Below are 57,487 nucleotides of genomic sequence, written 5' to 3'. Positions count from 1 at the left end.
GCGGCCATGAGGCTCCTGATTGCGGCGCTACTCCAGATCGCCGTCGATATAGCGCTTCAGCGTTTCGGCGGTGCCACGGGTGCGCAGGCTCGTCAGCGCCCCGGTGAACCGCTTCACGAATTGCGGATTGTCGGCAACGGCGCCGAAGATATCACGCTCTTCCAGGAAACGCGTCGGATTTTCCCGCGAGGCAAGGGCTGCCGCATGGAGGCGGTCGGCGGCCTCGTCGTTGAACCTGATTTTGCGTCCGCTGTCCGACGTGCCCTCGAAATAACGGCACCACAGGGCCGAAACCAGAGCCAGGCCGGTGACGTCGAGTCCCTTTTCCAGCCGTGCGGCTGTCGACGGCAGCACGAATTTCGGCTGGCGATTGGAGCCGTCGAGCGCAAGCCGCTCGATCGTGTCGCCGATCTTGGGGTTGGCGAAGCGGCGCGCGATCAACTCGTAATAGGAGGTGAGATCGGTATCGGGCACCGGCGGCACGATCGGGATGATCTCATCCTTTTCGAGCTTTTCGAGGAAGGCGGCGATCAACTCGTTCTCCATCGCCTCGTGCACGAAGTGAATATCGAGCAGTTCGCCCGGATAGGCGATCGCGGCGTGGCCGCCGTTCAGAATCCGCAGCTTCATGATCTCGTAGGGGCTGACATCCTCGACAAAGGTGACGCCGACCTCTTCGAGCGCCGGGCGGCCGAGCGGGAAATCATCCTCCAGAACCCACTGTCTGAATTCCTCGCAGAACACCGGCCAGTTGTCGGCGATGCCGTATTCCTCCGCGGCGATCTTTCGCTCGCGCTCGCCGGTGGCGGGCGTGATGCGATCGACCATGGCGTTGGGGAAGGCGACGTTTTGCCGGATCCAGGCGGCGAAATCCGGATCGGAGCGTTCGGCAAGGCCCGAAACCGTGGCCCTGGTGACCGCGCCGTTATGGGGAATATTGTCGCAGCACATCACAGTGAAGGGCTGAACGCCTGCGGCACGGCGCTTCTTCAAGCCGGCAATGATCAGGCCGAAAGCGGTTTTCGGCGCATCCGGATTGTTGCCGTCGGCCACGATCGCCGGGTGTCCGGGATCGAACCGGCCGGTCGCCGGGTCGATGAAATAGCCGCCCTCGGTCACGGTCAGCGAGACGATCCGGATCGCCGGGTCGGCAAGCTGCTCGATCATCGCGGCAAAATCCGGCGGCGCGATCATGTCGATCATCGCGCCGGTAATGGTGGCGCTGCTCGAATGCGCTTCCTGGTCGACCACCGTGGTCAGGAAATCCTGGCCCTTCAGCGCGTCGCGCATCTTCGCATCCCCCGGCATCACGCCGGCGCCGATGATCGCCCAGTCGTGATCGCGGCCCTTGTTGAACAGCTCGTGCAGATAGACCGCCTGATGGGCGCGGTGAAAATTGCCGACGCCGAAATGGACGATGCCGGGCGAAAGATCGTCGCGGGCATAGGTCGGCACGGCCGCCTTGTCCGCGTGGTCCTTGATTGTATTAAGAGAAAGTGCCTTGGTCATTGTTCTATCCGATCTTCGCATTCCGGGCATGCGCGCCGCTCATGGCGCCCATGCGGTATTTCCGCGCTTCCTGCCGCTTCGGGTGCGCCCTAGAGCGCCAGCCCCTTGTCGTCGAAGCGGTAGATCCGCTCCGGATCGGGGGTGACATGGACAACATCGCCATGGCGAACCGGAAAGTCCCCGTTCACGCGCGCGGTGACCTGCCCGATGCCCGCGACATCGATGTGCAGGAATGTGTCCGAGCCGAGATGTTCGGCGACCACGACCTTGCCCTGCCAGGTTCCGCTTTCGGTTGACAGCGTCAGATGTTCCGGCCGCACGCCGATCGTGTGGGCGTTGTAGCCTTCCGCATCCTTGCCGGTGACGAAGTTCATCTTCGGCGAACCGATGAAACCGGCCACGAACAGGTTGGCAGGCTTGCGGTAAAGCTCCAGCGGCGAACCGACCTGCTCGATATTGCCGGCTCTGAGCACCACGATCTTGTCGGCCATGGTCATGGCCTCGACCTGGTCGTGGGTCACATAGATCGAGGTGGCATCGAGCGTCTGGTGCAGCTCGGTGATTTCAAGCCGCATGTTGACCCTGAGCGCGGCATCGAGGTTGGAGAGCGGCTCGTCGAACAGGAAGCACTCCGGATTGCGCACGATCGCCCGGCCGATCGCCACGCGCTGGCGCTGGCCGCCGGAAAGCGCGCGCGGCTTGCGCTCCAGATAGTCGGTCAGGTTCAGGATCTTCGCCGCGTCCTCGACCTTGCGGTCGATTTCCGCCTTGTCGATATTCGCCATCTTCAGCGGAAAGCCGATATTGTTCCTGACGCTCATATGCGGATAAAGCGCATAGGACTGGAACACCATGGCAAGGCCGCGCTTTGCCGGCGGCTTGTCGGTGGCGTCCTCGCCGTCGATCAGGATGCGGCCGCTGGTGACGTCCTCCAGCCCGGCGATCAGCCGCAGAAGCGTGGATTTGCCGCAGCCCGACGGGCCGACGAAAACGACGAATTCGCCGTCATTGATTTCGAGGTCGATCGAAGGGATGACCGCGGCCTCGCCGAAATGCTTGGAAACTTTTTCAAGTCTGATGCTGCCCATTGGTCCTGTCCTTATTTAACCGCGCCGAAGGTGAGCCCGCGCACGAGCTGCTTCTGCGAAAACCAGCCGAGAATGATGATCGGCGCAATCGCCATGGTCGATGCCGCGGAAAGCTTGGCGTAGAACAGGCCTTCCGGGCTCGAATACGAAGCGATGAAAGCTGTCAGCGGCGCCGCTTTCGAGGCCGTCAGGTTCAGCGTCCAGAACGCTTCGTTCCAGGCAAGGATGATGTTGAGGAGGAGGGTGGAGGCGATCCCGGGGATCGCCATCGGCGTGAGCACATAGACGAGCTCCTTGCCGAGCGTAGCCCCGTCCATCCGGGCAGCCTCGAGAATTTCGCCCGGAATTTCCTTGAAATAGGTATAGAGCATCCACACCATGATCGGCAGGTTGATCAGCATCATTATCACGATCAGGCCGGTGCGGGTGTCGAGCAGGCCGAGATCGCGGAAGATGATGTAGATCGGCACCAGCACGCCGACGGCCGGAAGCATCTTGGTGGAAAGCATCCACAACAGCACGTCCTTGGTGCGCGGCGTTGGCGAAAACGCCATCGCCCATGCGGCCGGGACCGAGATCAGCAGGCCGATCACCGTGGACCCGAGCGAGATTGCGACCGAATTCCAGAAATGGTGGAAATAGTTCGACCGCGCCTGCACCTCGACATAGTTCTCCAGCGTCCACTGGAAGAACAGGAAGGAGGGCGGCGAGGAAACGGCCTCGCCCTCCGTCTTGAAGCTTGTCAGAAACGTCCACAGGATCGGGAAGAAGATCAGAAACGCAATCAGCCATGCGAATGCGGTGAAGGCGATCTTCTTTTGCGTTGTTACCCGGCGTGCCATCGTCAGTCCTCCAGATTTTTGCCGATCATGCGAACCAGGAAGATCGCAACGATGTTGGCGAGAATGACGGCGATGATACCGCCGGCGGATGCTCCCCCGACATCGAACTGCAGCAATGCCTGCATGTAGACGAGGTAGGTGAGATTGGTGCTTTCCGTGCCGGGGCCGCCATTTGTGGTGACCAGGATCTCGGCGAAGATCGAAAGCAGGAAGATCGTTTCGATCAGCACGACCACGGTGATGGCGCGCGCCATATGCGGCAGTATGATGTAGATCAGGCGGTTCCAGGCATTGGCGCCGTCCATTTCGGAGGCTTCCTTCTGCTCCTCGGAAAGCGACTGGAGCGCCGTCAGGAGAATGAGCGTGGCGAATGGCAGCCATTGCCACGTCACGATCAGGCCGATCGATGTCAGCGGTATCGATGACAGAAAATCGACCGGCTGGACGCCCAGTAACCGTGCCAGCGAGGCAAACAACCCGTTGACCGGGTTCATCAGCATGTTCTTCCACACCAGCGCCGAAACGGTCGGCATCACGAAGAACGGCGCGATCACCAGAATGCGGACAATGCCTTGCCCGAACATCGGCTGATCCAGCAACAGCGCCAGCGCGATGCCGCCGACAACGGTTGCAAACAGCACGCCGCCCACCAGCATCAGCGTATTGCCGATCGCCTGGAAGAAGGCCGGGTCGGTCAGGAAGTACCGGTAGTTCATGAAGCCGGCGAAGCTCTCCATTCCCGGCATCAGCAGATTGTAACGCAGGAACGAGAAGTAGATCGTCATCGACAGCGGTATGATCATCCACAACAGGAGCAGAATGACCGAGGGCGCCATCATCAGCCGCGCCGCATTTCTGGTATGGGTCGTCGCCATTTTGGTGTTTCCCCGCAAAGTGGATCGTAAGGACGCCCGACCATGCCGGCGCCTCAACCGCGGTCGTTCCGCACCCTGTTCACGTCCGGCCGGGGCTGGCAGTCTGCAGGTGCGCAAAAACCGGTTTGGCCGCCGTCACTTCATGCGCGGCGGCCATCATCATTTCGGCTTGAACTCCGGGAGGCGACCGGACCCTGAGGCCCGGCCGCCCCGCGGAGGAAGGTTACTTGATGTAGCCGGCCTTCGTCATTTCACGCGTCGTCAGTTGCTGGGCGCTGCCGAGCGCCTGATCTGCCGTCACATTGCCGGCAAGCGCTGCCGAGAACTGCTGGCCGACGGCGGTGCCGATGCCCTGGAATTCCGGGATCGAGACGAACTGCGCGCCGGTATAGGGGATTTCCTGAACCGAGGGCTTGCTGGTATCGACCGCATTGATCGATTCCAGCGTCATTTCGGCGAACGGCGCGGCCTTCTGGTAATCCGCGTTCTTGTAGAGCGAGGTGCGGGTGCCGGGAGGCGCCGCGCGCCAGCCGTCCTGCTCGGCAACAAGGTCGGTGTAGTGCTTGGAGGTTGCCCAGGCGACAAACGCCTTGGCCGCATCCGCCTTGGTGGTCGAGGCCGGGATGGCGAGGTTCCACGACCACAGCCAGTTGCCGCGATTGCCGAGATCGCCCTTTTCCGGGAACAGCGCGAAGCCGACATTGTCAGCGACCTTGGATTCCTTCGGGTCGGTCACGAACGAGGCCGCGACGGTGGCGTCGATCCACATGCCGCACTTGCCCTGCTGGAACAGCGCCAGGTTCTCGTTGAAGCCGTTGGACGACGCGCCGGGCGGGCCGTAATTGTTCATCATGTCCAGATAGTCGGTGAGCGTCGCCTTCCACTCGTCGGTGTCGAATTGCGGCTTCCAGTCCATGTCGAACCAGCGGGCGCCGTAGGAGTTGGACATGGCGCCGAGAAACGCCATGTTCTCGCCCCAGCCGGCCTTGCCGCGCAGGCAGATGCCATAGATGCCGGCATCCTTGTCGGTCATCGCCTTGGCGGCAGCCATGATCTGGTCCCAGGTCGGCTCGGCCGGGATTTCGACGCCGGCCTTTTCGGCGAGATCGGTGCGGTACATCACCATGGCGCTTTCGCCGTAGAACGGGGCGGCATAGAGCTTGCCGTCAACAGAGAGGCCGCCGGCAATGGCCGGCAACAGGTCGGCTTCGTCGTAGTCGGCCGGCATGCCGGAGAGTTCCAGCAACCAGTTCTGCTTGGCCCAGATCGGCACTTCGTAATTGCCGATGGTCATGACGTCGTACTGGCCGCCCTTGGTGGCGATGTCGGTGGTGACCTTCTGGCGCAGCACGTTTTCCTCGAGCGTTACCCACTCGAGGTCGATGTCCGGATGCTGCGCGGTGAAATCGTCGGTGAGCTTCTGCATACGGATCATGTCGCCGTTGTTGACGGTGGCGATGGTCAGCGTTTCAGCAGAAGCGACGCCGGTCAGCGCGACCAGCGAGCAAGCGCCGAGTAGTAGCGAATGAAGTTTCATACTCGTTCCTCCCTCAGAATTGAGCAATAGCCTATGATGTGGGCAATTACTCACCTTATTGCCATGCGCTGTCAAGTGGGCGAATGCTCATACTTTGGGCGGATGCCGAAAAATTATTGTTTCGAAAGGGGAATTTTTCGGCACAGGCGAGGATAAGAATGTGCGCCCGCGGTGCGAGAGACAGCCGACGATTGACCGGTGAGGTGAAAAAATCCCCGGCACAAGGCCGAGGATGATTCCAAAAGGAAGAAACGGCATAAGCGCCGGTTCCAATCCTCAGATATCCAGATTTGCCACCGAAAGCGCATTTTCCTGGATGAAATCGCGGCGGGGTTCGACCTCGTCGCCCATCAGGCGCGAGAACAGGCCGTCGGCGCTGGTGGCGTCGGGGACCTTGACCTGCAGCAGCGAGCGGACATTGGGGTCCATCGTGGTTTCCCAGAGCTGCTCGGCATTCATTTCGCCAAGACCCTTGTAGCGCTGCATGGTCAGCCCCTTGCGGCCGGCCTCGAACACGGCTTCCAGCATGGCGCGCGGACCGTAGATCGTGAGGTCGCCATTCTTGCGCTTCAGAAGCGGCGGCTTCTCGTAAACCTCGAACAGGCGCTTCTGGAGCTGGTCGATATAGCGGGCATCGACCGAGCCGATCAGGCCCATGTCGATATTGGCGACTTCCTTGACGCTGCGCACCGTGCGCTCGAAGCGCAACCCACCATCCTCGCGCACGAAGCCTTCCCAGCCGCGCTCGGTCTCCTCGGCGACCATGTCCAGCCGGGCTGCGATATCGGCTGCGAGCCGTTCGGCCTCGGCCGGATCGGTGACCCGCTCGGCATTGAGCGCGCCGGCAATCGCCGCCTGCTCGACCACATGGCGATCGTAGCGCGAATGGATGCCTTCCATCAGGTTGCGCATGCGGATCGCATCGACGATCACCTGGCGCAGGTCCGGCCCGGCGCGCACCTCGCCGGAGCCGAGATGCAGCGAAGCTTCCTCGAGGCCCTGGTCGATCAGGTAGTCCTCGAGCGACTGCTCGTTCTTCAGGTACTGCACCGACTTGCCGCGCGTGACCTTGTAGAGCGGCGGCTGGGCGATATAGAGATGGCCGCGCTCGATCAGCTCCGGCATCTGCCGGAAGAAGAAGGTGAGCAGCAGGGTGCGGATATGCGCGCCGTCGACGTCAGCATCGGTCATGATGATGATCTTGTGATAGCGCAGCTTGTCCGGATTGTATTCGTCCTTGCCGATGCCGGCGCCGAGCGCCGTGATCAGCGTGCCGATTTCCTGGCTCGACAGCATCTTGTCGAAACGGGCGCGCTCGACGTTCAGGATCTTGCCGCGCAGCGGCAGGATCGCCTGGGTCTCGCGCGAACGGCCCTGCTTGGCGGAGCCGCCGGCGGAATCGCCCTCCACCAGAACCAGTTCGGACTTGGCCGGATCGCGGTTTGAACAGTCGGCAAGCTTGCCGGGAAGCGAGGCGATGTCGAGCGCGCCCTTGCGCCGCGTCAGTTCACGCGCGCGGCGCGCGGCCTCGCGGGCGGATGCCGCCTCTGCGACCTTGGTGACGAGGATCTTGGCGTCGTTCGGATGCTCTTCCAGCCACTGGCCGAGCGCTTCGTTGACGCAGCTTTCAACCACAGGACGGACTTCGGACGAGACCAGCTTGTCCTTGGTCTGGGACGAGAATTTCGGGTCCGGCACCTTCACCGAAAGCACCGCCGTCAGCCCTTCGCGGCAATCCTCGCCGGTCAGCGTCACCTTCTCGCGCTTCAGAATGCCGGATGTGTCGGCATAGGAGATCATCTGGCGGGTCAGCGCGCCGCGGAAGCCCGCCATATGGGTGCCGCCGTCGCGCTGCGGGATGTTGTTGGTGAAGCACAGCACGTTCTCGTGATAGCTGTCGTTCCACCACATCGCCACTTCGACGGTGATGCCGTCCTTTTCGATCGAGATCGCGATCGGCTCGCTCACCAGCGGTTTCTTGGCGTTGTCGAGATAGGCAACGAAGGCCGCAAGGCCGCCCTCATAATGCAGATCCTTCTGCACCAGCTCGGAATGACGCCTGTCGGTCAGAAGAATATGCACGCCCGAATTCAGGAAGGCGAGTTCGTGCAGGCGTTTTTCAAGCGTCGCGTAATCGAAATCGATCATGGTGAAGGTTTCGGAACTCGGCATGAAGGTGAGTTCGGTGCCGGTTTCGTCGCCCGCATCGCCGATCACTTCCAGCGGCTTGTCGGCAACGCCGTGGGTGAACGAAATTTCGTGCAGCTTGCCGGCGCGCTTGATCTTGAGCTTCAGCCATACCGAAAGCGCGTTGACGACGGAAACGCCGACGCCGTGCAGGCCACCGGAGACCTTGTAGGAATTCTGGTCGAACTTGCCGCCGGCATGAAGCTGCGTCATGATCACTTCAGCCGCCGAAATGCCCTCGCCGGTGTGAATGTCGGTCGGAATGCCCCGGCCATTGTCGGTGACCGAGACAGAACCATCGGGGTTCAGCGTCACGGTGACGAGATCGGCATAACCGCCAAGCGCCTCGTCGATGGCATTATCGACCACCTCGTAGACCATGTGATGGAGACCCGAGCCATCATCCGTATCGCCGATATACATGCCCGGCCGCTTGCGCACGGCATCCAGCCCCTTCAGAACCTTGATCGAATCGGCGCCGTATTCGGCGGGAACGCCGACGGCAATTTCTGGGGTTTCGCTCATAAACAGGTCTTTCCAAACTTGTTGGAGTGTGGGCGCGCGATGATGGCGCCGAATCACTGCCGCTTTTAGGCACCGATCCTAGGGGAAAAGCCTTTTTCACTCAAATCGATGGGCCTTCTTTTACAGTCAAATTGGGGATAAGCCCAGCCCGTTTCAATGGCGGGCGCGGCAAGGTCGGGATCGCACGGGCGATGTCCCGTTTCAAAGACGGATATTTCCGGCAAACGGGGACGCGGCAGCATAAATCTTGTGTATGCTATCGTCATGGCCCGGCGGTGCACTATCTGAAAGACTGGCCGCATCGCCAGCTTCCTTTCCGGTCGCCGGCGATGCGGCCGGACCAATTGTTCGCAGCCGCGCCGTTTGAAGGGTGAGACCCGGCGGTGCGGCAACCGGCCCGGCACGGGCCGTTTTGAGAGAGAGGGAACCGACATGAAACGCATTCTGACCTTGACCGGCGCATTGGCGCTCGCCGCCTTTACCGCGGCCCAGTCCGCCTCGGCGGCGCCTGTGGTCGTCTCCTCCAAGATCGACACCGAGGGCGGCGTTCTTGGCAACATCATTCTCCAGACGCTTCAGGCCAACGATATCCCGACGGAAAACAAGATCCAGCTCGGCGCCACGCCGATCGTCCGTCAGGCGATCACGGAAGGCCAGATCGACATCTATCCGGAATATACCGGCAATGCCGCCTTCTTCTACAACAAGGCCGACCTGCCGATCTGGAAGAATGCCGAGGAAGGCTATCAGGAGGCGAAGAAGCTCGACTATGACGCCGAGAAGATCGTCTGGCTGACGCCGGCCAATGCCAACAACACCTGGGCGATCGCGATCCGCAGCGAAATCGCCGACGACAACAAGCTGACCGATCTTTCCGAACTCGGCAAATATGTCGCCGACGGCGGCGACATCAAGCTCGCGGCCTCCTCCGAATTCGTGACCTCGCCGTCGGCGCTGCCGGCGTTCGAGGCGGCCTATGGCTTCCATCTGGGCTCCGACCAGCTGATCACGCTTTCGGGCGGCGATACGGCGGCAACGATCGCGGCCGCCGCCAAGCAGACCTCCGGCGCCAATGCCGCCATGGTCTACGGCACGGACGGCGGCATCGCGCCTTCCGGCCTGAAGGTGATGGAAGACGACAAGGGCGTGCAGCCGGTCTACCTGCCGACCCCGATCATCCGCGAGGCGCGCCTTGAGGAATATCCGCAGATCGCCGAAATCCTGAAACCGGTGTTCGAGGCGCTCGACCTTGAAACCCTGCAGGACCTCAACGGCCGCGTCCAGGTCGGCGGCGAACCGGCCGATGCGGTTGCCAGGGAGTTCCTGACGCTGAACGGGTTTGTGAAGTAAGAGCGGGGTTCCGGCCTCGCCGCAAAGCCCCCCAATAATCTCCCCCCTTGAGGGGGCGAATTGCATATGGGGCGAGCGGCTTGCTCCCAATACTCTCTCCCGCTTGCGGGAGAGATGCCCCGAAAGGGGCAGTGAGGGTGATGCAGCATGTCATCCCGTGAGAGCGTTCGTGAGGATAGATTCCCCCCTCACTGTCGCTTTCGCGACATCTCTCCCCTCCGGGGCGAGAAGGCCTGGGGGCTATGCGGTGAAGCCATATGCGATACGCTACCCTCAAAAGGGGGAGATTGAAGGAGCATATATCACCCCCGCCATAGTGGAATACCGACCGAAAGGCGGAATATGTCAGCCATCACCGAGACAGAGACGAGCACCGCCTTAAGGCTCGACAAGCTCGGCGTCATCGTCGCGGCGATCGCGCTCGTCGGCCTCGTCCTGCAGCCCTTTGCGCTGTCACGGGCCAACCGCATCGTCTCCGCAGATGGCGTGATGGTCTGGGCGGCGCTGCCGCTGTGGCAGGCGGTCGCGCTGATCGCCTTCGTGCTTGCCGTGGTCCTTGTCATTCTGATCAGGACGCCGGTGAACCTCCGGCTTGCCGCCAGCATCGCGGCGATTACAGCACTCGCCGTCATGGTCGGCAGGTCCGGCGCTTTTCTGATGCCGGACGACAATCCCTATGCCCGGATTTCGCCGGGCGGCGGCTTCTGGGTCATGCTGTTTGCGTTCTCGATCGCGATGGCGGATGCGATCGTGCGCAAGCAGCTTTCGCCATTGCTGCGCATCGCGTTCCTGGCGGCCGCGATGGCCGCGATCGGGGTCCTGCTGTGGTCCGGGGCCTGGGACGCGCTTTCGATCATCAAGGAATATGACAACCGCGCCGATGCCTTCTGGCGCGAGGGCCGCATCCATGTGGCGCTTGCCTTCGGCTCGCTTTCTGCGGCGACGGTGGTCGGCATTCCCGTGGGCATATTGTGCTTTCGCGCGCCGAAGGTGCGCGCCGGCATTCTCAACAGCCTGAACGTGTTGCAGACGATTCCCTCGATCGCGCTGTTCGGCCTGCTGATCGCGCCGCTTGCCTGGATCGGCCGCACCGTGCCGGGGGCGGCCGAAATCGGGATCGCCGGGATCGGCTTTGCGCCGGCGATCGTGGCGCTGTTTGCCTATTCGCTGCTGCCGGTGGTTTCCAACACGGTCGCCGGCCTCGACAGCGTGCCGCGCGATGCCCGGGAAGCCGCGCGCGGCATGGGCATGACCGGACGGCAATTGCTGTTCCAGATCGAGCTGCCGCTTGCCTTTCCGGTCATCCTTACCGGCATCCGCATCGTGCTGGTGCAGAATATCGGACTGGCGGTGATCGCCGGGCTGATCGGCGGCGGCGGCTTCGGCACCTTCGTGTTTCAGGGCATCGGTCAGACGGCGACCGACCTGGTGCTGCTCGGCGCGCTGCCGGTGGTCGGCATGGCGTTTGCCGCCGCCATCATTCTCGATGCGCTTGTGGAAATCAGCCAGACGAAAAGGGACCGCGCCCATGATTGAGATCGACGCCATCACCAAGGTCTACGGCGAGGCGCGCGCCGTGGACAATGTCTCGCTCACCGTCGAGCGCGGCGAACTTGCCGCCATCGTCGGCACCTCCGGCTCCGGCAAGACCACGCTGATGCGGATGATCAACCGGCTTGTCGAGCCCACCTCCGGCACGATCCGCATCGATGGCCGCGACAACCGCGAGCTGCCGGACTATGAGCTGCGGCGCGGCATCGGCTATGCCATTCAGGGCCACGGCCTGTTTCCGCACCGCACGGTCGCCGAGAACATCGCGACCGTGCCGAAACTCCTCGGCTGGGACAGGAAGAGGCGCGACGACCGCGTCGATGAGCTGCTGACCCTCTTCAACCTCGAGCCCGCGCTCTATCGCGACCGCATGCCGCAGCAGCTTTCCGGTGGCCAGAAGCAGCGCATCGGCGTTGCCCGCGCGCTTGCCGCCGAACCGGCGCTGTTGTTGATGGACGAACCCTTCGGCGCGCTCGACCCGATCATCCGCGCCAAGGCGCAGGAGGACCTGCTGAAGATCCAGCGACAGTTCTCCACCACCGTCGTGCTGGTGACCCACGACATGGACGAGGCCATCCTGCTCGGCCACCGGATCGCCGTGATGCATGAGGGCAAGCTTCTGCAATATGCGACGCCCGCCGAAATCATCGCCCATCCGGCATCCGATTTCGTCAATGAACTGCTCGGCACCGGCGACAAGGCGTTCCGCATGCTGTCGCTGACGGCCTCGGGGCAATTGGTGGAGGACGGCCCCGCCGAGGGCGCGCCGATTGCCGACACCGCGAGCCTCAGGGATGCGCTGGCGCAGATCCTCTGGTCCGGTCGCGATGCCGTGCCGGTGGAACGCGACGGGGTCATCATCGGCCGCATCACCCGCGAACAACTCCTGCTGCGGGCGGAAGGTCCGGCTTCATGAAGCTTGCCATGCTGACAAGGCTGGCGCTTCTGGCGCTGCTCGTGACCTTCATCGTCACGCCTCAGACGTTCGCGCCGGTGTTCGAGCCGTTCACCCGGAACGGCGCGCCGGCGATCTATACCCAGACCAGCATCCTGTCGCTGACGCTCAGCCATCTTGCGCTTGTGGGGCTGGCGACGCTCGCCGCGACGCTGTTTGCCGTCAGCCTCGCGATTGTCGTGACCCGGCCTTTCGGCGTCGAATTTCTGCCGCTATCGCGCTCGATCGCCAATATCGGCCAGACCTTTCCGCCGGTCGCGGTCCTCGCCCTTGCCGTGCCGGTGTTCGGTTTCGGGCCGGTCCCGACGCTGATCGCGCTGTTTCTCTACGGCCTGCTGCCGATCTTCGAGAACGCGCTGACGGGGCTCACCAACCTGCCGGGCAATGTCGCGGAGGCCGCGCGCGGCGTCGGAATGACGGGATGGCAGCGGCTGACGCAGGTGGAATTCCCGCTGGCGTTCCCCGTCATCCTCGCCGGCATCCGGCTTTCGGTGGTGATCTCGCTGGCAACGGCGACCATCGGATCGACGGTGGCGGCCAAGACGCTTGGCGAGGTCATCATTGCCGGACTTCTGTCCAACAACACCGCATTCGTGCTGCAGGGCGGCCTTGTGGTCGGCGTGCTGGCGCTACTCATCCATGACGGCCTGGTGATGGTCGAACGCGCCATGGCGCGGCGTACCGGGCGGCAGGGGTAGCGGAATAAAATCCCCGACTGCTGACAAAGCAATATGCTTTGACCATCATTTGTCATCAGCCCTTCGTTCTCGTGTCATGCTCGGGCTTGACCCGAGCATACATGCGGCTTATGTCATTGAATTTGCTAAGGTTTACAACGCCCCTGCCGAGCGTCCTGGATCCTCGGGTCAAGCACGAGGATGACGCGGAATGTGGGGAGACGTTGAAAGCAAACTGGAATCCTACGCCGCCTGAACCGTTTTCAGGACTTGGCATCCTCGAACCGCTGCCAGATACCGTCAAGCGCCTTCGACAGCGCCCGATAGGCCCCATCTTCCTTCAGATGCGCCAGCACCTGTTCGTTGGTGCCGCCGCGGGTGGCGGATTCTTTGGTGAGGTCGGCGAAGGAATGCTCCGGCGCATTTCTGGCCGTGGCGGCGAGCGCGTAGAAGACCGCGCCGGAAAACGCCCGGGCCTTGTCCTCCGGCACGTTCTTCGCGGCCAGCCAGTCGGAAATCGTCTCATAATAGGCGAATGCCCCGGCCAGTGTCGCGGTGGCGACGCAGAGCGCCTGATATTCCTCCGCCGTTTCGACCGCGACGGGCGTGCCGAGCGGTTCGAACAGGGCCACGACCTCCTGATGCGGCGGAAAGATCGGCGTCGGGCCGCCATGGAAGGCGACCGCAGGGAGCGGCGTCACCAGCGTGACCTTTTGCGCGGGCTTAACCAGTCTTTCGATCTGTTCCACGCCATAGGTCGCCATGAACGACAGCACATGATGGGCCGGGCCGAATTTGAGGCCTTCGAGAATTTCGCCGGCATCCTGCGGGCGCAGCGCCAGGCAGACCATCTCCGCTCCGTCGATGACATCCTGGTTGCTGCCCGCGACCGCGACATTGTCAAACCGTCCGGCAAGGTCGCGCGCGATCTCTTCATTGCGCGGCGAGACGAGGATCGTCGGCTTTTCGCCCTCGATCGTGGACAGGCCGGTAACGACGGCCCGGGTGATTTCGCCGGTTCCGATGAATCCGATTGTCATGGCGCGCTCCTTTGCTGTTTCGCCCGCACCATAGAAAGCATGCGCCGGTTTGAAAACGCCCGAGAGGAAAAAGAAGAGCCGCCGGTATGCGCCGGCGGTTCATTTTCTTGCGAAGTCCTCTTACCCAGTTCCGTCATGCCGGCCTCGAGCCGGCCTCCAGGGCTGCATGGCAATGCCCTTGCGACGAGATATGCCCGCCACATCGCCCTGGACCCCGGATCAAGTCCGGGGTGACGGAGAAGAAGGAGGGCTCTAGGCTGCGCGGGCGGTCTTCAGCGCATTGGTCCACCAGACGAGATCGTCGGTCATCGTCGTGGCGCTATCGATCAGATAGGGGAAATCCGCCATGGTCTTGCCTTCGCGCAGGATGCCGAGCAGTTCGCTCATGCCGATATGGACATTGTATTTCAGCGAGGCGACCTGAAGCTCGGCCAGGATCAGGCGCAATTGCTCGACCGCGCGGGCGCCGCCGGTGCCGCCATAGGCGATGAAGGTGGCGGGCTTGCGGTTGAATTCCTTGTAGGCATAGTCGAGCGCGTTCTTCAAAACGCCGGTCACGCTGTGGTTATATTCGGCGACGGTGAAGACGAAGCCGTCGAGGCTGTCGAGCTTTTCGCCCCAGCGGCGGGCAACCTCGTTTTCCGGCGGCACCCATGCCGGCGACATCTTCTCCTCGAAAAACGGCATCGGATAATCGCGCAGGTCGACGACCTCGAAATCCGCGTCGTCGCGGTCCTTGACGATGTCGAGATACCAGTTGAGCGGATGGTCTGCGAAACGCCCTTCGCGGGTGCTGCCGACGATGATGCCGATCCTGGGTCTGGTCACGGGAAACTCCTTGGTTATGAACAGTAACCAGGGAGATAATCGTAACCGGAAACGCCCGCAAGACGGCACTTTTTCATGCCTCGCTTACCTTCGGGTAACCGCGTCCTGCTTCGCCAGATCGAAGGCGATCTGCGAGCGATAGATGTCCTTGGCGTTTTCCTTGGTCCACATAAACAGCGGCAACATCGCCTGCTGCAGCCCGACGCCCCGCTCCGAAAGGGCATATTCGACACGCGGCGGAATGGTCGGATAAACGGTGCGGATCACGAGCCCGTCACGCTCAAGATTTCGGAGCGTGACGGTGAGCATCCGCTGCGAAATGCCGCCGATGGCGCGGTGCAGTTCCTTGAAACGGATCGGCTCGCCCTCCGCCAGAACGCGCAGCACAAGAATGGTCCACTTGTCGCCGATGCGCGATAAAAGGTTACTGATCGGGCGGCAGTCTTCCGGCAGGTGATCGGGATGCATGGCGGGCGCTCCGGTTACGTTTGGTGCGCAGGTTACCGGAACAACGGCCTATTACAAACAGGAACTTTCACTACAGTCTTCTTACTTTTGTGCGGCCGGGCAATTTTCGCGGACAATCTCGAGCGCCGTATCTGCGCCAATGCTGCTTATTAACCCGTTTTTCTTGTCGGTGCGAAAGGCTATATCATCCCCTTTCGCGTCGCTGAACAGCGTGGCAATCTCACGGGACTGAGCTTCGTCCACGATAAGAAGACTACCGAAACCTGGGATCTTCCCTGCAACGAAGCGGTATTTCACCACGCCTTGTCCTGCCCGAAATGACACCTCAGATGACGTATCGAACAGCATGAAACGTTCTGGCTGGAAGAAGAGAACAATTGCGCCTGACCTCGAACAGACGGCCCCAAGCGAAGCCTTGTCGAAATCGTCACCTACCTCCGAGACGATCGCCAGCGGCATGATGGTTCTGTCGAATGTATCCTGATGAAACTGTACGCTCCATCCCGGTTTCAGGTCATCCGCAAATGCCGTGACAGCAGTCAGCAGAAACAGGACTGCAAGAAACAACCGATACATGCTCCCTCCTCCCGGCCTTGAACGATAGAAGACCGGCAAAACGCCGGTCCCCATTATTGGGCAGCCAAGTCACGCAGCCTTCGTCCGGTTCTGCCGGTTCTCGATCAGGTCGTCGACGACGCCCGGATCGGCAAGGGTCGAGGTATCGCCGAGCGCGCCGAAATCGTCCTCGGCGATCTTGCGCAGGATGCGGCGCATGATCTTGCCGGAGCGGGTCTTCGGCAGGCCGGGGGCGAACTGGATCTTGTCGGGGGTCGCGATCGGACCGATCTCGGCGCGCACCCATTTGACCAGTTCCTGCCGCAGCGCCTCGTCGCCCTCATGATCGCTCATCAGGCTGACATAGCAATAGATGCCCTGGCCCTTGACCGGATGCGGATAGCCGACCACGGCGGCCTCGGAAACATAGTGATGCGAGACCAGCGCGCTTTCGATTTCCGCCGTACCCAGGCGGTGGCCGGAGACGTTGAGCACGTCGTCGACGCGGCCGGTGATCCAGTAATAGCCGTCCTCGTCGCGCCGGCAGCCGTCGCCGGTGAAATATTTGCCCTTGTAGGTGGAGAAATAGGTCTGGATGAAGCGGTTGTGGTCGCCATAGACCGAGCGCGCCTGTCCCGGCCAGCTATCGATGATGCAGAGATTGCCGTCGGCCACCCCTTCCAGCACCTTGCCGTCATTGTCGACGAGCTGCGGCTGAACCCCGAAAAACGGCGTTGTGGCGGAGCCCGGCTTCAGATCGGTCGCGCCCGGGAACGGGGTGATCATCATGCCGCCGGTCTCGGTCTGCCACCAGGTATCGACGATCGGGCAGCGCTCCTCGCCGACCACGCGGTAATACCACTCCCAGGCTTCCGGATTGATCGGCTCGCCGACCGAACCGAGCAGGCGCAGGCTCGCGCGCGACGACTTTTTCACCAGCTCGTCGCCGGCGCCCATCAGCGCGCGGATCGCGGTCGGGGCGGTATAGATGATGTTGACCTGATGCTTGTCGACCACTTCCCAGAACCGTCCGGCATCCGGGAAGGTCGGCACGCCCTCGAACATCAGCGTGGTGGCGCCATTGGCGAGCGGGCCGTAGACGATATAGGAATGTCCGGTGACCCAGCCAACATCGGCGGCGCACCAGAAGATCTCGCCATCCTTGTAGTCGAACACATATTCATGGGTCATCGAGGTCCAGACCAGATAACCGCCGGTGGTATGCAGCACACCCTTGGGCTTTCCGGTGGAGCCCGACGTGTAGAGGATGAACAGCGGGTCCTCAGCCTTCATCTTCACCGGCGGGCAATCGCCCTTGACGGTCTTGATCTCCTCGTGATGCCAGAGGTCGCGCCCGCGCGCCCAGCCGACCTTGCCGCCGGTGCGGCGGACACAGAGCACATGGTTGACCATGACATACTGCTTGGCGGCGATATCGATGGCGAGATCGACATTCTCCTTGAGCTGGATCGGTTTGCCGCCGCGCACGCCCTGGTCGCAGGTGATCACGAAGGTCGATTCGCAATCGACGATGCGGCCGGCCAGCGCCTCCGGCGAGAAACCCGCGAACACCACCGAGTGGATCGCGCCGATACGCGCGCAGGCGAGCATCGCATAGGCCGCCTCGGGGACCATCGGCATGTAGATCGTGACCCGGTCGCCCTTCTTGACGCCGTGCTTCTTCAGCACGTTCGCCATCCGGCAGACCTCGTCATAGAGCTGGTTGTAGGTGATCTTCTTATCGATATAGGGATTGTCGCCTTCCCAGATGATCGCGGTCTGTTCCCCGTGGGTCTTCAGGTGCCGGTCGATGCAGTTGTAGGAGACGTTGGTCTGGCCGTCCTCGAACCACTTGATCGAGACCCTGCCCTTGAACGAGGTATTCTTGACCTTGGTGTAGGGCTTGAACCAGTCGATCCTGCGGCCGTGCCGGTCCCAGAAGATTTCCGGCTCCTCGACGCTTTCCTTGTACCATTTGTCATATTTCGCAGCGTCGATCTTCGCGCGCGTGCTGGCCGATTTCGGCACCGGATAGGTTTTTGACGACATTCTTTCCTCCCAATAGCAATTCCAGGGGAACCGGTTCACCGTCCGGAATTGCGACAAATCAAATAAACGGGGGCATTTTCGCGATTCGAAGAAACGCGGAAAGGCTCCAAAACCGGGGTTCCTCCGTTGATTCCCATTCATACAGCCTGATGAGGCGAGTTCAATAAGACATTGGTCAATTGTCGTCTCTTGAATTGCAATCGCGCGGCTTTGGCTTTATATGAACGCCCATGATTTCCCGGAAATAGTGGCAAACACCCACGGACCGCGACCCCGGCGCGGACGATAGAAGGACTATATCCAATGGCGCAAAAGCTGCTTATGCCCAAGGCGACTGCCGTATGGCTCGTGGACAACACGGCCTTGTCGTTCGACCAGATTGCCGAACTGTGCGCGCTGCACCCGCTGGAGGTGAAGGCGATCGCCGACGGCGAGTCCGCGCAAGGCATCAAAGGCCTCGACCCGATCTCCACCGGCCAGCTTTCCCGCGACGAGATCGAGCGCGCGGAGAAAAACCCGAACCACAAGCTGAAGCTTTCCGAACCCAAGGTGCGGGTGCCGGAATCCAAGCGCAAGGGGCCGCGCTATACCCCGGTCTCCAAGCGCCAGGACCGTCCGAACGCGATCCTGTGGCTGGTGCGCAATCATCCCGAACTCAAGGATGCGCAGGTCTCCCGCCTCGTCGGCACCACCAAATCGACGATCGAGCAGATCCGCAACCGCACCCACTGGAACGCGGCCAATCTGACGCCGATGGATCCGGTGACGCTCGGCCTTTGCAGCCAGATCGATCTCGATCTCGAAGTCAGCAAATCCGCCAAGGATCGTCCGCTTCCCTCCGCCGAAGAGCTGGACAATGCGACGCTCGCCTCGGCCCATGAAACCGAAAATCTGAGTTCGGACAACGACAAGGGCATGTCCGCCGACGAGGTCTTCTCCCGTTTCGCCTCGCTTGGCAATTCGGTCAAGGATGACGAGGACGACGACGACCGGTAAGGCGCGTCCGGCTGAGGCTGGATCATTATCGATATATCGAGGGGGCGGAAGCCCCCTCTTTGCTGCCGGGCCGATTGACGGGGCATGGTCGCTCAGGCCGCGCGCTTGTCAAACGCGGCGCGGGCGCGGCTAATTTCATCCCCGTTTTCTTCGGTCCAGTTATAGAGCGCCAGAACATGCGCGCGCAGCGACAGCCCCAGCGACGTCAGCTCATACTCGACCCCGACCGGGGAGGTTGGCAGGACGTTGCGATCGACCACGCCATTGCGCTCGAGCTTGCGCAATGTATCGGTCAGCGCTTTCTGGCTGACGCCTTCAAGCTGCTTCCTGATCGCGTTGAACCGATGCGGGCCGTAACCGAGCATGGTCAGGACCATGATCGACCATTTGCCGGAAATCTGGTCGAGAATCTTCCGGTTGATGCAATCGACGTGGAATTTGGGACATTGCGACGGATCGTGAACCATGGTCACCTCATCTATACCTAGTCAAACCATAATGCCTTATTGACACTAGGTCCACAATTTATACCTATGCTGCCGAAAGTCCTCCCCAGACTGCAAAGGAAAGCAGATGTCCGCTCACTCAACCGAGGTCCTGTTCCGACCATTCAAGCTCAAATCGCTCGAACTGAAGAACCGGATCGTGATGGCGCCGATGACGCGCGGTTTTTCGCCCGAAGGCGTACCCGGTCAGAATGTCGCCGATTACTACCGTCGCCGCGCCGAAGGCGATGTCGGCCTGATCCTCTCCGAGGGGACGGTCATCGACCGCCCGACCTCCAAGAACCTTCCCGGCATTCCGAATTTTTACGGCGAAAAGTCGCTCGCCGGTTGGAAGAACGTGATCGACACCGTCCATGAAGCCGGCGGCAAAATGGGCCCGCAGATCTGGCATGTGGCCAACACCATCGCCTCCGCCGACTATCCGCCGAACCCGGACGAAACCGAAAGCCCCTCGGGCTTCGTCAAGCCCGGCGAGAGGCGCGGCCGCGCCATGAGCGAGGAGGACATCGCCGACACGATCGCCGCCTATGCCAAGGCTGCGGCAGACGCCGAGCGGCTTGGTTTCGACGTCGTCGAGATCCACGGCGCCCATGGCTACCTGATCGACCAGTTCTTCTGGCAGGGGCTGAACCTGCGCGACGACCGGTGGGGCGGCGCGTCGATCGCCGAGCGCGCCCGTTTCGGGGTCGAGGTGGTGAAGGCCGTTCGCGCCGCCGTTTCGCCCGACATGCCGGTGATCCTGCGTCTCAGCCAGTGGAAGCAGCAGGATTACGACGCCCGCATCGCCACCACGCCGGACGAGATGGCCGAATGGCTGGAGCCGCTGGTGGCGGCAGGCGCTGATATGCTGCATTGCTCGCAGCGCCGCTTCTGGGAAGCCGAATTCCCCGAAGTTGATGGCGAGGAAGGCCTCAACTTTGCCGGCTGGGCCAAGAAGATCACCGGCGTTCCGACGATCTCGGTCGGCTCGGTCGGCCTCAACGGCGCCGATTTCCTCGGCTGGTTCGGCGGCGCGGAGGCCGATGCCAGGACACCCGATCTCGCAAACCTGACGCGGCGGATGGAACGCGACGAGTTCGACCTGATCGCCGTCGGCCGCGCGCTGATCAGCGATCCCGAATGGGTGAAAAAGGTAAAAGCCGGCGAGACCGACAAGCTCGCCACGTTTTCACGTGAAACACTGGGCGAGCTCGCCTGAGCCTCGGCCGCTGGCTGATTTTCCGGCCGCCCGCATTCTGAACACAGCACCCGCATATGCTTCATGCGGGTGCCGAGCCGATCGGCCGCCCAAGCCATGGGGAATTGCATATGGCTTGCCGCATAGCCTCCAGATCTTCTCGCCCCGGAGGGGAGAGAGTATTGGGAGCAAGCCTTGATGCCCATATGCGATAGCCCTGCCACCCAAGCCATGTCCCGTCGCCTTTCTTTGTGCAAGCTGGTACCATTCTTCGACTTGGCAGCCTTCAATCTCCCGACGACAGGTTCCTGAAAAGACCATGCTTGACGAAGAAGACATCAGAACCCGGCTCCTCGGCCTCGAGCCCGGCGAATTTCACTTCCCCTCGCTCTATGGCGACGGCTGGAACCGGCTCTACATCGGCGACAAGGTGAAGATCGGGCGGGCGTTCCTGAATGCGGTGCGCAAGGGCAAATTCCCCGGAGTCGAAGACACCGGCCGCAAACAAGGCGGTGGAAGGGTCTATCTCAAGCGCGGCTGACGGTCAGGCCGAGTAATCCCGCTCGCCGAAGATCGCCGAGCCGACCCGCACGCTGGTGGCGCCAAAGGCGATGGCGATCTCGTAATCGCCGGACATGCCCATGGAGAGCTTGGGCACGCTGTTTTCAGTGGCGAGATCGGCGAGCAGCGCGAAATGAGGGCCGGGATTTTCACCGGCCGGCGGAATGCACATCAACCCCTCGATCCGAAGGCCGAGCTCGTCGCGGCAAAGCGCCAGAAAGGCTTCCGTTTCGCGCGGATCGATGCCGGCCTTCTGCGGCTCGTTGCCGGTATTGACCTGGACGTAGAGCTTGGGGGCCCTGCCCTGCTTTTCGATTTCCTTCGCAAGCGCGCGGGCGATCTTCTCGCGGTCGACGCTCTCGATCACATCGAACAGCTTCACCGCATCCTCGGCCTTGTTGGACTGCAGCGGGCCGATGAGATGAAGTTCGATATCCGGCGTCTCTTCCTTCAGCGCCGGCCATTTCTTCTGCGCTTCCTGCACCCGGTTTTCCCCGAAGACCCGCTGGCCGGCCGCAATCGCGGGGCGGATCGCGTCGGCTTCGTGGGTTTTTGAGACGGCGACGAGGGTGACGCCCGTGCGCTCGACCTCGTGTTCGGCGGCCCTGATCCGCCCCAGCACTTCTTCCAGATTTTCGCGCACACCCATGTCGTCACACCTCACATTTCCATTGCGGCGTCACCATATTGCAAAGGCCAGCGGCGAGGCAACGCCGGAAGGTCCGTTTCGGGGCCGTTTTGCTTGACGCTGAAGCGCTTTCATGGTGAAGCTCACCGCCAAAATCCCCAAGAAAAAGAACCGAGCAAATCCGACATGGCATCCGAACGTTATAATCCGCGTAAAGTCGAACCCCAGTGGCAGGGGCGGTGGAATGACGAGAACGTCTTCGTCACCGACAATGCCGACCCGCGCGAGACCTATTACGTGCTCGAAATGTTTCCCTATCCCTCGGGACGCATTCACATCGGCCATGTCCGCAACTACGCCATGGGCGACGTCGTTGCCCGTTACAAGCGGGCGCGCGGCTTCAACGTGCTGCATCCGATGGGCTGGGACGCCTTCGGCATGCCGGCGGAAAATGCCGCGATGCAGAACAAGGTCCACCCCAAGGACTGGACCTACGACAACATCGCCACCATGCGCAGCCAGCTGAAATCCATGGGCCTGTCGCTCGACTGGACCCGGGAATTCGCGACCTGCGATGTCGAATACTACCAGCGCCAGCAGCATCTGTTTCTGGACATGCTGGAAAAGGGGCTGGTCTACCGCAAGCAATCAAAAGTCAACTGGGACCCGGTCGACATGACCGTGCTCGCCAACGAACAGGTGATCGAGGGCCGTGGCTGGCGCTCGGGCGCGCTTGTCGAGCAACGCGAACTGGTTCAATGGTTCTTCAAGATCACTGACTTTGCCCAGGACCTGCTGGACGCGCTCGACACGCTCGATCACTGGCCGGAAAAGGTCCGGCTGATGCAGAAGAACTGGATCGGCCGCTCCGAGGGCCTGATGATCCGCTGGGATATCGCCAGCGGCAATGCCGGCGGCATGGAAGACGTCACCGTTTACACCACGCGTCCGGACACGATCTTCGGCGCCTCGTTCCTGGCGATCTCCGCCGATCATCCGCTGGCGAAGCAGGCGGCAAAGCACGATGAGAAGGTCGCGGCCTTCTGCGAGGAGACGCGGCGCGCCGGCACATCGCTGGCCGCGCTCGAAACCGCCGAGAAGAAGGGCGTCGACACCGGCATCACCGTGCGTCACCCCTTCGATGAAAACTGGGAACTGCCGGTCTATGTCGCCAATTTCGTGCTGATGGATTACGGCACGGGCGCGATCTTCGGCTGCCCGGCCGGCGACCAGCGCGACCTCGACTTTGCCCGCAAATACGACCTGCCGGTCACGCCGATCGTGATGCCGAAGGATGGCGATGCGGCGAGCTTCACCATTGGCGACGAAGCCTATACCGATGACGGCGTGATGATCAATTCGCGCTTCCTCGACGGTATGGGTACGACCGAAGCCTTTGAAACCATTGCAGAAAAACTGGAGGCTGAGACCGTTCGCGGCGCTCCCCGCGGCGAACGCAAGGTCAATTTCCGGCTGCGTGACTGGGGCATTTCCCGCCAGCGCTACTGGGGTTGCCCGATCCCGGTGATCCATTGCGACGATTGCGGCGTCATCCCCGTGCCAAAGGCCGACCTGCCGGTGAAACTGCCGGACGACATCGATTTCGAAAAGCCCGGCAACCCGCTCGACCGTCATCCGACCTGGCGCGATGTCGCCTGTCCGCATTGCGGCAAGCCCGCGCGGCGCGAGACCGACACGATGGACACGTTCGTGGATTCGAGCTGGTACTATACCCGCTTCACCGCGCCGCACGAGGATGCTCCGACCGACCCGGCCATCGCCGATCGCTGGCTGCCTGTCGACCAGTATATCGGCGGTATCGAGCACGCGATCCTGCACCTGCTCTATTCGCGGTTCTTTACCCGGGCGATGAAGGCGACGGGCCATGTCAGCCATGACGAGCCGTTCAAGGGCCTGTTCACCCAGGGCATGGTGGTGCACGAGACCTATCGTCTCGGCGGCAGCGGTACTGCGGGACGCTGGGTCTCGCCGACCGATGTGCGGTTCGAGGAGAATGATGGCGTCCGCAAGGCCTATCTCATTGAAACCGGCGAGGAAGTGACGATCGGCTCGATCGAGAAGATGTCGAAGTCGAAGAAAAACGTCATCGATCCGGACGATATCCTGGCGACCTATGGCGCCGATACCGCGCGCTTCTTCGTGCTGTCCGACTCACCACCAGACCGCGACGTGGTCTGGACCGAGGCCGGCGTGCAGGGCACGTTCCGCTTCGTACAGCGCATCTGGCGGCTGGTTTCCGAGGCAGCACCGGCGCTTGCCGGCGTCGAGGCGAAGCCCGGTGCAAACGACAAGGCATTGGAGATTTCCCGCGCCGCCCACAAGACGCTGAAGGCCGTCGCCTCCGATATCGAGGCGCTGGCCTTCAACAAGGCGATCGCCCGCATCTATGAACTGGTCAACGTGCTGGCAGCGCCGTTGACGGACGCGGCCGAGGGCAAGGCGGATGCTGAAATGCTCTCCGCGCTGAAGCAGGCGAGCCTGTTCCTGACCCATTGCTTCGCGCCGATGATGCCGCATCTGGCAGAAGAATGCTGGAAGGTGCTCGAAGGTAGGGGTATGATCGCCATGGCCGCATGGCCCGCCTATGAAGCGGGCCTGACAGCCGACAATGAGATCACCCTGCCGGTGCAGGTGAACGGCAAGAAGCGCGGCGAACTGACCGTCGCCCGCGATGCCGATCAGGACAGCATCAAAGCCGCGGTGATGGAACTGGAAGCGGTGGCGCGCGCGCTGGAAGGCAAAACGCCGAAGAAGGTGATCGTCGTGCCGCAAAGGATCGTGAATGTTGTTGTCTGACCGTCTTTTCCGCGCCGCGCTGCCGGCAGCGGCCCTTGCCGCCCTGATGGCGCTTTCCGCCTGCCAGGTCCGCCCGCTTTACGGCGGCGCGGAGGGCACGGCTCTGAATGCCAAGATGCACCAGCTCGCGTTCAACACGCCGACGACGCCGGTGGCGCAATATGTGCTGAACGACCTGATATTCATGACCGCGGGCGGTCTCGGCGAGAGCGCCGATCCGAAATACGACGTGAATGTTTCGGCCTTCGCCGTGACCTCCGAGGTGCTGGTCGACGATTCCTCCGACACGGCAAGCGCCGGGCGTACCATCGTCACGGCGGATTACGCGCTGCGGCGGCGCTCCGACAGCAAGCTGCTCGCCTCGGGCCGCCGCACCGGCATTGCGCTCGTCGATTTCCCGTCCCAGGAATTCGCCCGCCTGCGCGCTATCCGCGATGCCCAGCAGCGCGCTGCGAAAGAAGTGGCCGAGATCATCAATGCCGATCTCGCCATAGCGCTCAACAAGGAGCCCCCGGAGGTTCTGCCGCCCGCCCCTGCCCCGCAATAATTCACGGCCCCGATGACCGAGATAAAATCCCATCAGTTTGACGGCTTTCTCAGGCAGGATGCGCGCAAATACCGGGTTTTTCTGGTCTATGGCCCGGATCGCGGCCTTGTCAGCGAACGCGCATCGCTGATTGCCGCGGGCACCGGCGTGCCGCTCGATGACGCGTTCGCGGTGATGAAGCTCGACAGCGGCGATATCGATGCCGGGCGGATCATGGACGAGATGAACGCGATCGGCCTGTTCGGCGGCGAAAGGCTGGTCTGGGTCCGCGCCGGCGGCAATGACAAGGCCCTGGCGGATGTGTTGCGAATGCTGGCGGAGGGCCCGCCTGAAAGCGCGTCGCTGATCATCGAGGCCGGCGAACTGCGCAAGGGCACGGCGATGCGCAAGGCCGCCGAGAGCGCCCGCACCGTCGCCGCCATTCCCTGTTACGCCGACGACGCGCGCGCCCTCAACGCATTGATCGATCAGGCGCTTTCCGACGCCTCATTGAGGATCACGCCGCCGGCGCGGCATCTGCTGCTGTCACTGATCGGCGGCGACAGGCTGGCGACGCGCAACGAGATCGACAAGCTGGTGCTTTATGGCCGCGGCCTGGATGTGATCACCGAGGAGCATGTCGCCGCCGTGATCGGCGATGCCAGCGCGATCTCTGCCGACGATGCGGTCGATGCCGTGCTTTCGGGCGATATGGCGGCGCTGCGCCATGCCATGGCCAAGACGGCACAATCGAAAACGCCGATTTTCCTGATCCTGAACGGCTGTATCCGGCAGTTTCACCTTCTCGACCAGATGCGCGCCGAGATGGAGGGCAAGCGCCTGCCCGCAAGCCAAGTGATGCAGACCCACGGGCGGCATATCTTCTTCAAGCGAAAGCCGATCTTCGAACGCGCCCTCGCCTCCTGGAACGGCGCGGCGACGGCGCGGGCGCTGCGGCTGCTGGCCGATACCGTGCTGAAGACGCGGCAATATCCGGAGCTCGAGGAAAGCATCGCGATGCAGACGCTGCTCTCGCTCGCGCTGCGGTCAAACCGGGCGGCTATGCGGAACTGACCTTGGAGTGACGGGCAAGGTTGAGCCTGCGGTTCGTTGACAAATGCCGTAGCAATGGCAGCGTTCCCTCCCTCTCCGTCACCCCGGACTTGATCCGGGGTCCAGGGCCGCTCCGACAGGCGCATGAAAAGGTCCTTGTCGCAAAGACGTTACCATAAAGTCCTGGATCCCGGATCAAGTCCGGGATGACGGATGAACTTGGTTACAAGTAACTGAAATTTAATAAAAAAATTGCATCATATCAATTTGGCGTCCGATCGAGCCTGCGGCACAGATCGTCCAGCTGGTCGAGCGTCTTGTAGGAAATCCGGATCTGGCCGCCATTGGATTTATGGTCGATGGCAACCGCCAGCCCCAGCCGATCGGAGAGCGTCTGCTCCAGCGCCAGCGTATCGGCATCCTTCTGACGCGGCGCGCGCATTGTCCCGCCGCCGCCTTCGATCGCCTTCTGCGCCAGCTTCTCGGCATCGCGCACCGAAAGACCACGATCGACAATGGTGCGGGCAAGGCTTTGCGGATCTGGCGTGGAGATCAGCGCGCGGGCGTGGCCGGCCGACAACGCGCCTTCGGCCAGCAGCGTCTGGACCCCCTCCGGCAGTTTCAGCAGCCGCAGGCTGTTGGCGACATGGCTGCGGCTCTTGCCTATGATGTCACCGAGGTCGTTCTGCGTATAGCCATGCTCGGCGATCAGCAATTCATAACCATTGGCCTCTTCCAGCGGATTGAGATCGGCGCGCTGGACATTCTCGACAATCGCGATCTCCAGCGCCGTGCGGTCGTCGACATCGCGGATCAGCGCCGGAACATCGGCAAGCCCTGCAAGCTGCGCCGCGCGCCAGCGGCGTTCGCCGGCGATGATTTCATAGCGTTGGGCGCCAATGGTCCGTACCACGACGGGCTGGACGATGCCGTGCTGGCGCACCGAGGCGGCGAGATCGCGCAGATCCCCCTCCTCGAAATGCCGCCGCGGGTTGCGCGGGTTGCGCGTGATGAACTCGATCGGGATGCGACGATCGGCCGTGACCGGCGCACTGGCTTCGGCGGGTTTCTCGATATCGCCGATCAGGGCGGCGAGGCCGCGACCGAGACGCCTTTTGGAACTGTCATCACTCATCGCATTCACCATATTGATCGTATCAGGCAGCCGCCAGCGCGCGTTCGCGCTGGATGATTTCCGAGGCAAGCTGGATATAGGACTGGCTGCCCTGGCATTTGAGATCGTAAAGGATCACCGGCTTGCCGAAAGACGGCGCTTCGGAGACCCGGACATTGCGCGGAATCAAGGTCTTGTAGACCTTGTCGCCCATATATTCGCGCACATCATTGACCACCTGCTGGGCGAGATTGTTGCGGCTGTCATACATGGTCAGCACCACGCCCTGGATTTCGAGGCCGGGATTGATGGTGCTGCGCACCTCCGAGACGGTATCGAGCAACTGGCTGAGCCCCTCCAGCGCGAAGAATTCGCATTGCAGCGGCACAAGAATGGCGTTGGCCGCGCCCATCGCATTCATCGTCAGCAGGTTGAAGGACGGCGGGCAGTCGCAGAACACGTAGCGGTACTTGCTGATATCGCCATGCGACAGCGCATCGCGAAGCTTGAACACGCGTCGGGGATCGGCGGCGATCTCGAGCTCGAACCCCAGAAGATCGAGCGTCGACGGAACTATATCGAGATTGGGCACAGCGGTGCGCACGGCGGCTTCGGCAAGCGTTTTCTCGCCGATCAGCACGTCATAGGCCGAGACGTCGCGCTGGTTGCGTTCGATTCCAAGTCCTGTCGAGGCATTGCCCTGCGGGTCGAGGTCGATGATCAGAACCTTCTCGCCGATGGCAGCCAGCGCCGTCGCCAGATTGATCGCCGTCGTCGTCTTGCCGACGCCACCCTTCTGGTTGGCGACGGTGATGACCCGCGTTTTATGATTCATGATCGTCCCGCCTGTCTTCAAAAAGCCGGTGCAAGGCGCGAAATTTCGAGGATCACGGAGCCGGGCTCGACCTTGCTTTCATGTTTTACCAGATCGAACGCCCATCGGTCACGCGCTTTGTCGAGCTCGCGCTGATAATCGCGTCCCTTGTGGAAAAACGCGCGGAACGCCGGATCGGTCGAAAACCAGGGCGCGGCATAGTCCATGAGATGGTCGAGCGAGGCCAGCGCCCGGGCCGACATCAGCTGCGGCGTCGCGATTTCCGCCGGCGCCGTCTCGGCGCGAATGGCATGAACGCTGGCGCGCGCGCCGGTTTCGCGGATCGCCGTGCGCAGGAACGACGCCTTCTTGTTGTTGCTTTCGACCAGATGCACCCAGCCCTCGCCGGCCTCCGCCAGAAAGATCGCCGTCACGATGCCGGGAAAACCGCCGCCGCTGCCGAGATCGATCCAGGTCTTCGGCTCCGGCGCGAGTTGAAACAGTTGCGCGCTGTCGGCGATATGCCGATCCCAGATCTGCTGGCGGGTGGAGGGCGCGACCAGATTGATCGCCCGCGCCCATTTCTCGAAATGACTGACGAAGCGGTCAAGCCGGTCCTGTGTTTCACGTGAAACACTGCTGCCATTCAATTTCATCGTCAGGCCGCCCGCAGCTTGAGTCGCACCAGCAGAAGCGACAGCGCAGCCGGGGTCATGCCGTCGATGCGGCCGGCCTGCGCGATGGTCGCCGGACGCACCGCCGAAAGCTTGCCCTTCAACTCGCTTGAAAGGCCGGACAGGTTGCTGTAGTCGAACTCCGCCGGGATCGCCCTGCCCTCATCGCGCTGAACCTCGGCGATGTCGGCGGCCTGGCGATCGAGATAGACAGAATAGGATGCCTCGATCTCCAGCGCGTTCCGCACCGCATCCGGCGTCTCGCCAAGCTCCGGCCAGATCCTTGAAAGCCCGGAAAAATCCTGATCCGGATAGGCGAGAAGATCGTAGGCGCTACGGCGCTGGCCGTCCTGATTGAGCTTCATCCCGAACCGCGCGGCCTCATTGGGGGTCAGCGACCGGCCCTTCAGCGCCGCCCTGCCCTGATCGATCGCGGTCATATAGGAGGTGAACTTCGCGCTCCGCTCATCCGAGACGATGCCAAGCGCCATCGCCATCGGTGTCAGCCGCTGGTCGGCATTGTCGGCGCGCAGCGTGAGACGATACTCCGCGCGCGAGGTGAACATGCGATACGGTTCCGCCACGCCCCGCGTCGTCAGATCGTCGATCATAACCCCGATATAGCAATCAGTGCGCGAGAAGATGACCGGTTCGGACCCGGACGCAAGCAGCGCCGCGTTCAGTCCCGCCACCAGTCCCTGGGCCCCGGCCTCTTCATAACCGGTGGTTCCGTTGATCTGGCCGGCCAGAAACAGACCGCCAAGCTTCCGCAGTTCAAGCGAGGCCGACAGTTCGCGCGGGTCGACATGATCATATTCGATCGCATAGCCCGGTTGCAGGATCGTCACCTTCTCCAGACCTGGGATCGCATGAATGAAGGCGTCCTGCACCTCCTCCGGCAAGGACGTCGAGATACCGTTCGGATAGACGGTCGGATCGTCCAGACCCTCGGGTTCAAGAAATATCTGGTGGCCATCACGATCGCCGAAACGCATGATCTTGTCTTCAACCGACGGGCAGTAACGCGGACCAACCCCCTCGATCTGGCCGGAATACATCGCCGAAAGGCCGATATTCTCGCGGATGATCTCGTGCACCTTCGGCGTCGTCCGGGTGATCCCGCAATCGATCTGCGGGTTCTGCACAGTCGACGTCATGAACGAAAACGGCGTCGGATCGGGGTCGGCGCTCTGGCGATCCAGCGCCTGCCAGTCGATCGTCCGGCCATCGAGCCGCGCCGGCGTGCCGGTCTTCAGCCGGCCGAGTGACAGGCCGAGACGCGCGAGCGTCGCTGATAATCCGACCGACGGCGCCTCGCCCACCCGGCCCGCCGGGATTTTCCGGTTTCCGATATGGATCAGGCCGCGCAGAAATGTGCCGGTGGTCAGCACCGCCGCGCCACAGGCAAGGCGCCGGCCATCGCCCAGTATGACGGCCGAGACGCTGCCATTGGCGGATTCCAGATCGAAAACATCGCCTTCGATGATGTCGAGGTTGTCGATCTCCGACAACGCGGCCTGCATTGCCAGACGATAGAGCTTGCGATCCGCCTGGCTGCGGGGGCCGCGCACAGCGGGTCCCTTGCGGCGGTTCAGCATTCGATACTGGATGGCCGCCGCATCCGCGACCCGTCCCATCAGCCCGTCAAGCGCATCGATCTCGCGCACGAGATGGCCCTTGCCGAGGCCGCCAATGGCGGGATTGCACGACATCACGCCGATGGTTTCGCGACGATGGGTAACCAGCGCGGTGTTCGCGCCCGCGCGGGCCGCAGCGCTTGCGGCCTCGCAACCCGCATGGCCGCCGCCGATGATGATGACATCATAGGACATTTGTAGCTCCATGGCTCCACGGGGCCATTCCCGGAGCCGTTCTCCACCGCACAATAATAGCTGCGGCTGATCGTTCCAAAGCGTTCTGACGGGTGTCAGTCCGCGAGTCAAGATTGTTTCACGTGAAACACTGGCACTCACTTGCCGACGCAGAACGACGAAAAGATCACGTCAAGCAAATCCTCGACATCGACCCGCCCCGTTATCCTGCCAAGGGCGCTCGCGGCCCGGCGAAGCGATTCTGCCGGCAGCTCCGGAGAGCGGTCGCGGGCGACCAACGCCGCCTCGATATGCCCAAGCGTCTCCCGCAGATAACCGACCTGCCGGTCGCGCACCGGCAGCGACAACGAGGCCCCGGTCAATCGGGCCTCAAGCCTTGCCTTGATCATCGCGACCAGACGGTCGATCCCCGCCCCGGTCCGGGATGATATCAGCAGGTCGAATTCCGCCTCCGAGCCATTTCCGCCGTCCGCCTTGGTTCCGATCCGCAGGCATTCCCCGTCAAAGCGTTCAGCCGCGTCACCCGTCTGAATATCGCTGAGTGAGAGGATAAGATCGGCGTTCTCGAGCAATGCCCGCGCCCGGCGCATGCCCTCCGCCTCGACGATATCGTCGCTCTCCCGCAGACCGGCCGTGTCGCAGAGGCGAACCGCATAGCCATCAAGGTCGAGATACACCTCCAGGACATCGCGGGTGGTGCCGGCGACATCGGTGACGATCGCAACATCCCGGCGGGCGAGCGCGTTCAGGAGGCTGGATTTCCCGGCATTGGGCGGACCGGCAATCACGACGCGATACCCATCGCGGATGATTTCCCCCGTCCGGCTGCCGGCGATGTGTTTTTCAATACGGCCCGCGACATCTTCCACGTCGGCCCAGATCGTGGCCGATACGGAGCCCGGAATATCGTCCTCATCGGAGAAATCGAGTTCGGCTTCGATCATCGCCCGCGCATGGGTCAGTTCGCGCGCCCAGCCTTCATAAAGCTCCGAAAGGCCGCCGCCCGCCTGTTCCAACGCCAGCCGACGCTGCATCTCGGTTTCGGCGGCGATCATGTCCGCGAGACCCTCCGCCTCGACCAGATCGATCTTGCCGTTCTCGAAGGCCCGGCGGGTAAACTCCCCGGCCTCGGCATGCCGCAAACCCGGCAGGGCGGAAAGACGATCGAGGATTGCCCGCACAACCGCCCGCCCGCCGTGAAGCTGGAACTCGATGCAATCCTCACCGGTGAAGGATGAAGGTCCCTGAAAGGCCAGGACGAGCGCCGTGTCGATCGGCAGTCCTTCACCGTCAACAAGCGTCATCAGTCGCGCCTTGCGCGGTTCCGGCACATCTCCCGCTATCGCCCTGCAGCAGGAAAACGCTTCCTGCCCCGACACCCGCACCACCGCTACCCCCGAAGGCAAGGCGCCGCTCGAAAGCGCGTAGATCGTGTCGCCGGCAGCGGACATTACAAAAACCTGTTTTATTTCAGATACTTAACTAGTATAAAGCGATGTCTCTTCCGATACTCTGCCAGCAAAGCACGGCCTAGCGGCTTGCTCCCCATATTCTCTCCCGCTTGCGGGAGAGATGCCCCGAAAGGAGGGTGATGCAGCGCTTCCAGGCACAGGGTGCCCGAGGGGAAAGTCTCCCCCTCACTGTCGCTTTCGCGACATCTCTCCCCTCCGGGGCGAGAAGATCGGGGGCTATGCGGCGGATGCCATGCTCAATCGCCCTACCCTCGACACCAAGCAAGACCAGCTTCAACACCAGCCCTACCCACGGCACGATCGGTTCGGCAGATCAGGTGTTCATCGATTCGAAGAACTCGGCGTTGCTCTTGGTCTGCTTCAGCTTGTCGATCAGGAACTCGATCGCATCCGTGGTGCCCATCGGCGCGAGGATACGGCGAAGAACGAAGATCTTCTGCAGGTCCTGGCGCGGCACGAGCAGGTCTTCCTTGCGGGTGCCGGACTTGAGAATGTCCATCGCCGGGAAGATACGCTTGTCGGCGACCTTGCGGTCGAGCACGATTTCGGAGTTGCCGGTGCCCTTGAACTCCTCGAAGATCACTTCGTCCATGCGGCTGCCGGTGTCGATCAGCGCGGTCGCGATGATCGTCAGCGAACCGCCCTCCTCGATATTGCGGGCCGCGCCGAAGAAGCGCTTCGGGCGCTGCAGCGCATTGGCGTCGACACCGCCGGTCAGCACCTTGCCGGAAGACGGCACGACGGTGTTATAGGCGCGGCCAAGACGGGTGATCGAGTCGAGCAGGATCACGACATCGCGACCATGCTCCACCAGGCGTTTCGCCTTTTCGATGACCATTTCGGCGACCTGTACGTGGCGCACGGCGGGTTCGTCGAAGGTCGAGGAGACCACCTCGCCCTTCACGGAGCGCTGCATGTCGGTCACTTCCTCGGGCCGTTCGTCGATCAGCAGAACGATCAGGAAACATTCCGGATGGTTGGCGGTGATCGAATGGGCGATGTTTTGCAGCAGCACCGTCTTGCCGGTGCGCGGCGGCGCCACGATCAACCCGCGCTGGCCCTTGCCGAGCGGCGCCACCAGATCGATGACGCGGGCGGAATTGTCTTTCGAGGTCGCGGTGTCGAGTTCCATCTTGAAGCGCTCGTCGGGATAGAGCGGCGTCAGATTGTCGAAATGGACCTTGTGGCGGATATTTTCGGGATCGTCGGAATTGATCGTGTTGACCTTGAGCAGCGCGAAATAGCGCTCGCCTTCCTTCGGTCCACGGATCGGTCCTTCAACCGTATCGCCGGTCTTCAGCGCGAAGCGGCGGATCTGGGAGGGAGAAATATAGATGTCGTCGGGACCGGGAAGATAGTTGGCATTGGCCGAACGCAGGAACCCGAAACCGTCCTGAAGGACCTCGACCACACCTTCGCCGATGATCTCGACGTCCTGGGCGGCAAGCATTTTCAGGATGGCAAACATGAGTTCCTGTTTGCGCATCGTGCTCGCGCCCTCGACTTCGAGGGAATCTGCAAAGGCAAGGAGATCGGTAGGCGTTTTACTCTTCAGTTCCTGAAGCTTCATTTGAGACATGAAGAAAACCGTTATGTTGTCATGATGATAGAAAGGCCGGTTGCGCTGGTAGAGCAGTGCCAATCTGGATTGGCAGGGGGGAATACTTTCGCACAGCCTTTTGGATGAGTGGCCGGAAGATACTGATTTGCCGCTCGCGTTACAAGAGCAAAAACCGCATTTTTATCGCAGAAATCCGTCGAAGTTGTTCATCAGGTGATTAAAACGGCTTCAAAACGACCATTATGACGATGATGATCATCAACAGGGTCGGCGCCTCGTTCACAATGCGCCAATGTTTCGCACTGTGCACGCGCTTGTCGGCGGCGAATTCCTTGATTGCCTTGCTGAGGTAGCCATGAACGCCCGACATCACAAAAACCGCCAGAATCTTGACGTGCAGCCAGCCGCCGGAAAACCGGAATCCCTCCCAGGCGAGGTATAAACCGAAAATCCATGTCAGAATCATGGCCGGATTCATGATCGCCTTCATCAGCCGGTATTCCATCACCTTGAAGGTTTCCGAACTGTCGGAACCGGGCTTTGTTTCGGCGTGATAGACGAACAGGCGCGGCAGATAGAACATGCCCGCCATCCAGGCGATCACCGCCATGATGTGGATCGCCTTGGCCCAGAGGTAGAAATTATCGCGGTCGAAAATATAGATCGCGAGACAGAGCGCCAGAAACACCAGCAGCGCCGTCATTGCCCGTCCTGCCGCCTTGCTGCCGGCGTTATCCCGATCTGCCATTTTGCGCCCTCCCCGTTGACTGTTGTCTATTCTTCGCCTCTCACGAGCCGCACGAGTGCTGCCACATGTTCGGGATCGGCCTCGGGCGTGATGCCGTGACCAAGATTGAAGATCAGCGGCCCGTCCGCAAGGGCCTCCAGAATGGCAAGGGCGCGGCTTTTCATCGCATCGCCGCCCGCGACCACCGCCAGAGGGTCGAGATTGCCCTGCACCGGGCCATCCTTCTGCAATTCTTTTGCAATGGCGAGCGGTACCGTCCAGTCGAGGCCGATCGCATCCGCGCCCGTCCTTGCCCGGTAGGTGGCGAGATTGGGTCCGGCGCCCTTGGCAAAGGCGATGATCTTCGCCTCCGGCCGCGCCGCCCGTACCTTGGAAACGATTCTTGCCACGGGTGCGGCGGCAAAATCGGCAAAATCCTGCTCGCCGAGAATGCCGGCCCAACTGTCGAAGATCTGCACGGCATCCGCGCCCGCTTCGAGCTGGCGGATCAGGTAATCGGCCGAAAGATCGGCGAGATAATCGAGAAGCTTGAGGAATTCCCGCCGATGGCGATAGGCAAACAGCCGCGCCGGCGCCTGGTCGGGCGTGCCGCGTCCAGCGATCATGTAGGTCGCCACCGTAAACGGCGCGCCGCAAAAGCCGAGCAGCGCGGTTTCTTCCGGCAGTTCCCGGCGTATCCGACTTACCGCTTCGATAACGGGATCGAGTTTGGTCGCGTCATAGCTCTTTTCAAGAGCCAGAATACCGTCGCTGTCGATCGGATCGAGTCTCGGTCCTTCACCTGCCTCAAAGCGGACGTTTCGCTCCAGCGCATCGGGAATGACGAGAATGTCCGAAAACAGGATCGCCGCATCAAAGCCGTACCGCCGGATTGGCTGCAATGTCACTTCCGTTGCAAATTCGGGATTGTAGCAGAGATTCAGAAATCCTCCCGCCGTCTCCCGCACTGCGCGGTACTCAGGCAGATACCGGCCTGCCTGGCGCATCAGCCAGATCGGAGGCGGGTTTACGGTTTCGCCGTCCAGCACCCGTTCCAGTGCTCTTTTAGCCATATCCACAGCCTCGCCTCTAAATGAATCTTGTTATATTCGGTTTCTTTTATTTCTTAGAGTCTGTGAGGATCAAGGATTAAAGCTTTTGCCTCGGCTATGAGTCTTTTCCTCGGTTTCCAGTTCTGGATCGACGGTTTTCAGCGTTCCTGTTCCGGCAGATCGGGGATTGCGGTGCCTTCGTCAATGGAGTCAGGCCCTTCCGGGTCTGGCGTGTGACGGAAACCCTGTGTAAAACCCACGGAAAAGCGGTTCGTCGGCATGGTTTTTCCCCGTTTTCAACAGGCCGGGTTTCACGCTTTCGACATTTGAGCATATGTGGACAAACACGCCATCTTCCCACAGGCAAAAACCGGGCGGCCGTTTTCGTCCCGGTTTGTCCAGTGTTATGAACAGCAGGCGAAGGACATCGTGGAAAACCGAAAAAACTTCTTTCACCTGCATCTGATCTCCGATTCGACAGGCGAAACGCTGATCTCGGCGGGCCGTGCGGTTTCGGCCCAGTTCGGCGGCCATGAGCCGATCGAGCATGTCTATCCGCTGATCAGAAGTCGCAAACAGCTTCTCACCGTCCTGCGCGCGATCGATGAGGCCCCGGGCATCGTGCTCTACACCGTCGTCAACGAGGAGCTTTCCGCCCTGATCCACGAAATGTGCCGCGACATGGGCGTTCCGAGCGTCAATGTTCTGGAACCGGTGGCGGCTGTCTTCCAGTCCTATCTCGGCACCGCGCTGCAACGCCGGGTCGGCGCCCAGCACAGCCTCAACGAGGACTATTTCGCCCGCATCGAGGCGCTCAATTTCACCATGGAACATGATGACGGCCAGATGCCCGAGACCTATGACGAGGCCGATATCGTCATATTGGGCATCAGCCGGACATCGAAAACGCCGACATGCGTCTATCTCGCCAATCGCGGCGTCAAGGCCGCCAATATCCCGATCGTGCCGGGGGTTGCCCTGCCGGACAGTCTTTATCGCGCCGAAAAACCGCTGATCGTCTGTCTGATCGCCTCGACCGGGCGGATTTCGCAGGTGCGGGAATATCGCGAATTCGGCGCCGGCGGCGATCACGGCAAGAGCGATTATACCGATCGCGCCGTGATTGCCGAGGAACTGAAATACGCCCGTTCGCTGGCCGCCCGCAATGACTGGCCGATCATCGATGTCACGCGCCGTTCGATCGAGGAAACGGCGGCGGCGATCCTCGCCCTGAAACACCAGCGCGGCTGAACAGCCCGGAAGGAGAAACATGAGCGTTTCCGATGAAAAACCGGCGATCGTGCTTGCCTCGACCAGCCCTTCGCGCCGGGCACTGCTGGAAAATGCCGGGCTCGCCTTCACCGCGATGCGCCCGGAGGTCGACGAGCGCGCCATCGAGGCGCCATATCTCAAGACCGGCGCCGCGCCCGCTTTCCTGGCGGGTCTGCTGTCGCGACAAAAGGCGCTCGATGTTTCGGCGCGGGCAAAAGATGCGCTGGTGATCGGCGGCGACCAGGTCATGGAATTTGCCGGCCGGCCCTATTCCAAGCCGGAAAGCCGGGATGAGGCGCGCGATCATCTGAAGCGCCTTTCCGGCCGCAGCCATTGCCTGATCAGCGCCTTTGCAATCGCCAGAAACGGCGCGATCATATTCGAGGCGGCGGAAACGGCAGTCCTGCACATGCGCGCCCTCGATGACCGGGCGATCGATCGCTACCTAGCGCTGATCCCGGATGACGCGCTTTTTTCCTCCGGCGTTTACCAGCTCGAAGGTCCGGGCGTGCAACTCTTCTCGAAAATCGAGGGCGACTTCTTCACCATACTGGGCCTACCGATGCTGGCCCTTCTGAAGGCCCTGCGCAAACTGGGAGCGATTGATGAGTGATTCACGTGAAACGGCGACACCAAGGGCGTGCGTCATCGGTCATCCGGTGGATCAGTCGCGCTCGCCGCTGGTTCATGGCTACTGGCTGAGGAAATACGGCATTGACGGCGATTATGTGCGCCAGGATGTCGCGCCGGGCGCAATCGAAGACTTCATGGACAGGCTGCGCTCCGGCGAGGCCGGCTATGTCGGCTGCAACGTCACCATGCCCTACAAGGCGGCCGCCTTCGAGCTTGCCGACGAACGCGACGATCTTGCCGCAACCCTCGGCGTCGCCAATACGCTGTGGGTCGAGGACGGCCGCATTCACGCCACCAATACCGATGGTTTCGGCTTTGCCCAGAACCTCGATGCGCTCCACCCCGGTTGGGATTATGCCGAGCGCGCGGTTGTTCTGGGGGCCGGCGGCGGGGCCAGCGCCGTGGTGCTGGCGCTGAAGAACCGCGGCTTTTCCCATGTCCATATCGTCAACCGCACGCTGGCGCGCGCCTCCGAACTCGCCTTCAGGCTCGGCGACCGGGTCCATGCCCACGACATGGACAATCTTCAGGCGGTGATGGAAGGCGCGGGCCTGTTCGTCAACACCACCTCGCTCGGCATGAAGGGCGGCGCGGTTCCCGAATTCGATTTCTCGGCCCTCCATGAAAACGCGATCGTCGCCGATATCGTCTATGTGCCGCTTGAAACGCCGATCCTCCGGCAGGCGAAGCGTCAGGGTTTCAGGACCGCCGAAGGGATCGGCATGCTGCTCCACCAGGCCGTGCCCGGTTTTGAGAAATGGTTCGGCAGGAAGCCCGAGGTCGATGACGGGCTGATGGCCGAAATCCTCGCCGACCTCGGTGAAACCGCATGATCCTGCTCGGCCTCACCGGATCGATCGGGATGGGCAAGTCGACCACGGCGGGTTTCTTCGCCGAGGCCGGCCTTCCGGTCTTCAATGCCGATGATGCCGTCCACCGGCTTTATCGCGGACGTGCGGTCGCACCGGTGGAAGCAGCCTTCCCCGGCGTTACCCTTGACGGCGCGATCGACCGGCGGAAGCTCAGCCGGGCGCTTGCCGGCAAACCGGAAAATTTCAGGAAGCTCGAGGGCATCGTCCATCCGCTGGTGCGCGAGGAGCGGCGCGCCTTTCTGCAGCATGCCAGGGCCGATGGCGCGCCGATCGCGGTGCTCGATGTGCCGCTTCTTTACGAGACCGGCGGCGATCGCGATGTCGATTATGTCGTCGTGGTCACCTGCGATCCGGCGATCCAGCGCGAGCGCGTGCTTTCGCGGCCGGAAATGACGGTGGAAAAACTCGAAACCGTCCTGAAACAGCAGCTTCCCGATGGCGAAAAACGGGCGCGGGCCGACTATATTGTCGATACCGGTCACGGCATCGAGGCGGCGCGCGCGGCGGTTGCCGCGATCATTGCCGATCTGAAAAGACGGGGCCCACGGGGCGCGACAAGGGACAGCGATCGATGAAGGTCACGCGGGATATCATTTTCGATACCGAAACCACCGGCATGGACAAGAATGACGACCGGCTGATCGAGATCGGCGGCCTCGAACTGGTCGACCATTTTCCGACCGGGCGCACCTTCCACGTCTACATCAATCCCGATGGCAAGACGGTGCATCCGGAAGCCCTTCAGGTCCATGGAATCACCGACGAATTCCTGAAGGACAAGCCGAAATTCGCCGATATCGCAGACGATCTCCTGGCCTTCTTCGAAGGCGCGCGCTGGATCGCGCATAACTCGTCGTTCGACATGGGCTTCATCAATGTCGAGCTTGGCCGTCTCGGCAAGCCGCCGATCCCCGATGACATGGTGGTCGACACGCTGGCGCTTGCCCGGCGCAAGCATCCCATGGGACCCAACAGCCTCGACGCGCTCTGCAAGCGCTATTCGATCGACAATGCCCACCGCACCAAGCACGGCGCGCTGCTCGACGCCGAACTGCTGGCCGAAGTCTATATCGAGATGTCGGGCGGACGGCAGGCGGCGTTCCGGCTCGTCAATGCCGGCGACAGCGTGGAATATGATGCCGACGGCAATGTCCGCAAACTCCCCCCGCTCGTCCGCCCCCGCCCGCTCGCCCCGCGCGTGCATCCGGAGGAACTGGAAGCGCATGCGAAGATGGTCGCCGAGATCGGCGAAAAGGCGCTGTGGCATTCGGTGAAGTAGCGGACGCGGCTTGCTCCAAATACTCTCTCCCGCTGGCGGGAGAGATGCCCCGAAAGGGGCAGTGAGGGTGGCGCAGCATATCGACCCGTGAGGGCGTTCGCGGGGTTGGGCTCCCCCCTCACTGTCGCTGTCGCGACATCTCTCCCCTCCGGGGCGAGAAGATTGGGGGGCTATGCGGTCAGGCCATATGCGACAGCCCTGCCCTCTTCGGCGTCAATGCCGAAAGCGGAAACGAGTGTCACACTCACCGCCCCTCACGTCACATATTTGCGCCAGTCATGCTCCTCTTTGAACCCCAGAACCTCACGGATCTTGCGGTTGGAGAGGGGAGCCTCGTATTCGTCGAGTTCGCGCGTGATCGGCGTGGCGGGGGCGTATTTGGCGAGGAAGGTCCGGGTCGGCTCGTTGGCGGTGATGGTGTCGTTGGTGGCGTTGAACACCTGAAAACCGAGGCCGTCCTTTTCAAGGCACAAATCGACGATCTGGCCGAGGTCGCGGGCGTCGATATAGCTCCAGGCATTGCGCTTGCGCGACGGCGGATCGGCGAGGAAGCCCGGAAAATTGGCATAATCCTCCGGCGAGATCACGTTTCCGATGCGCAGCGCATAGATGTCGGCGCCAAAGCGCATGGCAAAGGCGCGCGCGGTCTTTTCGTTGCAGACCTTGGAAAGCCCGTAGCTGTCCATCGGGTCGACGTCGTAATCCTCCTCCAGCGGAAACGACCGGAAATCCCTGTCGCCCTCGGTGAAGCAGACGCCATAGGTGGTTTCGCTGGAGGCGATGATCACCTTGCGCACGCCAAGCTTCATCGCCGCCTCGATGACATTGTAGGTCGAGATCACATTGGTCTCGTAGGTGACGTTGTCGGGCTGCAGCAGCACCCGCGGCACGGCGGCGAAATGGACCACCGCATCCGGCGCCTGCGGCAGGCTTTCGGTCTCGTAACCGTCGAAACCGAAATGCATCGACAGCGCGTTGAAAACCTCGCCGCTCTTCGTCAGGTCGGTCACAAGCGTGTTGACGCCGGGATGGTCGAACGGCTTCAGATCGAGATTGAGGACGGAGTGGCCCTTGTCCAGAAGATAGGGAATGACATCGCGGCCGGCCTTGCCGCTGCCGCCGGTGAAAACGATACGCTTGCTCATGGGCTCCTCATTATCCGCCATTTTGAAATGCCGGCTTCTCCCGATGCGATCAGGCCGCGTGAAACGGCTGCTGACCGCTTTTATCGCCTTTGCCCCCCGCCCGACAAGCGTTCGCGGTGATTTTGCCCGAAACCGGTTTGCGTGACCGGTTTGCGTGGAATGATTGTCGTGGAACGCTGCGACCGGTTCCCTTCAGGCGCCGCAGGCTCTAAGCTGCTGCCGATTGACGAAGCCTCAACAAAACAACATGGCGGCCCCGCAATGGCGAAAAAAACCGGCACAACTTCCCGTCTTGACGATGCCGCGCGGGCCGGCTGGCTTTACTATGTCGCCGGCCGCACCCAGGACGAGATTGCCGCCGCCATGGGCATTTCGCGCCAGAGCGCCCAGCGGCTGGTGTCGCTGGCGATGTCCGAGCGGCTGATCAAGGTCCGCCTCGACCACCCGATCGCCGAATGCCTGGCGCTCTCGAGCGCATTGCAGCAGACATTCGGGCTGAAACAGGCGGTGGTGGTGCCGAGCGATCCAAGTTCGGATACCTCCGTCGCCGGCATCGCCGAGGAGGGCGCGGCCGAGATCGAGCGCTGGCTGAAGCGCACCGAGCCGACCGTGCTCGCGATGGGCACCGGGCGGACGCTGCGCGCCGCCGTCGAGCAATTGCCGCCGATGGACTGTCCGCAGCACCGGATCGTGTCGCTGACCGGCAATATCAGCCCGGATGGCTCGGCCGCCTATTACAACGTCATTTTCCTGATGGCCGATGCCATCAATGCCCGGCATTTCCCGATGCCGCTGCCGGTTCTGGTCTCCACGCCAGAGGAGCGCATCCTGTTTCATGCCCAGCCGCTGGTGAAGCCGACGCTGGAGCTCGGCGCGAGGGCGGACGCGACCTTCGTCGGCATCGGCGAGCTTGGCCAGCGCGCGCCGCTTCTGGTCGATGGCTTCCTGAACGCCGACGAGATGGACGAACTGGTCGCCGCAGGGGCGGCCGGTGAAATCTGCGGCTGGATTTTCGACGACAATGGCGAACTCCTGGATCACCCGATCAACCAGCGCGTCGCCAGCATTCCGATACCCGTTCATGAGGATACCGCCGTGTTCGGCATGGCCCGCGGCAGCCGAAAGCACCGCGCCATCCGAGCGGCCGTGCGCGGCGGCCAGATCAACGCGCTGATTACCGACGAGGATGCCGCGCGCTACCTGTTGAAGGGCTGAGGGCGGGGCCGGCATGGCCAAAAACGCTCCGGTCCCGGACCGCGTTTTCGGCCTTGCGCCCGCGTCTTTGGTTGGCGCGCCGGCGAAATCCCCGCTCTGAGGTTGATTTTACCGCCCGCTTGAATATGTAGACCTCGACAGCCCGCGCCGTTCGGGCGCTTCTTTGACGCCGACCCGAAGAGGTTACGCCGATGCAAACGCCCTATTATCTCATCGACAAGCAGCGCCTGACGGCGAACATGGAAAAGATCGCCTGGCTCAGCGAGGCCTCCGGCGCGAAAGCCCTGCTCGCGCTCAAATGCTTTGCCACATGGTCGGTGTTCGATCTCATGAGCCGGTATATGGCCGGCACCACCTCGTCATCGCTCTATGAGGTCAAGCTCGGCTTTGAGAAATTCGGCGGCGAGACCCATGCCTATGCGGTGGCCTACGGCGACGACGAGATCGACGAGGTGCTGGCCAATTGCGACAAGATCATCTTCAACTCGATCGGCCAGCTGACCCGGTTCGAGCGGCAGTCGGCCGACAGGATCCGCGGCCTGCGCGTCAATCCGCAGGTCTCGAGCTCGGGTTTCGATCTTGCCGATCCCGCGCGCCCGTTCTCGCGGCTCGGCGAGCATGATCCGGCGGCGATCGAGGCGGTGCTCGACAAGGTTTCGGGCTTCATGTTTCATAACAATTGCGAAAACGAGGATTTCGAGCGGTTCGACGAGATGCTCGCCGTGATCGAGGACCGTTTCGGCCACCTGCTGTCGCGGCTCGACTGGGTCAGTCTCGGCGGGGGCATTCACTTTACCGGCGAAAACTATCCCTTGGAAACGCTGGCAGCGCGGCTCAAGGCCTTTGCGCAGAAATATGGCGTCCAGGTCTATCTGGAACCGGGCGAGGCCGCGATCACGGGGGCCGCGACGCTCGAGGTCACGGTGCTCGATACGCTCAACAACGGCAAGGACCTTGCCATTGTCGATTCATCGATCGAGGCCCATATGCTGGATCTGCTGATCTACCGCGAGCGCGCGAAACTGTCGCCCGATACCGGCCCGCACAAGGTGATGATCTGCGGCAAATCCTGCCTTGCGGGCGATATCTTCGGCGAGTTTTCCTTCGAACAGCCGGTCAGGATCGGAGATCGCCTCTCGATCGAAAATGCCGCCGGTTATACGATGGTCAAGAAGAACTGGTTTAATGGCGTGAAAATGCCGGCAATCGCCCATCGCGAGCTCGATGGAACCATCCGTCCCGTGCGCCGGTTCGGCTATGAGGATTATGTCGCGAGCCTGTCGTGACGCCATATCTGCGGTGCGTTTGGGGACGGTATCCGCCATTCCCTGACGCGCTTGCGTTTTCACCGGCCCGACGGCCACAACGGACGAAACCGGAGACGTTGTCCTGATGAAGAAGAATGTCCTGATTATCGGCGCCGGCGGCGTCGCCCAGGTGGTTGCGCACAAATGCGCCCAGAACAATGATGTGCTGGGCGATATTCACATCGCCTCGCGCACCAGGTCGAAATGCGACGCGATCATTGCCAGCGTCATGGAAAAGAAGGCGATGAAGCAGCAGGGCGTCCTGCAGGCTCATCAGCTCGACGCCCTCGATATTCCGGCAACCGTCAGCCTGATCCGCGAGACCGGCGTCGAGATCGTCATCAATGTCGGCACCGCCTTCCTCAACATGTCGGTTCTGGAAGCCTGCCTCGAGACCGGCGCGGCCTATATCGACACCGCCATCCACGAGGAGCCGGACAAGATCTGCGAAACCCCGCCGTGGTATGGAAACTACGAATGGAAGCGCAAGGATCGCTGCGCCGACAAGGGCGTGACCGCGATCCTCGGCGCCGGTTTCGACCCGGGCGTGGTCAACGCCTATGCGCGGCTTGCGAAGGACGACTATGTCGACGACATCACCGATATCGATATCGTCGACATCAATGCCGGTAGCCACGGCAAGTATTTCGCCACCAATTTCGATCCCGAGATCAATTTCCGCGAATTCACCGGCGTGGTCTATGCCTGGCAGAACAATGAATGGACCACGAACAGGATGTTCGAGATCGGCCATGAATTCGACCTGCCGGTCGTCGGCAAGCAGAAGGCCTACATGTCCGGCCATGACGAGATCCATTCGCTGGCCAAGAACATGGGCTCGCCCAATGTCCGTTTCTGGATGGGCTTCGGCGATCACTACATCAATGTGTTCACCGTGCTGAAAAGTCTCGGCCTGCTGTCCGAGCAGAAGGTGAAGCTGGCGGATGGACAGGAAGTCGTCCCGCTCAAGGTGGTCAAGGCCGTGCTGCCCGACCCCTCCTCGCTCGCGCCCGGCTATACCGGCAACACCTGCATCGGCGATTTCGTCAAGGGCACCAAGGACGGCAAGCCGGCCGAAGTGTTCATCTACAATGTCTCCGACCATAAGGAAGCTTATAACGAGGTGGGTTCGCAGGGCATTTCCTACACCGCCGGCGTTCCCCCGGTCGCCGCCGCGATCCTGGTGGCGTCCGGCGAGTGGGACGTGAAGACCATGGCCAATGTCGAGGAACTGCCGCCCAAGCCGTTCCTGCATATCCTGAACCAGATCGGCCTGCCGACCCGGATCAGGGACGAAAACGGCGACCGTGCGCTCGATTTCTCGAAGTAGGCTTCTTCCCGGCGCGGCTCTTTAGCGGGCGGCGCCGGCTTCAGCGGGCAAGGCCGAACTGGATCTCGATCCGGTGATATCCGGCCTTGTGCCCGTTCCAGGCGTGGTAGATCTCCCTGCTCTCGCCCGAGAAGATGTGGCGCGATACGCTGATCTCCTCCACAAGAGGCGCATAGCCCTTCGTGAAGAGGCCGCGCGTCGTGCCCTGGTAGGTATGGGTCGCGACCATGATCGGCTCGAAATCGCGAAGTGCGAACGCGCCATGATGGCTGTATCCCGCAGGCTCTGTCACCGGGCAGCAGATCGTCCAGTCGAACAGCGTCTTGCCGTCATGCGGCAGGTTCTGCGCGATGAATATCCATGGACCGGCGATCGCGAGGCCACAGGCGGCAGCCTCGTTTTCAATCTTCGGCGACAGTTCCGCCGCCGTCGTCTTCACGTCGCGGATGGTGAGATGGCGCGTTGCCACCAGCCCCTTGAATGCATCCGTCTCGATAATCTTCATCTCGGCCCACCCCGTTTCGACAGGTGTGATAGACCCGCGTGTCTTTGGAGCCAACGAATTCAGCAGAAGATTTTTTCCTTATCCGAGTTCATCGGGCCGTCAGATGAAAAAAATTTCCTTTGCTCAGCCCCTCCTCCTTCAAGGGAGGGTTTTCCGGTGGGGCATCCATGCTAATGATAGCGGCAGAATGGTAGGGAAAGCACGCTCATGTCGCTTCAGGACAAACGCATCCTTCTGATCATCTCCGGCGGCATCGCGGCCTATAAGAGCCTCGACCTGATCCGGCGGCTGAAGGAGCGCGGGGCGGCGGTAACGCCGGTGATGACGGCGGCTGCCTGTGAATTCATCACGCCGCTTGCCGTCGGCGCGCTTTCCGGCGGGCATGTGTTCACCGATCTGTTTTCGCGCGAGGACGAGCAGGATGTCGGCCATATCCGCCTGGCCCGCGAGCATGACCTGATCGTCGTCGCGCCCGCCACCGCCAGCCTGATGGCGAAGATGGCGGCCGGTATCGCCGACGATCTCGCCGGCGCGGTGCTTCTGGCGCGCGATTGCCCGGTCCTGATCGCCCCCGCGATGAACCCGAAAATGTGGACCGCAGCGCCGACGAAGCGCAATCTCGCGACCTTGCGCGCCGATGGCGTGATGACGGTCGGTCCCGGCGTCGGCGAGATGGCGGAGCGCGGCGAGGCCGGCACCGGACGAATGGTGGAGCCGCTCGAAATCGTCGCGGCGATCGAGGCTGCGCTGATACCCGCGCCGAAGCCGCTTGCCGGCCGGCGCGCGGTCGTCACCTCCGGTCCGACGGTCGAGGCGATCGACCCGGTCCGCTATATCGCCAACCGTTCCTCCGGCCGTCAGGGCCACGCGATCGCCGCAGCCCTTGCCCGGCTCGGCGCCGAGGTGACGCTGGTCTCCGGCCCGGTCAATATCGCCGATCCCGACGGCCTCACGACCGTGCATGTCGAAAGCGCGCGCGAGATGCTTGCCGCGGTGGAAGCAGCCCTGCCCGCCGATATCGCGGTGATGGTCGCGGCGGTGTCCGACTGGCGGGCGGAAGACGCGGCCAGCCAGAAGATGAAGAAGAAGCCCGGCGAAGCCCCGCCGCCGCTGAAACTGGTCGAGAACCCCGACATCCTCAAAACGGTCGGCCATCACCCGGAGCGCCCGGCGCTGGTTGTCGGCTTTGCCGCCGAAACCAATGATGTCACGGCCTATGCAAGCGACAAGCTCGCCCGCAAGGGCGCCGACCTGATCGTCGCCAACGACGTGTCGGAGGACGGCGTCATGGGCGGCCTGCGCAACCGGGTCACGCTGGTGACGAAGGACGGCGCGGAAAGCTGGCCCGACATGCCAAAGTCCGACGTCGCCGCCCGCCTTGCCGCATGGATCGCGGCACGGTTTTAGGGCGGTAGAGCTGGTTCACCGCCCTCTCCTCCTGCTCGGCGTCATCCTCGGCCTTGTGCCGAGGATCTAAGCACATCACTCCGCGACGGGCGTGTCGGTCGGCTCTGGCCGAGGTGCTATTATGCGCTCGCCGCCAACTCCGCTCGCGACAGACGTGATTGGATCCTCGGCACAGGGCCGAGGATTGTTTGTTGAATGCAGGTTATGATGTTGGCGCAGCTGCGGGCTCTTTCACAGCCCGCAGCTGCTGTGGCAGGCGACCGTCCGAGGATTGGGCAACACCCGACGTCATCAAGGTCACTGCCGCACTCTGCCATCGCTTGGAGAGTTGATTGGGCCGCTGCCTGGCACGCCCGCAAACAATCCGAAGCCTAGAGAGGATAGCATCACCATGACCTTTTTGCATCATCCCCCGTGCCGTTGCCTTGGCGTCGATGTCGCCAAGGACACCATCGCCATTTTTGACGGCCGCATCGCGACGGTCATTCCCAACCAGCGAAAACAGATCCGGCACTTCCTGCGAAAGTGCGATGTCGACCTGGTCATTTGCGAGCCCACCGGCGGCTACGAGATCATCTTGATGGAAGAATGCCGGGGCCTGAAACTTCCGCTCCATCGCGCCGACACACGCAAGCTCAAGGCTTTCATCCGGTCACGCGGCCGCTTGGGCAAGAGCGATGCGATCGATGCGCGGGAAATGGTCGCCTATGGGCTGGAGCGATGGGCAACCCTGCCTTTATGGCATGCGGAGGACCCCTGTGAGGCAAGGCTCAAGGCTCTCGTGCGCCGCCGCGCCGATCTGGTGGCCATGAGGGTGGCCGAGCAGAATCGCGCCAAGGCCCCAAGCGCGCGCGAACTGGGCGGGCGCGACCTGGCCGCCACCTTCAAGGCCCTGCTCACTGTCCTCAACCGGCAGATCGTGCTTGTCGACAAAGCCATCAGTGCGCTGATGCGCTCCGCATCCCTTGTGCAGAGGGCCAGGACCGCAACCGCCATGAAGGGTATCGGCGAAACGACGGCCGCAGCCCTCATTGCCGCCATACCGGAACTGGGGAAGATGGACCGAAAGCAAGCAGCGGCTCTGGCGGGCCTGGCGCCTCATCCAAACGAAAGCGGCAACAAGATCGGCTACCGCAGGATGCGCGGTGGACGGCCAGCCGTGCGAACGATCCTGTTCATGCCCGCCATGCAGGCCGCACAAGGAAGGGGCGAATTCGTCGAATTCTACAAACGCCTCATCCACAACGGTAAAAAGCCAATCGTCGCCCTCGCCGCGGTCATGCGAAAGATAGTCATCACATTGAATGCAAGGTTCAGAGACCAGCTAAGCCAACAGAGTTGATGACGCAGGTGGGGGTGGCCGATGCCTATGGTTAGTCGAGACTTCGGTATCAAGGCTGCTGGTGCAGGCCAAACCGGACAGCAGTGCCATAATGCCGTGTATGGCGCCCCTCAGCGGAGGGACATTCCAGCAGTCTGCGCAGGTCATTCCACCCGGCCGACCTCAATCCGTCTCCATCCGCCAGCGCGGCCAGGTGATGGTGATGCGGGCGCCGCCGGCGTTTTCGAAGGTCAGCGTCGCGCCGGCGCGCTCCAAAAGCGTCTTGGCGATGAACAGGCCGAGCCCGAGCCCCCCCGCCCGATTGGCGCCCTGACGGTCGGAATGGCGGTCTGAGACGAAGGGATCGCCGATGCGCGCGAGAATGTCCGGCGTATAGCCGTCGCCGTCGTCGCTGACGGTGATCGTCACGCGGGTGGCATCGTGATGCGCTTCGATTGTCACTTCGCGGCTTGCGTGTTCGACGGCGTTCTCGATGATGTTGCCGAGACCGTAGAGCACTGCCGGATTGCGCTGACCCACGGGTTCGGGACCATCGCCGTCGATGTCGATCCGCATGTTCGCGACGAACGGCCGGTGGGGTGCTGCCGCTTCCTCCAGCAGCGAGGATAGCGGCAGCCGGCGCATATGGCTCTCGTCCTCCTTGGAAAGCGAGGCGAGACGGGCGAGAATATCGCGGCAGCGCTGGCTCTGGCTGACCAGCAGCTGGACGTCCTCGCCATGGGTCGGATCGTCGCCGAGCGCGCGCGCCATTTCCTTCGCCACCACCGATATCGTGGCGAGCGGCGTTCCCAGTTCATGGGCGGCGGCGGCGGCGAGCCCGTCGAGCTGGGAAAGGTGCTGTTCGCGCTGCAGCACCAGTTCGGTCGCCGCCAGCGCATCCGATATCTGCTCGGCCTCCAGCGAAATCCGGTGGGCGTAGAAGGCGGCGAAGCTCAGCATCGAGATGATCGCGATCCAGATGCCGAATTTCAGCACCGGTTCGATTTCGAGTGAAAGCCCCTCATACCAGGGCAGCGGAAACGGCTCGATCGCCAGCAGCGAAACGCCCGCGACCGCCAGCACCAGAAGTGCTGTCGCATGGCGCAGCGGCAGCGCGGTGAAGGAAATGATCACCGGCACCGAAATCAGCGGCACGAACGGATTGGCAAGCCCGCCGGTCAGATAAAGCAGGGCGGTGAGCTGCATCAGGTCGAAGCCGAGCAGGGCGGAGGCGAAGCGCGGCTCCACCCGTTGCGTTGCCGGAAAGCGCAGCGCCAGTATCAGATTGCCGAGCGCGAGCGCTGCAATCAGCGCGAACACCGGCATGATCGGCATCGAGAAGTCGATGCCGAAGGCCACGAAGATCGCGGTTGCCGACTGGCCCGCGACCGCCAGCCAGCGCAGCCGCACCAGCGTTTGCAGGCGCAGGCTGCGGCGGCGTTCCTTCTCCAGCATTTCCGTTGGCGGCGCCCTCATGGCGGGTCTCCTGTCACGTTCCGCGCGGCTTGGCCCTGCGCGTGGCTTCGGCATCGGCCGGGTGTTCCGGCCAGAGATGTTTCGGGTAGCGCCCGCGCATGTCGGCGCGAACATCCTTCCACGATCCGGCCCAGAAGCCGGGAAGATCGCGCGTCGTCTGGATCGGCCGGCCGGCGGGCGAGGTCAGTTCCAGCAGCAGCGGCACGCCGCCGGCAATCGTCGGGTGGGCCTTCAGCCCGTACAGCATCTGCACCCGGATCGACAGGACCGGCTTGTCGCCGTCATAGCGGATCGGCAGCCGGTCGCCGGTGGGCGCGGTAAAATGGGTGGGCGCGAGCCGGTCGAGATCGGCGGCAAGCGGATAGGGCAGCAGCGATCTCAACCCCTCCGTCAGGCTGTTGGGCGCGATCGCCGCAATCGATGTCCGGCCCGTCTGGAACGGCGTGAACCACCGATCGAGGCTTTCGGTCAGGCCCTCGTCGCTGACATCCGGCCAGGGGGACCCGAGCTTTCTGTTGAGGAAGCCGATCCGTTCCCTGAGATGCGCCGCCTCTTTCGGAAAGTCGACCAGCGTCAATCCGTGCTGGCGCAGGCCCTCGGCAAGCGCTTCAGCCGCCTGCTCGCCCGAAGGCCTTTTGACCGCGCGCTCGGAAAGCACCAGCGCGCCCAGGCGTCGGACATGGCGGGCGCGGACCGACAGGCTGTCGCGGTCGAACACGCATTCCTCGATCGCCTCGACCTCCGGATGACCCTCGACAATGTCGCGTGAAAGCGGGCAGGCGGCAAGGATGCGCCCGCGCGCCGCCGAGCCGGTGAGGTCGGCGATCACCAGAAAATCCTGGCCGGCCAGCGGGTCGTCCTCGGCAAGCTCGGCCCCGCGCCCGTTTGCCATCAGGTAGCGCCCGCGTGCGCCGCGCGCCATTGCGATCCGGTCCGGAAATGCATGGATCAGCGCAGCGCCGGGATCAAACGGGCCATCGGGACGGCGTCCGCCCGCAGCCTTCGCGATCCGGGCGGCAAGACCGCGCGCGGCCTCGGCGCGCGGCGATCGATCGGCGGAAAACCGGCGGAGCCGCTCCGACAGATCGGTGCCCGTGCCGCCGAGCCCCTGCTCGCTCATCAGCACGGAAAGCCTTGCGGCATCGCGCGCATGGCCGTTCCGCCCGGCATCGATCACCATGGCTGCAAGGCGCGGCGGCAGCGACAGCGCCCGGATGCGCTCGCCGGTTTCGCTCAGCCGTCCATCCTTGTCGAGCGCGCCGAGGGCGTTCAGCAGCTTCTTCGCCTCGGCAAGGGCCGGCGCGGGCGGCTGGTCGGGAAAGGCAAGCTGCGCCGGGTCGCTCACGCCCCAATGGGCAAGGTCGAGCACCAGGCCGGAAAGGTCGGACTTCATGATTTCCGGCGGGCTGAAGGGCGCAAGTGCGGCCGTCTGGCCCTCATGCCAGAGCCTGAGCGCGATGCCCGGCGCGGTTCGCCCGGCGCGGCCGGCGCGCTGGTCGGCGGCCGCGCGCGACACTTTCACGGTTTCCAGCCGGGTAATGCCGGTCGCCGGTTCATAGGCGGGCTGGCGCTGCAGGCCGCTGTCGATGACGATGGTGACGCCGTCGATGGTGATCGAGGTTTCGGCGATCGAGGTGGCGAGCACCACCTTGCGGCGTCCCGCCGGGGCGGGCCTGATCGCGGCATCCTGCTCGGCGCGGGTGAGATTGCCGTAGAGCGGCGCGATGTCGGTATCCGCGCCGACGATACCCTCCAGCCGCTCCGCGGTGCGGCGGATCTCGGCCTGGCCCGGCAGGAAGGCGAGGATCGAGCCCTGTTCGGCGGAAAGCATGGCGCGCACGGCATCGGCGACGCTGTCCTCGATGCGCGATCGCGGCGGCCGGGCCTGATAGCGGATCTCGACCGGATAGGCCCTGCCCTTGCTCTCGATCACCGGCGCATCGCCGAGAAGGGCGGCGATCCGGGCAACGTCCAGCGTGGCGGACATCACGAGGATATTGAGGTCCTCACGCAGGCCCGCGCGGATATCGAGCGCCAGCGCCAGCCCGAAATCGGCATCGAGCGAGCGTTCGTGGAATTCGTCGAAGATCACCGTCGAAATCCCGGCAAGCTCGGGGTCTTCCAGCGCCATGCGCGCGAATACGCCCTCGGTCACCACCTCGATGCGAGTGCGGGCCGAGACCTTTGTATCGAGCCGCATGCGGTAGCCAACGGTGCCGCCCGGCTCCTCGCCGAGAAGGGCCGCCATGCGCGATGCGCTAGCGCGGGCGGCAAGCCGTCGCGGCTCGAGCAGGATGATCCTGCCCGCCGGGCCATGTTTCAGAAGGTGAAGCGGCACCAGCGTGGTCTTGCCCGCGCCGGGCGGGGCCGAAAGAACGGCGCGGCCATGCTGCCGGAGCGCCTCCGTCAGCGGCTCCAGCACGGCGTTGACGGGCAGCGCCTTGGCTTGGTCCTTCATTTCTGCGCGGTCCTGCTTTGCATGCGCAATCTGATAGAGCAAAAGCGGCTCCCGGGCAAAGCGTGGTTTGGTCGCGCAGGTCTACCGAATGGACAACGCTTGAGTCAGGTGTCCCGGTGGCTCAACCCCATTTTTTGAGCGAGGCGGCCAGTTCCTTGTGGGTGGCGGCATGGGCTTCGAGCGATTGTCCGGAGGCCGCCGCCTCCCAGGCCTGACGGATGGCGCGCACGCCGGCACCAGGCCCGCCCGGATGGCCGTGAATGCCGCCGCCGCCGAGATACATCAGGTCCAGCGTGCGGCCGGTGCGCTGATAGGTTTCGACCGCCTGTCCGCCCCATTGTCCGGAGCAGACCACGGGCAGCGGCCGGTCATCTTCGGAAAAGATCGGCGTCATCACGTCATGGAAGGATTGGACGAAGCTTTCGTCGGGTTCCCAGTATTTGGCGCGGATGCCGTTGATCTGGAACTGGTCGACGCCGAGCAGCCGCCAGATCTTCTGATAGGCCCGAAATTCCATGCCGAGGGCCGGGTGACGGGTCAGGATATCCCAGCCATTGCGGTGGGCGTGGAGGCAAAGCGCCGACCGCTTGCGCAGGAACGACATGCCGCCATGGCCGATCGAGTTGATATTGACGACGGCCGCATTGCCGCCGTGCCTGACCACATAGTCGTGGTTTTCCATCATCGTGTCGGGGTCGGCCGACGAGATGCCGAAGGCATACATCACCCGTTTTCCGGTGCGCTCGGCATGGTCCCTGATGACCGGCATGATCGCGTCGACCCGCGCGTTCAGCGGCGCATAGGCCGGGTTCATCATCTTCTCGTCGTCCTTGATGAAGTCGACGCCGGCCGCGCAGAGCGTGCGTACCACGTCCGCCGTGTCTTCCGGCGTCAGGCCGAGCGAGGGCTTGATGATCGAGGCGATCATCGGGCCGGTTGCCACGCCCATCAGCCGGCGCGATCCGGCAATGCCGAATTGCGGGCCGGGATGGCAGGACCACGCCTCAGGCAGGTCGATATCCATGACGCGGATGCCGGACAGACCGCGCGCCGCAAACACGCCGCCGACCGCGATCGTCATCAGCGCCGCGATATCGGTGCCGATCGCTTCCAGCGGATAGGCGATCGTCACGTCGGCGCGATGATATGGCCCGCTGTCGCTCGTGTCGGGAAAGCCGGGGGTATCGGCATCGGCGAGCGGCGCGATGGTCTCGACCCGGGCCGCGCAGCGCCTGCGCACCGCATCGGTCTCGCCCGGAAGTTCGGTGAAGGTTCCGGTCGACTGGTCGGAGGCGATTTTGGCCGCCATCGCCTCGATGCTGCCGGCGCATTCGATGCGATAGGTGACCCGGATAAAATCGTCGTTCATGCGTTCCTCCATGTCGTTCCGCTGGCCGAAAGCCCCGCATCGGCCGTGCGTTTCCGTGTTTCCCCGGCTTTACCCGGTTGCCGGGACTTTGGCGAACGAGCCTCCATCGGCGGCCGGTTTTCATCTGTAATGCTCATCATACCTGTTGACAAATGATTTGTCATACCACAGGTTTCCACCATTCAGGGAGATAGCCATCCATGGAGGATGGACTGATGGAGGAGAAAACTTATGAATATCAAGAGACGCCTGTTTCTGGCGGCTTTCGCCTTGTCGACGGCCCTGCCCGCCTTTGCCCATGCCGAAGGCCTGATCGCGATCATCACGCCGAGCCATGACAACCCGTTCTTCAAGGCAGAGGCCGTCGGCGCCGAGGCGCGCGCCAAGGATCTCGGCTATGAGACGCTGGTTCTGGTTCATGACGACGATCCGAACAAGCAGTCGGAAATGTTCGATACCGCGATCGCCCGCGGCGCTGCCGCCATCATCGTCGACAATGCCGGCGCCGATGCCACGGTCGCCCCCGTGCAGCGCGCCAAGGATGCAGGCATACCGTCCTTCCTGATCGACCGCGAGATCAAGGAAAGCGGCATCGCCATCAGCCAGATCGTCTCCAACAACTATCAGGGCGCCCAGCTCGGGGCCGAGGAATTCGTCGAACTGATGAGCGAAGAAGGCCCCTATGTCGAGCTGCTCGGCCGCGAGGCCGATACCAATGCCGGCATCCGCTCCGCCGGCTATCACGACATCATCGACCAGTATCCGGACCTCGAAATGGTGGCCCAGCAGTCGGCCAACTGGTCGCAGACCGAAGCCTATGAGAAGATGGAGACCATCCTCCAGGCCAATCCCGACATCAAGGGCGTGATCTCCGGCAACGACACCATGGCCATGGGCGCATGGGCAGCGCTCGAGGCCGCCGGCCGCACCGATGTCATCGTCGTCGGCTTCGACGGTTCCAACGACGTGCGCGATTCGATCATGAAGGGCGGCATCAAGGCCACCGTGCTGCAGCCGGCCTTCCGTCAGGCACAGCTCGCCGTCGAGCAGGCCGACCAGTACATCAGGACCGGCTCCACCGGCCAGCCTGAAAAGCAGTTGATGGACTGCGTCCTGATCAATGGCGACAACGCCGACAAGCTCGAAACCTTCGCGCTGTCGAATTGATCGACGCGGGTCCGGCGGCCTTTTGCCGGACCCGGCCATTACCGAGATCCTGAACAGGTGTGACATGCACGCGATGAAACTGTCGGCGGCGATCCTTGCGCTCCTGCTGCCTCTTGGCGGCTGCAAGCTGGTGCCGACCGACAAGCCCGATGCTGAAACCGCTGCGGCGCAGACCGACGAGGCCCGGATGGCTGCCTATGCCGATGAAAACTGGTCGACCAAGGTATTGCCGGTGATCGCGGAGCATACCGTCGATTACGACACCCTGCAGAAGGCGCTTTCCGCCGGCGTCGAAACCGCCGGCAACAGCTACGGCCTCAGGCCCGAGGGCGAGGCCAACCCCTGGAACTTCGTCGTCAGCGGCGCAGGCACCGTGACGGAAGCCAAGCTCGACAGCCGCGCGGCCAGGATGGAAGTCGACATGAATGGCGACGGCAAACCCGACGTCACGCTGCAGATCGGCCCGATCATTCGCGGCACCGCGCTGCGCGATGCCATGCCGTTCATCGTCTTCACCGATTTCCGCGACCAGATCGAGTTTGCCAAGCTTGCCCGGGCGATGAACGAGAAGGCCCATGCCGGCCTCGATATTCCGGAAGGCGATGTGATCGGCAAGACGGTCTCGTTCACCGGCGTCTACACCATGCGCAGCGTGGACGACGCGCCGGAGATCGTTCCGACGGTTATCGAGGTCGATCCATGACGACGGCCGAAGAACATCCCGTCGGCCTGAAGATCATCGGCGGAACCAAGGTCTATCCGGGCACGGTGGCGCTGAAATCGGTCGATTTCGAACTGCGCATGGGCGCGGTCAACGTGCTGGTCGGCGAAAACGGCGCCGGCAAGTCGACGATGATGAAGGTGATCGCCGGCGTCGAGCAGCTCACCGAGGGCCGTCTGGAAATGGATGGCGAGGAAGTTCAGTTCAATACAACCGACGATGCCGAGCGTCACGGCATCGGCATGATCTTCCAGGAACTCAACCTGTTTCCCAATCTGACCGTCGCCGAAAACATCTTCATGGCGCATGAGAAGACCCGCTACGGCTTCGATATCGACGCCGACGCCCAGCGCGCGGAAACCCGCAGGCTGATGAAGCGGCTGGAGCACAATATCGATCCCGACACGCTGGTCGGCGACCTCAAGGTCGGTCAGCAGCAGATCGTCGAAATCGCCAAGAGCCTGGCGCGCAAGGCGAAGATCCTGATCCTCGACGAGCCGACCTCGGCGCTGTCGGCAACCGAGGTCGAGATCCTGTTCAAGGTGATCGCCGAGCTGAAGGCCGAAGGCGTCGGCCTGGTCTACATTTCCCACCGCATGGACGAGTTGATCCGCGTCGGCGATTACATCACCGTGTTGCGCGACGGCGCGATCACCGGCGCGCGCTCGATGGAGGGCGTCGACGTGCCGTGGATCGTGCGCTCCATGATCGGCGAGAGTTCCAAGGATTTCGCCAAGGAGATCGAGCATCCCTTTGGCGAGGAAGCCCTCCGGGTCGAGGATATAAGGCTACCGGATTCCGCCGGCGGCTTCGTGGTCGACGGCGTCTCCTTCAGCCTGCGCCAGGGCGAAATCCTCGGCATTTACGGGTTGATGGGCGCAGGCCGCACCGAGCTGCTGGAAACCATCATCGGACGCCATCATCTGGCCGACGGCAAGGTCTGGGTCAACGGCAAGCAGATGCGCAAGCCCAGCGTGTCCGATCGCATTGCCCACGGGCTGGCGCTGATCCCGGAAGACCGCAAGCATGACGGCCTGGTGCAGATCCTTTCCATTCGCGAGAACATGACGCTGAGTTCGCTCGGTGCGGTGACGCGGGGCTTTCACATGAACCTCAAGGCCGAGAAAAGCCGGGTGGCCGAGTTCGTCATGCGCATGGTGATCAAGATCGCCTCGCCGGAAAACCCGGTATCGTCGCTGTCTGGCGGCAACCAGCAGAAAGTAGTGATTTCCAAGGCGCTGATGACCGGCCCCAAGGTGCTGTTGATGGACGAGCCGTCGCGCGGCATCGATATCGGCGCCAAGGCCGAGGTGTTCCGCGTCATGCGCCAGCTTGCCGCCGAAGGCCTCGGCATCGTCTTCGTCACGTCGGATCTGGAGGAAGTGCTGAGCCTTTCCGACCGGATCATCGTGATGTCGAACGGCCGCATCACCGGAAACTTCAATCGCGACGAGGCAACCGACACCAGGCTCGTCCAGGCATCGGCCGCGGGCCACAATCCGGACGCCGATCAGTTGAACAGGAAGACCGCATAATGACTGACATGACCGCAAACGGCGTCGGGCAGGCCCCGAGCGCATTGCTGATGCTGATGAAGGCCCGAACCTTCATCGCGCTGATCCTCGTGTTCGTTTTCTTTGCGATCTTCGCGCCGAACTTCCTGTCGACGGCGAATTTCGTGATCATGTCGAAGCATGTGGCGCTGAACGCGTTTCTGGCGATCGGCATGACCTTCGTCATCATTTCGGGCGGCATCGACCTGTCGGTGGGTTCGATCGTCGGCCTCTGCGGCATGGTCGCCGGCTATCTGTTGTTGAACGGCATCGATCTCGGCATCGGCTGGACGGTGCAGTTCAACACGCTGGAAATATGCCTGATCGTGGCGCTGGTCGGCATCGCGATCGGCGCGCTGAACGGGTTCCTGATCACCAAGCTCAACGTCGCCCCGTTCATCGCAACGCTCGGCACGCTTTACATCGCCCGCGGCGCGGCGATGCTGTCGAGCGAGGGCGAAACCTTTCCCAATCTCACCGGCAGCGCCGAATACGGTTCCGCCAGCTATCGCCTCATCGGCACAGGCTCCTTCCTCGGTATCCCGATCTCGATCTGGATGCTGATCGCCGTCGGGCTTCTCGCCGCCTATATCGCCAGGCGCACGCCGCTCGGCCGGTTCATCTACGCCGTCGGCGGCAATGAGCGTGCGGCAGGGCTTTCGGGCGTGAAAGTCACCCACGTCAAATATTTCGTCTACATGTTCTCCGGCTTCTGCGCGGCGCTGGTGGGCATCATTATTTCCTCCCAGCTTGTTGCGGCCCATCCGGCAACCGGCGATACTTTCGAGTTGAACGCGATTGCGGCAGCGGTTCTCGGCGGCACCTCGATGTCCGGCGGGCGCGGCAGGATCGGCGGCACCATCATCGGCGCCTTCGTCATCGGCGTGCTCTCCGACGGGCTGGTGATGATG

Annotated in this window: 51 protein-coding genes (2 of these 51 only partly in view); 24 read left to right on the top strand and 27 right to left on the bottom strand. The window is 62.5% G+C overall.

Annotation, left to right across the window (positions count from 1 at the left end; genetic code table 11):
- From HQ843_RS05585 to gyrB, 7 genes are all read right to left on the bottom strand, one after another.
- On the bottom strand, positions 1-8 hold the start of the coding sequence (locus tag HQ843_RS05585; protein WP_180899447.1) for an HAD family hydrolase. The gene continues 667 nt to the left of window position 1, outside the view; only the first 8 of its 675 coding nucleotides appear in the window; its start codon is at positions 6-8; the stop codon falls past the left edge of the window.
- 19 nt (positions 9-27) lie between these two features.
- Positions 28-1,509, bottom strand: coding sequence for a mannitol dehydrogenase family protein (locus HQ843_RS05580; RefSeq protein ID WP_180899448.1), 1,482 nt, complete (start codon positions 1,507-1,509; stop codon positions 28-30).
- 89 nt (positions 1,510-1,598) lie between these two features.
- Entirely contained in the window at positions 1,599-2,597 is a 999-nt protein-coding gene (locus tag HQ843_RS05575) for an ABC transporter ATP-binding protein (protein ID WP_180899449.1), read from the bottom strand.
- An 11-nt stretch (positions 2,598-2,608) separates the two neighbouring features.
- The gene (locus HQ843_RS05570; protein ID WP_180899450.1) at positions 2,609-3,439 is read right to left on the bottom strand and encodes a carbohydrate ABC transporter permease; all 831 of its coding nucleotides are present in this window, start codon (positions 3,437-3,439) and stop codon (positions 2,609-2,611) included.
- A 2-nt stretch (positions 3,440-3,441) separates the two neighbouring features.
- Positions 3,442-4,314 (bottom strand): carbohydrate ABC transporter permease, encoded by an 873-nt coding sequence (locus HQ843_RS05565; RefSeq protein WP_180899451.1) that lies wholly within the window; start codon positions 4,312-4,314, stop codon positions 3,442-3,444.
- A 223-nt stretch (positions 4,315-4,537) separates the two neighbouring features.
- Complete coding sequence (locus tag HQ843_RS05560; protein ID WP_180899452.1) at positions 4,538-5,851, bottom strand: ABC transporter substrate-binding protein; 1,314 nt, start codon at positions 5,849-5,851, stop codon at positions 4,538-4,540.
- 276 nt (positions 5,852-6,127) lie between these two features.
- A complete protein-coding gene (gyrB, locus tag HQ843_RS05555) occupies positions 6,128-8,563 on the bottom strand; it encodes a DNA topoisomerase (ATP-hydrolyzing) subunit B (protein WP_180899453.1) in 2,436 nt (811 codons plus the stop codon).
- Positions 8,564-8,995: 432 nt separating this feature from the next.
- Here gyrB and osmF point away from each other — a divergent pair, with 432 nt between their 5' ends.
- The 4 genes from osmF to HQ843_RS05535 all read left to right on the top strand — a co-directional run bounded on the left by osmF (position 8,996) and on the right by HQ843_RS05535 (position 13,117).
- The gene (osmF, locus tag HQ843_RS05550; RefSeq protein ID WP_180899454.1) at positions 8,996-9,913 is read left to right on the top strand and encodes a glycine betaine ABC transporter substrate-binding protein OsmF; all 918 of its coding nucleotides are present in this window, start codon (positions 8,996-8,998) and stop codon (positions 9,911-9,913) included.
- 342 nt (positions 9,914-10,255) lie between these two features.
- Positions 10,256-11,449: an ABC transporter permease gene (locus HQ843_RS05545; protein ID WP_180899455.1), complete on the top strand. Its 1,194-nt coding sequence runs from the start codon at positions 10,256-10,258 to the stop codon at positions 11,447-11,449.
- The gene (locus HQ843_RS05540) at positions 11,442-12,380 is read left to right on the top strand and encodes an ABC transporter ATP-binding protein (RefSeq protein ID WP_180899456.1); all 939 of its coding nucleotides are present in this window, start codon (positions 11,442-11,444) and stop codon (positions 12,378-12,380) included. The genes HQ843_RS05545 and HQ843_RS05540 overlap by 8 nt, the downstream gene beginning before the upstream one ends.
- Positions 12,381-12,388: 8 nt before the next feature.
- On the top strand, positions 12,389-13,117 hold the full coding sequence (locus HQ843_RS05535) for an ABC transporter permease (RefSeq protein WP_371822198.1): 729 nt from the start codon (positions 12,389-12,391) through the stop codon (positions 13,115-13,117).
- Positions 13,118-13,359: 242 nt separating this feature from the next.
- Here the strand turns inward: HQ843_RS05535 and HQ843_RS05530 are convergent, their stop codons facing one another.
- The 5 genes from HQ843_RS05530 to acs form a co-directional block, all read right to left on the bottom strand.
- Positions 13,360-14,136, bottom strand: coding sequence for a pyrroline-5-carboxylate reductase (locus HQ843_RS05530; RefSeq protein WP_180899458.1), 777 nt, complete (start codon positions 14,134-14,136; stop codon positions 13,360-13,362).
- Positions 14,137-14,388: 252 nt separating this feature from the next.
- Entirely contained in the window at positions 14,389-14,964 is a 576-nt protein-coding gene (locus HQ843_RS05525; protein ID WP_180899459.1) for an NADPH-dependent FMN reductase, read from the bottom strand.
- Between the two features lie 84 nt (positions 14,965-15,048).
- The gene (locus HQ843_RS05520; RefSeq protein WP_180899460.1) at positions 15,049-15,432 is read right to left on the bottom strand and encodes a winged helix-turn-helix transcriptional regulator; all 384 of its coding nucleotides are present in this window, start codon (positions 15,430-15,432) and stop codon (positions 15,049-15,051) included.
- An 81-nt stretch (positions 15,433-15,513) separates the two neighbouring features.
- Positions 15,514-16,008 carry a hypothetical protein gene (locus tag HQ843_RS05515; RefSeq protein WP_180899461.1) on the bottom strand — a complete coding sequence of 165 codons (495 nt, stop codon included), beginning with the start codon at positions 16,006-16,008 and terminating at the stop codon, positions 15,514-15,516.
- Positions 16,009-16,077: 69 nt separating this feature from the next.
- Positions 16,078-18,036 (bottom strand): acetate--CoA ligase, encoded by a 1,959-nt coding sequence (acs, locus tag HQ843_RS05510; RefSeq protein ID WP_180899462.1) that lies wholly within the window; start codon positions 18,034-18,036, stop codon positions 16,078-16,080.
- Between the two features lie 303 nt (positions 18,037-18,339).
- Here acs and HQ843_RS05505 point away from each other — a divergent pair, with 303 nt between their 5' ends.
- Positions 18,340-19,032 carry a DUF1013 domain-containing protein gene (locus HQ843_RS05505; RefSeq protein ID WP_180899463.1) on the top strand — a complete coding sequence of 231 codons (693 nt, stop codon included), beginning with the start codon at positions 18,340-18,342 and terminating at the stop codon, positions 19,030-19,032.
- A 92-nt stretch (positions 19,033-19,124) separates the two neighbouring features.
- Here HQ843_RS05505 and HQ843_RS05500 read toward each other — a convergent pair whose 3' ends face one another.
- A complete protein-coding gene (locus tag HQ843_RS05500) occupies positions 19,125-19,499 on the bottom strand; it encodes a winged helix-turn-helix transcriptional regulator (RefSeq protein ID WP_180899464.1) in 375 nt (124 codons plus the stop codon).
- Positions 19,500-19,605: 106 nt separating this feature from the next.
- Here HQ843_RS05500 and HQ843_RS05495 point away from each other — a divergent pair, with 106 nt between their 5' ends.
- Together HQ843_RS05495 and HQ843_RS05490 are read left to right on the top strand one after the other, a co-directional pair.
- Positions 19,606-20,736: an NADH:flavin oxidoreductase gene (locus HQ843_RS05495; protein WP_180899465.1), complete on the top strand. Its 1,131-nt coding sequence runs from the start codon at positions 19,606-19,608 to the stop codon at positions 20,734-20,736.
- Between the two features lie 298 nt (positions 20,737-21,034).
- On the top strand, positions 21,035-21,256 hold the full coding sequence (locus HQ843_RS05490; protein ID WP_180899466.1) for a DUF1413 domain-containing protein: 222 nt from the start codon (positions 21,035-21,037) through the stop codon (positions 21,254-21,256).
- A gap of 3 nt (positions 21,257-21,259) precedes the next feature.
- On the opposite strand, the gene HQ843_RS05485 is transcribed toward HQ843_RS05490, so the two are convergent.
- A complete protein-coding gene (locus HQ843_RS05485; protein ID WP_180899467.1) occupies positions 21,260-21,925 on the bottom strand; it encodes a YggS family pyridoxal phosphate-dependent enzyme in 666 nt (221 codons plus the stop codon).
- Between the two features lie 165 nt (positions 21,926-22,090).
- Here HQ843_RS05485 and leuS point away from each other — a divergent pair, with 165 nt between their 5' ends.
- From leuS to holA, 3 genes are read left to right on the top strand one after another with little or no spacing between them, the layout of a single operon-like run.
- Positions 22,091-24,721 carry a leucine--tRNA ligase gene (leuS, locus tag HQ843_RS05480; protein ID WP_180899468.1) on the top strand — a complete coding sequence of 877 codons (2,631 nt, stop codon included), beginning with the start codon at positions 22,091-22,093 and terminating at the stop codon, positions 24,719-24,721.
- A complete protein-coding gene (locus tag HQ843_RS05475; protein ID WP_180899469.1) occupies positions 24,708-25,268 on the top strand; it encodes a hypothetical protein in 561 nt (186 codons plus the stop codon). Before leuS ends, HQ843_RS05475 begins: the two co-directional genes overlap by 14 nt.
- Positions 25,269-25,280: 12 nt before the next feature.
- Entirely contained in the window at positions 25,281-26,321 is a 1,041-nt protein-coding gene (holA, locus tag HQ843_RS05470) for a DNA polymerase III subunit delta (RefSeq protein WP_180899470.1), read from the top strand.
- Positions 26,322-26,562: 241 nt separating this feature from the next.
- Here holA and HQ843_RS05465 read toward each other — a convergent pair whose 3' ends face one another.
- The 8 genes from HQ843_RS05465 to hemE form a co-directional block, all read right to left on the bottom strand.
- A complete protein-coding gene (locus tag HQ843_RS05465; RefSeq protein WP_180899471.1) occupies positions 26,563-27,435 on the bottom strand; it encodes a ParB/RepB/Spo0J family partition protein in 873 nt (290 codons plus the stop codon).
- 22 nt (positions 27,436-27,457) lie between these two features.
- Positions 27,458-28,252, bottom strand: a complete 795-nt coding sequence (locus tag HQ843_RS05460; protein ID WP_371822199.1) for a ParA family protein — start codon at positions 28,250-28,252, stop codon at positions 27,458-27,460.
- A 14-nt stretch (positions 28,253-28,266) separates the two neighbouring features.
- A complete protein-coding gene (rsmG, locus tag HQ843_RS05455) occupies positions 28,267-28,884 on the bottom strand; it encodes a 16S rRNA (guanine(527)-N(7))-methyltransferase RsmG (RefSeq protein ID WP_180899473.1) in 618 nt (205 codons plus the stop codon).
- A gap of 2 nt (positions 28,885-28,886) precedes the next feature.
- Positions 28,887-30,734, bottom strand: a complete 1,848-nt coding sequence (gene mnmG, locus HQ843_RS05450; protein WP_180899474.1) for a tRNA uridine-5-carboxymethylaminomethyl(34) synthesis enzyme MnmG — start codon at positions 30,732-30,734, stop codon at positions 28,887-28,889.
- 137 nt (positions 30,735-30,871) lie between these two features.
- Complete coding sequence (gene mnmE / locus HQ843_RS05445; RefSeq protein WP_180903423.1) at positions 30,872-32,185, bottom strand: tRNA uridine-5-carboxymethylaminomethyl(34) synthesis GTPase MnmE; 1,314 nt, start codon at positions 32,183-32,185, stop codon at positions 30,872-30,874.
- A gap of 334 nt (positions 32,186-32,519) precedes the next feature.
- Positions 32,520-33,785: a transcription termination factor Rho gene (rho, locus tag HQ843_RS05440; RefSeq protein WP_180899475.1), complete on the bottom strand. Its 1,266-nt coding sequence runs from the start codon at positions 33,783-33,785 to the stop codon at positions 32,520-32,522.
- Between the two features lie 199 nt (positions 33,786-33,984).
- Positions 33,985-34,515, bottom strand: a complete 531-nt coding sequence (hemJ, locus tag HQ843_RS05435; protein ID WP_180899476.1) for a protoporphyrinogen oxidase HemJ — start codon at positions 34,513-34,515, stop codon at positions 33,985-33,987.
- A 26-nt stretch (positions 34,516-34,541) separates the two neighbouring features.
- Positions 34,542-35,573 carry a uroporphyrinogen decarboxylase gene (gene hemE / locus HQ843_RS05430; protein WP_371822075.1) on the bottom strand — a complete coding sequence of 344 codons (1,032 nt, stop codon included), beginning with the start codon at positions 35,571-35,573 and terminating at the stop codon, positions 34,542-34,544.
- A gap of 402 nt (positions 35,574-35,975) precedes the next feature.
- On the opposite strand from hemE, the gene HQ843_RS05425 reads away from it, so the two are divergent.
- From HQ843_RS05425 to dnaQ, 5 genes are read left to right on the top strand one after another with little or no spacing between them, the layout of a single operon-like run.
- Positions 35,976-36,797: a pyruvate, water dikinase regulatory protein gene (locus HQ843_RS05425; protein ID WP_180899478.1), complete on the top strand. Its 822-nt coding sequence runs from the start codon at positions 35,976-35,978 to the stop codon at positions 36,795-36,797.
- A gap of 19 nt (positions 36,798-36,816) precedes the next feature.
- Positions 36,817-37,431 (top strand): Maf family nucleotide pyrophosphatase, encoded by a 615-nt coding sequence (locus HQ843_RS05420; protein WP_180899479.1) that lies wholly within the window; start codon positions 36,817-36,819, stop codon positions 37,429-37,431.
- Complete coding sequence (locus HQ843_RS05415) at positions 37,424-38,284, top strand: shikimate dehydrogenase (RefSeq protein WP_180899480.1); 861 nt, start codon at positions 37,424-37,426, stop codon at positions 38,282-38,284. Before HQ843_RS05420 ends, HQ843_RS05415 begins: the two co-directional genes overlap by 8 nt.
- Entirely contained in the window at positions 38,281-38,898 is a 618-nt protein-coding gene (gene coaE, locus HQ843_RS05410; RefSeq protein ID WP_180899481.1) for a dephospho-CoA kinase, read from the top strand. Before HQ843_RS05415 ends, coaE begins: the two co-directional genes overlap by 4 nt.
- Entirely contained in the window at positions 38,895-39,602 is a 708-nt protein-coding gene (dnaQ, locus tag HQ843_RS05405) for a DNA polymerase III subunit epsilon (protein ID WP_180899482.1), read from the top strand. Before coaE ends, dnaQ begins: the two co-directional genes overlap by 4 nt.
- A gap of 254 nt (positions 39,603-39,856) precedes the next feature.
- Here the strand turns inward: dnaQ and HQ843_RS05400 are convergent, their stop codons facing one another.
- Positions 39,857-40,747, bottom strand: coding sequence for an NAD-dependent epimerase/dehydratase family protein (locus HQ843_RS05400; RefSeq protein ID WP_180899483.1), 891 nt, complete (start codon positions 40,745-40,747; stop codon positions 39,857-39,859).
- Positions 40,748-41,008: 261 nt separating this feature from the next.
- Between HQ843_RS05400 and HQ843_RS05395 the strand changes: the two genes are divergently transcribed.
- From HQ843_RS05395 to HQ843_RS05385, 3 genes are all read left to right on the top strand, one after another.
- Entirely contained in the window at positions 41,009-41,962 is a 954-nt protein-coding gene (locus HQ843_RS05395; RefSeq protein ID WP_180899484.1) for a sugar-binding transcriptional regulator, read from the top strand.
- Between the two features lie 191 nt (positions 41,963-42,153).
- Positions 42,154-43,248 (top strand): carboxynorspermidine decarboxylase, encoded by a 1,095-nt coding sequence (locus HQ843_RS05390; RefSeq protein WP_180899485.1) that lies wholly within the window; start codon positions 42,154-42,156, stop codon positions 43,246-43,248.
- A 106-nt stretch (positions 43,249-43,354) separates the two neighbouring features.
- The gene (locus HQ843_RS05385) at positions 43,355-44,599 is read left to right on the top strand and encodes a saccharopine dehydrogenase family protein (protein ID WP_180899486.1); all 1,245 of its coding nucleotides are present in this window, start codon (positions 43,355-43,357) and stop codon (positions 44,597-44,599) included.
- Between the two features lie 40 nt (positions 44,600-44,639).
- On the opposite strand, the gene HQ843_RS05380 is transcribed toward HQ843_RS05385, so the two are convergent.
- Positions 44,640-45,104: a hypothetical protein gene (locus HQ843_RS05380; protein ID WP_180899487.1), complete on the bottom strand. Its 465-nt coding sequence runs from the start codon at positions 45,102-45,104 to the stop codon at positions 44,640-44,642.
- A gap of 207 nt (positions 45,105-45,311) precedes the next feature.
- Between HQ843_RS05380 and coaBC the strand changes: the two genes are divergently transcribed.
- Entirely contained in the window at positions 45,312-46,511 is a 1,200-nt protein-coding gene (gene coaBC, locus HQ843_RS05375) for a bifunctional phosphopantothenoylcysteine decarboxylase/phosphopantothenate--cysteine ligase CoaBC (RefSeq protein WP_180899488.1), read from the top strand.
- 391 nt (positions 46,512-46,902) lie between these two features.
- The gene (locus HQ843_RS05370; protein ID WP_180897736.1) at positions 46,903-47,853 is read left to right on the top strand and encodes an IS110 family RNA-guided transposase; all 951 of its coding nucleotides are present in this window, start codon (positions 46,903-46,905) and stop codon (positions 47,851-47,853) included.
- A 162-nt stretch (positions 47,854-48,015) separates the two neighbouring features.
- Here HQ843_RS05370 and HQ843_RS05365 read toward each other — a convergent pair whose 3' ends face one another.
- From HQ843_RS05365 to oiaX, 3 genes are all read right to left on the bottom strand, one after another.
- The gene (locus tag HQ843_RS05365; RefSeq protein ID WP_180899489.1) at positions 48,016-49,308 is read right to left on the bottom strand and encodes an ActS/PrrB/RegB family redox-sensitive histidine kinase; all 1,293 of its coding nucleotides are present in this window, start codon (positions 49,306-49,308) and stop codon (positions 48,016-48,018) included.
- A gap of 13 nt (positions 49,309-49,321) precedes the next feature.
- On the bottom strand, positions 49,322-51,766 hold the full coding sequence (gene hrpB, locus HQ843_RS05360) for an ATP-dependent helicase HrpB (RefSeq protein WP_180899490.1): 2,445 nt from the start codon (positions 51,764-51,766) through the stop codon (positions 49,322-49,324).
- Between the two features lie 121 nt (positions 51,767-51,887).
- Positions 51,888-53,135: a 3-oxo-isoapionate-4-phosphate decarboxylase OiaX gene (oiaX, locus tag HQ843_RS05355; RefSeq protein WP_180899491.1), complete on the bottom strand. Its 1,248-nt coding sequence runs from the start codon at positions 53,133-53,135 to the stop codon at positions 51,888-51,890.
- Between the two features lie 231 nt (positions 53,136-53,366).
- On the opposite strand from oiaX, the gene HQ843_RS05350 reads away from it, so the two are divergent.
- The 4 genes from HQ843_RS05350 to HQ843_RS05335 all read left to right on the top strand — a co-directional run.
- Positions 53,367-54,302 carry a D-ribose ABC transporter substrate-binding protein gene (locus HQ843_RS05350; protein ID WP_180899492.1) on the top strand — a complete coding sequence of 312 codons (936 nt, stop codon included), beginning with the start codon at positions 53,367-53,369 and terminating at the stop codon, positions 54,300-54,302.
- A 64-nt stretch (positions 54,303-54,366) separates the two neighbouring features.
- A complete protein-coding gene (locus HQ843_RS05345; RefSeq protein WP_180899493.1) occupies positions 54,367-55,005 on the top strand; it encodes a DUF2291 family protein in 639 nt (212 codons plus the stop codon).
- Complete coding sequence (locus HQ843_RS05340; RefSeq protein WP_180899494.1) at positions 55,002-56,558, top strand: sugar ABC transporter ATP-binding protein; 1,557 nt, start codon at positions 55,002-55,004, stop codon at positions 56,556-56,558. Before HQ843_RS05345 ends, HQ843_RS05340 begins: the two co-directional genes overlap by 4 nt.
- On the top strand, positions 56,558-57,487 hold the 5' portion of the coding sequence (locus tag HQ843_RS05335; RefSeq protein WP_180899495.1) for an ABC transporter permease. The gene runs 129 nt beyond the window's last position; only the first 930 of its 1,059 coding nucleotides appear in the window; the start codon lies at positions 56,558-56,560; the stop codon falls past the right edge of the window. The genes HQ843_RS05340 and HQ843_RS05335 overlap by 1 nt, the downstream gene beginning before the upstream one ends.

Origin of the sequence: Martelella sp. NC20, from assembly GCF_013459645.1 — a bacterium.
GTDB lineage: Bacteria > Pseudomonadota > Alphaproteobacteria > Rhizobiales > Rhizobiaceae > Martelella.
The sequence above is the reverse complement of the archived record's forward strand: the minus strand, read 5'-3'. Positions and strand labels throughout refer to the sequence as shown.

Bases quoted from the DNA above. Each gene is read 5' to 3' on its own strand.
- HQ843_RS05485 (WP_180899467.1), bottom strand. From the start codon at position 21,925: ATGGGTGTGCGCGAAAATCTGGAAGAAGTGCTGGGGCGGATCAGGGCC.
- HQ843_RS05345 (WP_180899493.1), top strand. From the start codon at position 54,367: ATGCACGCGATGAAACTGTCGGCGGCGATCCTTGCGCTCCTGCTGCCT.
- holA (WP_180899470.1), top strand. From the start codon at position 25,281: ATGACCGAGATAAAATCCCATCAGTTTGACGGCTTTCTCAGGCAGGAT.
- gyrB (WP_180899453.1), bottom strand. From the start codon at position 8,563: ATGAGCGAAACCCCAGAAATTGCCGTCGGCGTTCCCGCCGAATACGGC.
- HQ843_RS05415 (WP_180899480.1), top strand. From the start codon at position 37,424: ATGAGTGATTCACGTGAAACGGCGACACCAAGGGCGTGCGTCATCGGT.
- hrpB (WP_180899490.1), bottom strand. From the start codon at position 51,766: ATGAAGGACCAAGCCAAGGCGCTGCCCGTCAACGCCGTGCTGGAGCCG.
- HQ843_RS05500 (WP_180899464.1), bottom strand. From the start codon at position 19,499: ATGGTTCACGATCCGTCGCAATGTCCCAAATTCCACGTCGATTGCATC.
- hemJ (WP_180899476.1), bottom strand. From the start codon at position 34,515: ATGGCAGATCGGGATAACGCCGGCAGCAAGGCGGCAGGACGGGCAATG.
- HQ843_RS05570 (WP_180899450.1), bottom strand. From the start codon at position 3,439: ATGGCACGCCGGGTAACAACGCAAAAGAAGATCGCCTTCACCGCATTC.
- oiaX (WP_180899491.1), bottom strand. From the start codon at position 53,135: ATGAACGACGATTTTATCCGGGTCACCTATCGCATCGAATGCGCCGGC.
- HQ843_RS05520 (WP_180899460.1), bottom strand. From the start codon at position 15,432: ATGCATCCCGATCACCTGCCGGAAGACTGCCGCCCGATCAGTAACCTT.
- HQ843_RS05420 (WP_180899479.1), top strand. From the start codon at position 36,817: ATGAGCGTTTCCGATGAAAAACCGGCGATCGTGCTTGCCTCGACCAGC.
- coaE (WP_180899481.1), top strand. From the start codon at position 38,281: ATGATCCTGCTCGGCCTCACCGGATCGATCGGGATGGGCAAGTCGACC.
- HQ843_RS05495 (WP_180899465.1), top strand. From the start codon at position 19,606: ATGTCCGCTCACTCAACCGAGGTCCTGTTCCGACCATTCAAGCTCAAA.
- HQ843_RS05475 (WP_180899469.1), top strand. From the start codon at position 24,708: ATGTTGTTGTCTGACCGTCTTTTCCGCGCCGCGCTGCCGGCAGCGGCC.
- HQ843_RS05395 (WP_180899484.1), top strand. From the start codon at position 41,009: ATGGCGAAAAAAACCGGCACAACTTCCCGTCTTGACGATGCCGCGCGG.
- HQ843_RS05370 (WP_180897736.1), top strand. From the start codon at position 46,903: ATGACCTTTTTGCATCATCCCCCGTGCCGTTGCCTTGGCGTCGATGTC.
- rsmG (WP_180899473.1), bottom strand. From the start codon at position 28,884: ATGAAATTGAATGGCAGCAGTGTTTCACGTGAAACACAGGACCGGCTT.
- HQ843_RS05465 (WP_180899471.1), bottom strand. From the start codon at position 27,435: ATGAGTGATGACAGTTCCAAAAGGCGTCTCGGTCGCGGCCTCGCCGCC.
- HQ843_RS05350 (WP_180899492.1), top strand. From the start codon at position 53,367: ATGAATATCAAGAGACGCCTGTTTCTGGCGGCTTTCGCCTTGTCGACG.
- HQ843_RS05490 (WP_180899466.1), top strand. From the start codon at position 21,035: ATGCTTGACGAAGAAGACATCAGAACCCGGCTCCTCGGCCTCGAGCCC.
- mnmG (WP_180899474.1), bottom strand. From the start codon at position 30,734: ATGTCCTATGATGTCATCATCATCGGCGGCGGCCATGCGGGTTGCGAG.
- HQ843_RS05535 (WP_371822198.1), top strand. From the start codon at position 12,389: ATGCTGACAAGGCTGGCGCTTCTGGCGCTGCTCGTGACCTTCATCGTC.
- HQ843_RS05340 (WP_180899494.1), top strand. From the start codon at position 55,002: ATGACGACGGCCGAAGAACATCCCGTCGGCCTGAAGATCATCGGCGGA.
- HQ843_RS05400 (WP_180899483.1), bottom strand. From the start codon at position 40,747: ATGAGCAAGCGTATCGTTTTCACCGGCGGCAGCGGCAAGGCCGGCCGC.
- osmF (WP_180899454.1), top strand. From the start codon at position 8,996: ATGAAACGCATTCTGACCTTGACCGGCGCATTGGCGCTCGCCGCCTTT.
- mnmE (WP_180903423.1), bottom strand. From the start codon at position 32,185: ATGTCCGCTGCCGGCGACACGATCTACGCGCTTTCGAGCGGCGCCTTG.
- acs (WP_180899462.1), bottom strand. From the start codon at position 18,036: ATGTCGTCAAAAACCTATCCGGTGCCGAAATCGGCCAGCACGCGCGCG.
- HQ843_RS05565 (WP_180899451.1), bottom strand. From the start codon at position 4,314: ATGGCGACGACCCATACCAGAAATGCGGCGCGGCTGATGATGGCGCCC.
- HQ843_RS05380 (WP_180899487.1), bottom strand. From the start codon at position 45,104: ATGAAGATTATCGAGACGGATGCATTCAAGGGGCTGGTGGCAACGCGC.
- leuS (WP_180899468.1), top strand. From the start codon at position 22,091: ATGGCATCCGAACGTTATAATCCGCGTAAAGTCGAACCCCAGTGGCAG.
- HQ843_RS05580 (WP_180899448.1), bottom strand. From the start codon at position 1,509: ATGACCAAGGCACTTTCTCTTAATACAATCAAGGACCACGCGGACAAG.
- HQ843_RS05505 (WP_180899463.1), top strand. From the start codon at position 18,340: ATGGCGCAAAAGCTGCTTATGCCCAAGGCGACTGCCGTATGGCTCGTG.
- HQ843_RS05365 (WP_180899489.1), bottom strand. From the start codon at position 49,308: ATGAGGGCGCCGCCAACGGAAATGCTGGAGAAGGAACGCCGCCGCAGC.
- coaBC (WP_180899488.1), top strand. From the start codon at position 45,312: ATGTCGCTTCAGGACAAACGCATCCTTCTGATCATCTCCGGCGGCATC.
- HQ843_RS05390 (WP_180899485.1), top strand. From the start codon at position 42,154: ATGCAAACGCCCTATTATCTCATCGACAAGCAGCGCCTGACGGCGAAC.
- HQ843_RS05530 (WP_180899458.1), bottom strand. From the start codon at position 14,136: ATGACAATCGGATTCATCGGAACCGGCGAAATCACCCGGGCCGTCGTT.
- HQ843_RS05560 (WP_180899452.1), bottom strand. From the start codon at position 5,851: ATGAAACTTCATTCGCTACTACTCGGCGCTTGCTCGCTGGTCGCGCTG.
- HQ843_RS05515 (WP_180899461.1), bottom strand. From the start codon at position 16,008: ATGTATCGGTTGTTTCTTGCAGTCCTGTTTCTGCTGACTGCTGTCACG.
- HQ843_RS05575 (WP_180899449.1), bottom strand. From the start codon at position 2,597: ATGGGCAGCATCAGACTTGAAAAAGTTTCCAAGCATTTCGGCGAGGCC.
- HQ843_RS05545 (WP_180899455.1), top strand. From the start codon at position 10,256: ATGTCAGCCATCACCGAGACAGAGACGAGCACCGCCTTAAGGCTCGAC.
- HQ843_RS05385 (WP_180899486.1), top strand. From the start codon at position 43,355: ATGAAGAAGAATGTCCTGATTATCGGCGCCGGCGGCGTCGCCCAGGTG.
- HQ843_RS05540 (WP_180899456.1), top strand. From the start codon at position 11,442: ATGATTGAGATCGACGCCATCACCAAGGTCTACGGCGAGGCGCGCGCC.
- rho (WP_180899475.1), bottom strand. From the start codon at position 33,785: ATGTCTCAAATGAAGCTTCAGGAACTGAAGAGTAAAACGCCTACCGAT.
- dnaQ (WP_180899482.1), top strand. From the start codon at position 38,895: ATGAAGGTCACGCGGGATATCATTTTCGATACCGAAACCACCGGCATG.